Source organism: uncultured Thalassospira sp. (assembly GCF_963976115.1).
Classification (GTDB): Bacteria; Pseudomonadota; Alphaproteobacteria; order Rhodospirillales; family Thalassospiraceae; genus Thalassospira.
This window is the reverse complement of the sequence record NZ_CAXBJJ010000003.1, coordinates 346,029-403,699: the sequence shown is the minus strand read 5'-3', so window position 1 is coordinate 403,699 and position 57,671 is coordinate 346,029. Positions and strand designations below refer to the sequence as shown.

Below are 57,671 nucleotides of genomic sequence, written 5' to 3'. Positions count from 1 at the left end.
TTATCACCATTGCCGACCTGCTGATTTCGGTCGACAGTTCGCCAGTTCATCTCGCCGGTGGGCTGGGCCGCCCGGCATGGGTCATGTTGCCCAGGTTACCCGATTGGCGCTGGCTTCTCGATCGCAATGATACGCCGTGGTATCCCAGTGTACGGCTGTTTCGCCAGGCCACGCACGAAAACTGGAACAATGTCGTCCACGAAATGACCAACGAACTGGCAAAGCTCCGCCCATGAAAACAATCCGGGTCTTTTTCCTGCTCTTTTTTGGTATGCTGCTTGCAGCCTGTAGCACCAACCTCAATCGCAACGCCGTGCGAGATGACTTGACCAGCGCAGCGGGCTGGTCATCCGCCATTGTCCCAGCCGGGAATTTTGACATTGCCGCATCCTGGCGGCAATCACCACCTGCGCCCGCCTCCTCATCCGATCAGCCCGAAAAAACCCTGTTTGTCTATCTTGAAGGTGACGGGCTGGCCTATATCACGCCCAGCCGACCCTCGCCCAACCCGACACCAACCAACCCTGTTGCCCTTCGCATGGCGATTGCCGATCAGCACAATGACCCGATTTTGTATCTGGCCCGCCCCTGTCAATATGTCATGCCCGATCATGGTCGCAACTGCGCCCGCCCTTACTGGACGCTCAAGCGATACGCCCCGGAAATTGTCGCAAGCCTTGATACGGCGCTGGATCTGTTCAAAGATAAACTGGGGGCCAAAAAGCTGGTTCTGATTGGCTATTCTGGCGGCGGTGCATTGGCCGCATTGCTGGCCGGGCAGCGCGACGACATTGCCGGTATTGTTACGGTTGTCGCCAACCTTGATACCCGGTACTGGACCGACCGCGCCGGGGTTTCACCGCTTGCAGGTTCGCTTGACCCGGCCGATTTTACCGCCCGGCTGGGGCAACTGCCGCAGATTCATTTTTCTGGTGGCAAAGACACCACCGTCGGCCCGGAAGTGACCCGGGCCTTCATGGCAAAACTGCCCGCAAACACACCAGTATCCCACATTACCGTCGCTTCGTATGATCATTTTTGTTGCTGGGCACGGGACTGGCAACACTTAAGCACCCGGCAGGACTTAAAAACAATTCCCGGCTGGTAAGGTGAGGCCGCAATCGTCCCGGTTACACGCCCTACCTATTGCGTTATTCATCCATACCCAGTGCGCCAAGCAGCGGCATTAAATGTTTGGCATAAGGCCGCCAACGCCCGACCGAGCTTGTATATAAAGGTTCACGCACCTGGTTAACGCTGGCCGTGCGGACAGGGCGACTTGATTGATGAAACGCCAGGCACGCATCGTCCCACGGCACACCAATAAAATCGATCAAGCGCCGGGCCTCTGTTTCACAATTGGCAACCACAGCCTCGTAATCGACCTCGATAAAACGATTAGCGGGTAAAACATCGCGCCAGTGCGCCATCAGATCGCGATACCCCAAATAAAACTGGCCCAGTTCCGCCAGATCATAGGTAAAAGACTGTTCCGCGCCAAACAGCTTGCTGTAGCACGACAGGCAGGTATCAACCGGGTCACGCCGACAATGAATGATCCGGGCATTGGGGAACATCGCATGGATCCAGCCAAGATGAATAAAATTGGCGGGCATTTTATCGACGATATGCGATCTGCCTTCGGCCAGTGGTACAACCTTCGCCAGATATTGCGCCGCCATCGCTGCCAGATCTTGCGTTTCGGCATGGCCACCCTGCCGCGTCACCTGGTCTTTATTTTCCACAAGGCTACTAATATGGCGCAACTCACCCGCCGGATAAATATCAGGATGCGCGCCCAATATCTGCTCGATCAGGGTTGTGCCCGAACGCGGCATCCCGACGACAAAAACCGGCATATCAGACGGATCCCCCATCCCGGCACGATCATTGATCCATTCCCGGGAAAAGCGCCCGGAAAGCGATTGCAACCACTGCCGGGTTTGCGCCCCGTCATAGTCAAATGTTTCGCGTTTCAAGCGATTGCCTTCCCCTAGGTAACCAAAGGCATTGTCCCCATCGCCCACATCGAGAAACGCTTTCCCCAACGCAAAACAAAGTGCCATCCGAGCAAACAGACCAAGCTCCGCGCTTTTTTCTGCATAGAGTTTTTTCAACGCTTCAAGGTCGGGATCACCCGCACTGAATTTCTTGATATCGGCCAGTTGCCCCCAGGCCATAATATTTTGCGGATCACCTGAAACAACTTCCGTCAACATGGCTATTGCGGCAGGCTTGTCATTTCGGGCAGCATACATTTCAGCCAGATTAATCCGCGCACTATTGCGCTCAAGCCCCGGCAAGGCCTGGGCGCGCGCAAAAGATTTTTTGGCATCTTCAAACAGGTTAAGGGCCTGCTGCGTCTTACCTAATATATTGTGAGCCTGGGCACTTTCGGGCGCAAACTTCACCGCCGCCGTCGCGGCGATCAAAGCATCGTCAAACTCTCCTCGGCGATGCAACACCGTGGCGCGTGCTGCCAACGCCGATGGATGTTCAGGTGCGAACCGCATCACGGCATCAAGGTGCTGCATCGCCTGCCCAAACTGCTGGCGCTCAATGGCAATTTCGACAAGATTAAGATACGCCGTCACCAGTTGGGGATTAACATCAATCGCACGCCGGGCATATGTTTCTGCGGCATCAAACTTGCCCTGCTTCATCAAAAGATGTGCCAAATTGCTGTTGGCCTCGGCATATCGGGGATGAAGCTCCAGCGCCATTTCATAAAAACGCTGTGCCTCGTCAAAATGCGCTGTCAGCAACAATGTATTGGCCAGATTATTACAGGCTTCCGGGTTTTCCGGCTCCAATGCAACCACCTTGCGTAAACAGGTAATGCTTTCTTCAAGCTTCCCCGCTTCCTGCAAAATAATCCCCAGATTATTCCAAGCCCCCACCATTTCCGGTGATCGTTCAACGGCAGTGCGACCGGCCTTTTCAGCTTCGCCCAATAATCTGTTCTGGCGGCACATTTCGGCATAATTGCTAAAATATCCCCCCGGAGAATACGAAAAGCCGCAGGCCTGGCGCATATAATCCAGTGCCATGTCAATCTTGTCATAGGCATGGGCCATCAGGCCCAGCAAATGCAAACACTCAATCTGCGCGGGCGACACTGCCAACACCCGGCGGGCCAAAACCTCTGCCTGTTGGGCTTGCCCGGCATTCCAGTGGGCATAGGCCCGTTCAATCGCCTGTGGAACGGTCAAATCCCCCGACGCCCCGTTTGCGGTGGACGATTTTGCTTTTGCTTTTGTTCGTTTCGTCATCGGGCAACCCTGTATTTTGGCAATATTCATAAAACATGCGCGCGGACCGCAAACCGATCCCAACTTGGGAAACACTGTCGCGATAACCCGCCAATGTTCAAGTAAAAACGGCGACCATAAACAAGGGCCGCCGTTTTTAGGATCGCTATATATTCCTAGAAACCCCAGGCAACGCGCACAGTTGCCGTCTGGCTTTGATAGCCCGCGCGCAATTCACCGTCATAGGTCACACGCAGCTTACCGCTGGCAAAAGCATCAATCGCAACGGCAATACCAATCCGCGCCCCGTCTGACGGCAGACGTTCGCTTTGCACCGAAAATGCCGTGCCGCCAATGCGACCGGTGGTGTCAATCGCGCTGCTGGTATAATCATGGATCCACGCGGCAGAAACTTCCGGCGTCACAGCCCCCAAAGCCGTATCAAACTGCCATGTGGCCTTGGCCCCAATTTCGTGGGTCACGCTATCGGTATTAAGGTTATCAACCGAATTATTGGCCAATCCCGCCCCGGTTTCATCATAAGAGTCATTACGCGCGTGGATCCAGCGCAGACCGGCAAACGGGGTCAGGGTTGTACTGTCGCCAAGGGCAAAATCATAGCCGACCCGGCTGCTGGCGGAATATTGCTGGCCATCATAATCAGCACTGGCGGTACTGCCCAAAAAGTCGATCTGGCGTTTCTGGTCGAAATGGTTCCAACCGGCCCCAACCTGACCATCCACCGACAAACGATCCTGTCGCCAGCTGCCATACAGGGTTACCTGATAGCTATCGATCTTGTTCGATGATCCGCTTGATGCATTGCTGCCATCGGTCCAGCTGCGCAACCAGCTTACCGCCGCACCGGCCAACAGGTCCGGGGTGACCAAATGGTCAAACCCGGTGGTTAGGCCAAAACTTTTGCTGCTAAAGCCATCCTGATCCGAATTGCCTTCCATATGCGCCGAACCGCCCAGAACCTGGCCCCAAAACGTGCTGTATTTAACGTCCCCCCCGGCGGCAATACCGGTTGTGGCATCGCTGCCGCCCGACATTGCCTGGAGTTGACGGCCCTGAATGGCAGTATGCACAATGGCAGTGGCCTGATTAAGAACCTGCACATTATTGGCCGCACTGGTCGGGGCCAGCTTTTTAATCGCCGATCCCTGCTCGCTGGAAGGCAGGCTGTTAATCGCGGCTAACACCTTGTTCTGAAAGGAACGGGCCTTTGTCGAGGTGCCGAAATTGATTTCGTCCAGGGTGGCCCCAAACGATGACCCGACGGGGCCCTTGGGCGCACCAATAACCTGATACCCCCCACCGGACCTGTCTTCAGTTATCGTCACGACAAGATCCTTGCCCACGGTCGCCGTGGTCGCCCCGCGCCCCTGCGTGCCAACAACCGAGGCATTCGTAATCGCATACGTCGCCGTTCCGCCCGCCCCGACAATGGTATAAGTATCGCCGATCGCAAGATTATTGCCCGACATGACCAAAGTTGTATTACTGATGGCTGCATCACCCGACACCGTAAGCGACCCGAAACTGGACGCAGATGCCGCCTGCACCACCAGCCCACCATCGGTCTGGGTATAGTTACCGGTAATGCTGATGCCTTGCACCAGCTTGAGCGTCGCGCCCGAGTTCACAACGGTATGGAGTACTGACCCAGAAAGGGCTTTGACATTAATATGATCGTTCAGCAACAAATAACCGCTGGTGAAATTCAAATTGCTAAAGTTGTGGTTAATGGTGCCGATATTGCCACTTCCCGTCATGTCGCCATAGCCCGTCAGGATGCCATATTTACTGGCATCACTGCTGCCTGATATCGTAGCGTCACTGGAAGTCATGCTGTCTTCAATATTCCCGGAAATAACACCACTATTTTGCAAATTCAGCTTCTGGAAAGACTGATTGTATATGGCATAATCACTCCCGGTAATTGTACCGGCATTAGAAATCAATCCGATTGAACCGTCATTATGAATACCAGTTTGGCCGGAAATAATCGCATCAGGGCCAGTATTTTCAACCAGACTAATCTTCGCACTGGATGAGTTGAAGATACCACGGCTGGAAGATGACTTAATTATTCCACTATTTGATATCGTACCTATTGAACTGCTATTAGAAATGGCGGCGATGCCGCCTAAAGTTGAATTTATCAGGCCGCTATTTTGCATTGTCGTCACAGTCGAACCAATAACATAAAGACTGGCAACCTGAGACGAATCGTTAACGGACAAGGTCCCTGTGCTGGTGATTGACAGGCTCCCCCCCATCCATCGAACACATCCAAAGGAGGAGTCTATGTTTTTGTCACTCGTTATCATGGTACAAGCATCTGCTGCCTGACTTGACGTTACAGGAATGGCCCCGACCGCAATCAGCGACACCCCAAGCAACAATTGCACGCGCAGTCCCGTAACCGAAAAACGGTTCATCATCATAGTTCCCCCAAGAACAATAACAGGCAGCACCCACTTTGCGGATTTTAACTGCCATCTATACCATTAGATAAAACACTATACATTTAGAAGCACCCCTATACCTTTCCTTAAAGAGAAAAGATATAAACGATTGTATTTTTGAGAAAAAGTAATGGAAATTTCATCGCCAAACAAAAACGGCGGCCCAAGTTCTGAGCCGCCGTTTTGTTGATCAAACTATATTATTAGAAATCCCAGTCGGCCCGCACGGTTGCTGTCTGGCTTTGATAGCCCGCGCGCAATTCACCGTCATAGGTCACCCGCAGGCTGCCGCTGGCAAAGGCATCCAGCCCGACGGCAATACCAATTCGCGCACCGTCTGACGGCAGGCGTTCGCTTTGCACCGAAAATGCCGTGCCGCCAATGCGACCGGTGGTGTCAATTGCGCTGCTGGTATAATCATGCACCCACGCGGCAGAAACTTCCGGCGAAACCATGCCAAGGCCCGTATCAAACTGCCACGCGGCCTTCGCCCCGATTTCGTGGGTCACGCTATCGGTATTAAGGTTATCAATCGAATTATTGGCCGATCCCGCCCCGGTTTCGTCATAAGAGTCATTGCGCGCATGAATCCAGCGCAGACCGGCAAACGGGGTCAGGGTTGTACTGTCACCAAGGGCAAAATCATAGCCGACCCGGCTGCTGGCGGAATATTGCTGGCCATCATAATCGGCACTGGCGGTACTGCCCAAAAAGTCGATCTGGCGTTTCTGGTCAAAATGGTTCCAACCCGCCCCCAATTGACCATCCACCGACAAACGATCCTGCCGCCAGCTGCCATACAAGGTTACCTGATAGCTATCGATTTTATTTGATGATCCGCTTGATGCATTGCTGCCATCGGTCCAGCTGCGCAGCCAGCTTACAGCCGCCCCGGCCAACAGGTCCGGGGTTAGCAAATGGTCAAACCCGGTGGTTAAGCCAAAACTTTTGCTGCTAAAGCCATCCTGATCCGAATTGCCTTCCATATGCGCCGATCCGCCCAGAACCTGGCCCCAAAGCGTGCTGTATTTAACATCGCCCCCGGCGGCAATACCGGTTGCGGTATCGGTGCCGCCCGACATTGCCAAAAGCTGGCGGCCCTGAATGGCAGTTTGCACAATGGCACTGGCCTGATTAAGAACCTGCACATTATTGGCCGCACTGGCCGGGGCCAGCTTTTTAATCGCCGATCCCTGCTGACTTGAAGGCAGACTGTTAATCGCTGCCAGAACGTTGTTCTGGAAGGCAACCGCCTGTGTTGAGGAACTGTTATTGATTTTGTCCAGCGTCGCCCCAAACGATGACCCAACGGAACCTGACGGCGTACCAATAACCTTATAGCCGTTTACTTTATCCGTTATCGTCACAACAAGATCTTTGCCAACCGTTGCCGTGGTCGCCCCCAGGCCCGAAGTACCAACAACCGACGCCTTGGTGATCGCATAGGTTCCGGTGCCGCCTGCGCCAACAATGGTATAGGTCTCGCCCACCTTCATATCATTACCCGACATGACCAGAGTGGTATTGCTGATCGCCGCATTGCCCGAAACCGCAAGCGACCCGAAGTTCGACGCAGTTGCCGCCTGCACCACCAGCCCGCCGCCAGTCTGGGTATAGTTACCGGTGATGGAAACCGTATTCACCAGTTTAAGGGTGGCCGCAGAGTTGATGACCGAATGATCAGTGACATCAATCTTGTCGTTCAAAAGCAAATAACCGGACCCAAAATGAAGATCACCAGAATTATGCCTGATGAACCCCACACTGTCGCTGCCTTCCGTGGTGGCATCCTTGCCAGTCAAAACACCATAATGCGTATCATCCGCACCGCCTGAAATGGTAATTTGGCCGGTAGCAGAATCGTTTGCACCATAGCCAATATTGCCCGCAATCGTGCCGCTATTTTCAATTATCAGTCCCGTATCGGATTTACTAAAAATGGCAAAAGCAGTAGCTTTAATGGTGCCGCTGTTTTTGATCGTTCCAATGGATGCATAATTCTCTATCCCATGAGAACCAGAGATAAGCCCGGAATTGTCAATCAGAGTTATTTTCCCGGAATTTCCGCCGGAGCTGTGATTAAGTATCCCGTATGCGCCAGCCGAAATGGTTCCGCTGTTTGTGATCGTCCCGATTGTACCAAGGTTATCAATCGCATCCTTAAAGCCAGTATGTGCAATTGTTCCGGCATTTGAAAGATCACCCACACTGAAGCCACCGGCAATGCTTACGGCCGCAAAATCAGTATCGGCAGATATGATAGAACCGGTAGTTCCGACAGAAAAGCTACCGTCGGTCCATTCCTGACATGTTTCCGACCCACCGATGTTGGCACCCCCGCCGACCGATCCACAGGCGGGTACGGCCAATACGGGACCAGACATAGCGCTGATCGCAACCAGCGACGCCCCCATCAGAAGCTTCCAGCGCAAACCAGAAACAGCAAGAGACTTAATCATTTTGGTTCCCCCAAGAACAAGAATAGAGGACCACGCGTTCTATCGCGCGGCCCAAATCTATACCAATGTATGCATGATGCTTATACATACATTGGTATAGAACAACACAAGAATTTCAATTTTGATTGAAATTTTAACATTTCCAATCGATCAAACAAAAACGGCGGCCCGAAGACCGCCATTTGTGAACTGGGCAAGCGCGTTGGCACCGCGTGGCATGTGGAACGATTACCAAGGGTGACCCGCCCGCCGATGGAGGAGAATGTGATCGATTTTGATCAGCAGAAGTTGGTATCAGGCGTAAAAACGCATCAGGCCGGAGCGCAATTGCGCGGCACCCAATTATCGGGCAATGCGCCCTTGATAATCAGGCTGAGAATATCGTCTTTATTCACTTCGCCAACCTGATGTTCACCAACCTTGCGGCCATTTTTCATCACCACGATGCGGTCGCACAGATCGCAAACGTCATCCATATCGTGGCTGATCAGAAAAATGCCGATGCCTTTTTCACGCAATTTCTCGATCAGTTCTGCCACCATCGCGGTTTCCGACGGGCCAAGGGCGGCTGTTGGTTCGTCCATGATCACGATGCGGGCATTAAAATAAATGGCGCGGGCAATGGCAATAACCTGGCGTTGTCCGCCCGACATGTTCATGACGGCTTCGGCAATGTTTTTAAAATTGGGGTTCAGACTGCGCAGAGCCTTGCGGGTTTCTTCTTCCATTTTGCGGTCATCAAGCATCCCGAACCGGGTTTTAAGCTCGCGCCCCAAAAACAGGTTGGCGGGCGCATTCAAATGATCCGCCAGCGCCAATGTCTGATAAATGGTTTCAATGCCACAATGGCGCGCATCAATCGGGCTGGACATTTCAACAGCGTCGCCCTGAATTTTAATCTCGCCGGAATCATACCCCATTGCGCCGGACAGGATTTTCATCAAGCAGGACTTGCCTGCGCCATTATGGCCCAGCACCCCGACCACCTCGCCCGGATACAGGGTTAACGAAACATCTTCGACAGCATGGATCCCGCCAAATCGTTTGACGATGTTGTTCATTTCAACAACAGGGGTGACGGCATTCATCCGATCTTCTCCTCACATCACATCAAAAGAATGCTGCGGCGGCCCCCACCGCAGCATCTCTTAAGTGGCTGGTATTAGTATTAATACAGAACGTTCTGGGCTTCGTCGGCGTCGATATTATCTTTGGTCACCAGGACCACACCGGTATTGATGAAGGGTTCAACCTTGTCGCCCTTCAGCAGGGCTGCAATGGTTTCAATGCCTTTTTCACCCATCTGATAGGACCCCTGAACCGCGATGGCATCAAGAGTTCCATCACGCACAAAGCCTTGCAGGTCTTCGTTGCCGTCAAAGCCGATGGCAACAAGCTGGCCCTTTTTACCGGCCTGAACAATGGCGCGGCCCATGCCAATCGCGGTCGGCTCGTTGGCACCAAAGATGCCTTTCAGATCGGGGTTAGCGGCCAGAATGTCGGTGGTCTGGTTCAAAGCCTTGGCCATTTGCGATTCCGAATAAAACGGACCGACAATTTCCAGATCGGAATTGGCTTTGATATAGTCGGTAAAACCGCCAACACGGCCAATTTCCGACCCAACTCCCGCCACATAGGACATGATGGCGATTTTGCCGGTTTTACCGACCTTTTCGATCATTTTCTGCGCGCAAAGTTCACCCGCCTTGCGGTTGTCGGTTGACAGAAATGCCTGGTAATATTCCTTGCCTGCATCGGAAAGCGATGAGTCGACAATGACAACCGGAATACCGTTTTCATAAGCTTTTTTAACCGAAGGCACCAGGGCATCGGGGTCAGACGGCGCAAGAACAATGCCCGCCACTTTGCGGTTAATTGCGTTCTGCACCATGTTGACTTCGTCGGCTACAGCCGATTCCGTTGCCGGGCCCTGAAAGGACATTTCGTAACCATCAAGCTTGCCAATCGCACTTTGCGCACCCTTGTGCACATTCTGCCAGTAATTGGAGCTGGTGGTTTTAACAATAACAGCAATTTCATTGCTTTGCGCCATGGCGAGGCTGGTCATCCCGACCAATGCGACAACGGCACCTAACATTACTTTTTTCACGATTTGGTTCCTCCACTGATTTGATTTTTGATTAATTTAAAACGCTTATCGCCGATTACGCAGATTATCGACATAAACCGTTCCGATAATCACGCACCCGATGATGATTTGCTGAATAAACGACGAAACACCGTTCATATTCAGTCCGTTACGCAAAATTCCAATAACAAAGGCCCCGATCATGGTGCCCGAAATCGTTCCGATGCCGCCCATGAGCGACGTTCCACCAATCACCGCAGCAGCAATGGCATCAAGTTCGTACATGACGCCTTCATTGGGCTGGGCTGTAACCAGACGGGACATCAGAATAATCCCCGTGATCCCGGCCAGAAACCCCGATGTGGCATAGGCAAACATTTTGGTGCCATTGACATTTACACCCGCCAGACGAGAGGCTTCCTCGTTCGAACCAACAGCATAGATATGCCGCCCGATCGACAGACGGCGCAAAATAAACGCCACCACAATCGCCGTCAGGATCATGAGCACCACCGGATAGGGAATACCGGGGAAAATCATATGCGGCAGCCCATTGGCCCCTTTTTCGAGCATGCGAAAAAACGACCCGTTGCCAAGTTCGCCAAAGGCCTCGCCCAATTGCGACACCGGGGCAGCCCCCGTCAGTTGCAAGGCGACCCCGCGGGCGATCATCATCATCCCCAGCGTCGCAATGAACGGTGCAAGTTTAAGGCGGGTAACGACCAGACCATTGATAACACCGCACAATGTGCCAACCAGCACCCCGGCCCCCATACCGGCATAAACCGGCCAGCCCGCCTTGACCAAAAGCCCGGCGACCGTACCTGAAAGCGCCAGAACGGAACCGACACTCAGATCAATACCGCCGGTCAGGATCACCACCGTCACCCCGATGCCCAAAAAGGCAATGGATGTGGTTTGCAGCGACACCGTCATGGCATTGCCAAGCGATAAAAACGCGTCGCTGGTTAACGAGAACGCAATTATCAGAACCACCAGACTGAAAAGAGCAGCGAATTTCTGCACCAGGTCCTTGCGCTCATCACCCGACATGTTCATCCAGAACAGGAACGATGAATGCGCGCGCGCAGGTGGCGTCTGCTCCGTGGTCCTTTCAGATTTCACGACGTATTTCTCCCAATTATGACTATCGACCTGAATGTCTGGCTCTGGTCGATACAAACCGACCCCCAAAACCGGCAGGCATTAATTTCAAATCAATCAAACGGGAAACATGGCAACACGACCAAACAGGTTAATGATTTGCGCGCACCCAAAGGCGATGCATCAGTCAAACCTTAACCTTTCGATCTCGTGTAACAAGACGGGACGCCATTCCCTACATTGATTGTTTTTTATCGTTAAAAGACATTTTTAGTCAGGTCTTTCGCCTTGTCAAATGTTTTGTATGGAATAAAAACATTTTTAGCAAAATGAGCCATCCGACACGCAACCAGAGCACATATCGGCCCCGGATCGGGGCGGTTTAATCCCAGCTGACGGAAGCCAGAAGTGTACGCCGTGCGGTTTGCAGATGTTCCCGAAACCGGATCCGGCCCACATCAAAATCCCCCGCCCCCAACGCGTCAATCACCAGCAGATGTTCTTCAACGGCGTCGGCGTTGCGGTCTTTTTCGCCGGTTTTGTTCCAGCGATAGTGATAGTGAAAAATCAGGGCCACCAGATCATAAAAATCATCGGCAAAGCGATTATGAAAGGTCGAAATGATCAAACGGTGGAATCGGTCATCCAGCCTGGGAAACTGCATATAGCGACCATCAATGTCGCCTTGCAAATATCGGTGTTCGTCCCCCAATGTCGCCAGCTTCTTCCAGCTTGAATGATTGCGAGGCAATTGCACAAAGGCATCAAAAGCGCGCAATTCAAACATCTCGCGCACATCAAACAGTTCCATCGCAAAGTCTCGGGTGAAACCGTTTAGAACCCAGTAACGATTGGGTTTTTTCTCGATCAGGCCAAAGCGTGAAAACCGGATCAGATATTCCCGCACCGAGGATGCGCTAACCCCGAAACTTTTGGCAAGTTCGCTTTCGCGCAACACGGTTCCCGGTGCCAGATCCCCGCCCACAATATATTGCATGAAGGCAGGTTCGATCAGATCGGCCGTGGGCCGGGTTTCACTGGCCTGAAAATAGTCCGACTTGTCGGGCAAGCGCAGGACGGTTTTTTCGCGCCCTTTCCAATGGATGATGTTTTCTTCCGCCAGATGGTCCAGCACCGCACGTACCGTACTACGACTGATCGACCATTTGGTCGCCATTTCCTTTTCCGGTGGCAGGCAAGCCCCGTCGCCAAGCGAGACAATATAGTCGAGGCAGGCGTTATAGGTTTCCTTATATGTCCGGTTGGTTTTCGCCACGTCTTTTCCGTTTCCCCGCAGATTTGAACTGAAAATGCCCCCTGTTCTTATGAAAGGCAATCGCTTTGTCGGGCACCCTGCATATGCAGATAGTATTTTATTCATAAAAAACAGTTGACGGCAAATGCATCTTGTTTTTTATGTAGAAAATACAATTTGGGCAGTGTCGACCCGAAACATTGCTAAACAGGGAAACAGCCATGACCGTGATGAAAACAATCGTATGTGTCGAACCGGGCAAACTTGCCAGCGGCACAGCCCCCTTTCCGCAAGCAAAACCGGGACATATCCGGGTCGCCATTCGCAGCATCGGCATTTGCGGCACCGACTATCACATCATGGAAGGTCTGCATCCGTTCTTGCAATATCCACGGGTCATGGGCCACGAATTGTCGGGCACAGCACTTGATGCCTCGTCAACCGGCGACATCGCAGTGGGCGATCTGGTTGTGGTTAATCCCTATGTCACCTGTGGCACCTGCCATGCGTGCACAATTGGCAAGCCAAACTGTTGCAGTTCAATTTCGGTATTGGGTGTTCATGGCGATGGTGGCATGTGCGATCAGATTTGCGTGCCGGAATCCAACCTGTACCCGGCCACGGGCCTTACCGCGCGCGATGCGGCGATGGTTGAATTTTTGGCGATTGGCGCGCATGCCGTTGCACGGTCGCGCATTCAGGCTGGAACCAAGGCATTGGTGGTTGGCGCAGGCCCGATTGGCATTGGCGCGGCATTATTTGCCAGCTTTGCCGGGGCCGAAATAACCCTTCGCGATACCAGCCAGGCCCGACTGGACCGGGCATGTGCCATGGTCAAGGGGTCAAAAGGGGTGCTGGTGGGCGATGCATCCGCCGATTTACCTGCCGATGGCTTTGAAACTGTTTTTGATGCCACGGGCAATATCAAGGCCATGAATGTTGCCATCAATGACCTTGCCCATGGCGGCACCCTGGTCCTGGTCGGTGTGGTTAAAGGCGAATTGTGCATTGACGATCCCGAATTTCACAAACGCGAAACCACAATGATGGGCAGCCGCAACGCCCTGAAGGAAGACTTTGAAAAGGTCATGTTTCACATGCGTGCCGGCGATGTCCCGGTTGATATGCTCAACACACACGAAGCCGCCTTTGAAGATGGTGTTGAGAAATTGTCGGCATGGGTTCACAACCGCGAAGACATTGTGAAAGCGGTTCTTCATGTCGGCTAAATTTCCCACACCGATTGTTCAGTTTGGCACCAGCCGTTTTTTGCAGGCCCATTTTGACCTGTTCATCGACGAAGCCCTTGCCAACAATCAGGCTGTTGGCCCGGTAACCGTGGTGCAATCGAGCGGTGATGCCAGCCGGGCGAACCGGCTGGCCGCCCTGGCCGCCGATGAGGGGTACCCTGTGCATGTGCGCGGTCTGGAAAATGGCGTGATTGTTGACCGTCAACAACAGGTCAAATCTGTTACCCGCACCCTGTCGACCGCAACGGACTGGCCGAAAATTGCCGCCATTGTTGTCAACGAGGCTGAATATATCGTCTCAAACACGGGCGACGCCGGGTATGCACCACAACCCGCCGACACCGGTCGCGAATTTGACCAGGCGATGTCCTTTCCAGCCAAATTGCGCTTGTTGTTAAAAGAACGTTTTCTGGCCCATGGTCGGCCGATTACGATTTTGCCGATGGAACTTGTGCCGGGCAACGGGGCTGTTTTGCGGTCCTGCATCCTGGCCCTTGGCGCGAATGACGACAGCGATTTCCTTGACTGGCTGGAACACCGGGTGATCTGGGCAAACTCGCTGGTTGATCGTATTGTATCCGAACCCATCGAACCGGCAGGTGCGGTTTGCGAACCCTATGCCCTGTGGGCGGTTGAACAGCAAGCTGGGCTTGTTTTACCCTGCACCCACCCGGCGATTGAACTGGTGGAAACACTAGACGATATCGAAGCCCTGAAACTGTTTATTCTTAATCTGGGGCACACATGGCTTGCAGGCCGGTGGCAGCATCTGGGCAGCAATCCGGAAATGTCAGTCGTTAAGTTTCTTAAAGACCCGCAAATCATGGCGGCCTTGAACGACCTTTATGAAAACGAGGTTATTCCCGGTTTTGCCGCCGCCGGGATGGAAGACCGTGCCAGAAGCTATCTGGCAACAACACTGGACCGGTTCCGCAACCCGTTTCTCGATCATCGTCTGGCCGATATTGCCCAGAACCACCGCCAAAAAATAGAACGCCGCATTCAGGGCTTTATCCACTGGGCCCAAAGCCACGGCGATACAACAAAAAAACCAATCCTTGCCGCCATGACCCACAAGGTTCCCGCACCATGAAGATTAATGCCCTTCGACTTAACGAAACCGACAATGTCCTGATTGCATTGCTGCCGCTGCTGGCAGGCGATACATCATCGCCCGGTGTTACCACCGCCGAAGATATTGGCGCTGGCCACAAATTTGCCGCCCGCAACATCAAACAAGGCGAACAGATTGTAAAATACGGTCAGGTTATTGGTGTTGCCACCGCCGATATTGCCATCGGTTGCCTGGTTCATAGCCACAACCTGGCAATGGGCGATGCCCGCCTTGGCGCGGGTGAAACAACTTCCCCTACCCTGCCCCGTCCGACCCGCGATACCTTTATGGGCTATCGCCGCAAAAACGGCCGGGTTGGCACGCGCAACTATATTGGTATTGTTTCAACGGTGAACTGTTCGGCCACTGTTTGCCGCGCCATTGCCGAGGCCGCGACCCGCACCCTGTTGCCCAAATATCCCGGCATCGACGGCTTTGCCCCGATTGTGCATGATCAGGGTTGTGGCATGGTCAATCACGGCGAAGGATATGACATTCTGGTTCGCACCCTTGCGGGTTATCGCGACCATGCCAATTTTGGCGGCGTCTTGCTGGTTGGCCTGGGCTGCGAAGTTAACCAGCTGAGCGCCTATGGCGAAATCGAAGACCCCGAACACGCCGCGCGCTATGCCAGTTTCAACATTCAGTCTGCTGCCGGGTCCACATCAGCCGTGCGCAAGGCTGTCGAAATTCTGGATGGCATTGCCAAAATTGTCTCACAGGACCAGCGCGAAACCTGCCCGGCATCCGAACTGATTTTAGGCATGCAATGTGGCGGGTCCGACGGGTTTTCAGGCTTGTCGGCCAACCCGGCCCTTGGCGTTGCCAGTGACCTTTTGGTGGCGGCTGGCGGCACCAGCCTTTTGTCGGAAACACCCGAAATTTTTGGCGCGGAACATTTGTTAATCGCACGGTCCGACGCCCAAACCGGCGCACGCATTGCCGACATGATCGAATGGTGGAAAGACTACGCCGAAAAGAACAATGCCACCCTTGACAACAACCCCTCACCGGGCAACAAGCGGGGTGGCCTGACCACCATTTTGGAAAAATCGCTGGGCGCTGTTGCCAAATCTGGCCGGGCACCGGTTTCCGATGCCATTGGCTATGCCTGGCCGGTCCGCAAACACGGGCTGGTTTATATGGATAGCCCCGGTTACGACCCGGTTTCGGCCACAGGCCAGGTTGCCAGTGGTGCCAATATTATTGCCTTTACCACCGGTCGCGGGTCGTGCTTTGGCGCCAAACCGGCACCGTCGCTTAAGCTCGCCTCAAGCAGCACGCTGTTTGCCCGTATGCCCGAAGACATGGACATCGATTGCGGCACCGTGATTACAGGCGAACAAACCCACGAAGAACTGGGCCTGCAAATTTACAACACCATTTTGGATACGGCATCGGGTGCCAAAACCAAAAGCGAAGATTTCGGCTATGGCGATAATGAATTTGTGCCCTGGAAAATCGGTGCTGTTCTGTAAGCACACCTAAGGCTTAACTGTCTAAAAACGATCTGGCGGGTTTGCGCGAAACACACCGCAAACCCGCCCTTCCGCCACGCGGCGGCAAAAACAAAAATAACATGATTAAATTGTTTCACGGTATCCGGGAGGAAAACCTAAATGTTCAAGTCGATTAAAATGATCATGCCATCGGCGGCCGTGTTTGCGGCAACCCTTGCCTTTGGCCTTGCCAATTCGGCACAGGCGACAACGGTTCTGAAATTTGCCCATGTTTATGATGAATCAACGCCGTACCACAAGGTTCTGCTAGAAGCGGCCAAAGAAATCAAAGCCAGGACCGATGACCGCTATGAAATGCAGGTTTTTCCGTCATCCTCGCTGGGCAATGAAGAATCGATCAATGAAGGCCTGTCGCTTGGCACGGTCGATCTGATTTATACCGGCCCGGCCTTTATGGCGCAAAGCTACCCCGAAATCGGCCTGATCGATTATCCATTCGTTTTTCGCAATTACGACCATTGGGAAGCGTTCTGGAAAAGCGACCTGCGCGACGAAATGGCAAAAGGTTACCACGATGCCACGGGGAACGTGCTGATCACGCATACCTATTATGGCACCCGTCAGGTTACGGCCAACAAGCCGATCCTGAAACCTGCTGACATGAAGGGCCTTAAAATTCGCGTTCCCAATGCACCGGCCTATACCCTGTTTCCGCGTGCGGTTGGTGCCAACCCCACCCCGATGGCCTTTTCCGAGGTTTACCTTGGTCTACAACAGGGTGTTGTCGATGCGCAGGAAAACCCGCTGCCGACCATCAAGGCAGGCCAGTTTTACGAAGTACAAAGCGATATCAGCTTGACCAGCCACACCATTGCCACCCTGACCACCCTTATGTCAGGCACCACCTATGACAATATCGACGATGCTGACCGCAAGGTCATTGTCGGTATTTTGCGCGATGCCTCAGCGACCGCCACCAAAGAAGTCCGCGACCAGGAAACCTCGCTGGTTCAGTGGTTCAAGGATCAGGGCGTAAAGGTTCATGATGTGGACCGCCAGCCGTTCATGGACATTGTTCAACCGTTGCTTAAAGGCAAGGACATGCCGTGGTCGCCTGAAACATTCGAGCGTTTGCAGGCGATTGGCAAGTAAACTGCTTGTCTTTGCCTGACCAATGGGCGGATGGGGTTTCTCCCTGCTTCATCCGTCCTGTCTTACTGTTTGATGCTGAAGGTGGCCCATGAACAACCTTTCAAGCGACAGTGAAATTGCCAAGGAAATTACCAGCCAGATAGATGCCCAACAAACCGATATCAGCGATATTTCCTGGTGGGATGCGCCGATATTTGCCGTGTTCTGGGCTTTGATTCTGGTTGTTTTCCTGCAATTTTTTTCGCGTTATGTGCTCAATAATTCCATTTCCTGGACCGAGGAAATCGCCCGCTATTTGCTGATTGTGGTGACATTTTCAGGTGCCACGATTTGCGCCCGCAAGAAAAGCCATATCTATCTGGATTTTTTCCACCTTTACATTCCCGGGGCGGCTTCACGCGCCTTGTTTTTCCTGATGGATTTAATCACGGCGGCCTTTTTTGCCTATGCCGCATGGTCAGGTGTGATGCTGGCAAACCGTATGGGCCACCAACGCATGATCAGCATTGATGTGTCACGGTCCTGGATGTTCTGGGCCGTTGTTATCTGCCTGGCCATTACGGCCATTGTCACACTGATCCGGGCCTTTCATTCCCTGCGGAGACCTGCACTATGAGCCTGGCCATTATGTTTGTTCTGCTCGCTGTGCTGCTGATATGCGGTGCACCGGTTGCCGTGGCACTGGCGGGATCATCGCTGGCTTATCTGTTTATTGCCGGTATGCCACCGATCAGTATGCTCCATAACATGATCAACGGGGTAAACAGCTTTCCCTTGCTGGCCGTGCCGTTTTTCATCATGGCCGGTCATTTGATGAATACCGGTGGCATCACCGTGCGTATTTTCAATTTCGCCCGCGCCCTTGTTGGCTGGGCACCCGGTGGGCTGGGGCATGTTAATGTCGGCGCCAGTGTTATTTTTGCCGGCATGTCCGGGGCGGCTGTGGCCGACGCTGGCGGCCTGGGCAATGTCGAAATCAAGGCCATGCGCGACGCGGGCTATGACACCTCATTTGCTGTCGGTATTACGGCGGCATCCTCAACAATTGGCCCCATCATTCCGCCGTCATTGCCACTGGTCCTGTATGGTGTCATTGCCCAGGTGTCAATCGGGCAGTTGTTTCTTGCCGGTATTGTTCCTGGCCTGCTGATGGCCGTTTCCCTGATGATTATGGTGGCCTGGTATTCACGCCGTCGTAATTACCCGCGCGATCTGGCCTTTTCATGGGGCATTCTGGGCAAGGCCAGCAAAGACGCTTTTCTGCCGCTAATGACTCCGGTCATTATTATTGGCGGTATTTCCACCGGCCTGTTCACACCAACCGAGGCCGCCGTGGGGGCGGTTGCCTATTCGCTGGTTTTAGGCACGGTGATTTATCGCACCTTGACCATACGCCATTTGCTGCGCGTTACCATGGATACGGTTGAAACCACGGCCGCTATTATGCTGATTGTTGGTGCGGCTGCCGTTTTCGCCTGGATTTTAACCGCCAACCAGTCCGCCCAGCATCTGGCAAACTTTGTCCTGGGTTTCACCGACAATAAAAACCTGATCATTATCCTGATCATGCTGCTGGTTCTTGTCGTTGGTTGCTTTATGGAAACCATTGCCGCCATCACCATTCTGGTACCGGTGCTATTGCCCGTTGCCAACACTGTGGGAATTGACCCGGTTCACCTTGGCATCATCGTTATTTTAAATTTGATGCTGGGCCTGTTAACGCCGCCGGTTGGCATGGTGCTTTATGTGCTGTCGCGTGTATCCGGAGTCCGGTTTGAGGATTGTGTGAAGGCAACGGCACCTTTCCTCATCCCGCTTTTGATTGTGCTGTTTTTGCTGGCTTTCATCCCGCAACTTAGCATGGCATTACCGACCCTGCTTTACCGTTAAGCCAGACGAAACCTTAATTTTTAACGGCACGGGCCCGCCAAATATTGGTGGACCCGTGCCGTTTTTATATGCGCCCTTCACCTCAACCGACATTCCCTCGCATCGGGCCACCGCATCGCGCAACATTCCGTTCTTCCCGTTCGTTAATCATTTTATCCCGATTGACCATCTTTGAATCGCTTTACTCTTGACATATGACTTATGTCATAAGATGGTGGAGCACCGGGAACAACCCGGACAAAAACACGCAAAAATGCGATATCCTTTCGGGAGGAAACAAAATGAAACGGACTTTAGTCGCCCTTGGTGCGATTGCCCTCGCCTGTGCGAGTTTTTCCCAATCCGCTTTTGCCAAATGGCCCGAACGGGCTGTTACCATTATTGTGCCGTGGTCGGCTGGTGGTGGCACCGATGCCACGGCCCGCGCTGTTGCCCAGCAACTTGAACAACGCCTTGGACAGCCGTTTAACGTTGTCAACCGCACCGGTGGCGGTGGTGTGGTTGGCCATGTTGCCATCGCCAATGCCCCCGCCGATGGCTATACGCTGGGCGTTGTGACCATCGAAATGACCATGTATGACGCACAGGGTATTCCCGGTGCGACACCCGAAGATTTCACCCTGATCGGGCGTTTTAACGCGGACCCGATTGCGGTAAATGTGCGGGCTGATGCGCCCTATCACACGGTTGGCGAACTGGTGGATGCGGTCAAAGCCCACCCCGGCGACATCAAGGCATCCGGCGCAAACCGGGGGGGCCTGTCGCATCTGGCCTGGGCAGGTTTGTTAAACACGCTTGATATTAACCCCGACGCCAGCCCGTGGATCGCATCGGATGGTGCCGCCCCGGCCATGCAGCAACTTGCCGCCGGTGCGATTAATGTTGTTTCAACATCCCCGGCTGAAGCGCGTTCGCTGGTTGAAGCGGGCGAAGCCAAAACACTGGCCCTGGTTTCAAACGAACGCAGCGATGCCTGGCCTGATCTTACCACCACCACCGAGGCCTTTGGTATTAACTGGTCGCCTCTGCCCTTTCGCGGGTTAGCCGCCCCCAAGGGGCTGCCCGACGACATCACAAATACCCTGTCAAAAACCCTGAAAGACATTACTGAAGACCCGGAATTCCATAAATTCATGGCATCCCGCGGGTTTTCAGTGGCCTATCAGAACAGCGCAGATTTCACCAAAACCGTCATGCAGTCGCGTGAAGGGCTGGTGAAAACCATGAAGACCCTTGGACTGGCGAAATAACGATAGGCTGGAGCGTTACCATGCGTATCGATGACCGCCTTATCGGTTTGATATTCGCCGTTCTCGGGAGTGGGGTCATCATTCTGGCACAGCAACTTCCCGCTGTGCCAGGAACGACCTTTGGCCCCAACCTGATGCCAACCTTGATCGGCATGGCCCTGCTGGGCCTGTCGATCAGGATCATGATAACCGGAATGCGCGCCGCCCATCACGGGCCATGGTTCGATATATCGGCATGGCACGGTCGCACACGCGGCATTATCAGTGCAATCTGGACCATGGCGGGTGTTCTTGTCGCCATTTATGCCCTGCCCATCATCGGGTTTCCCCTTCTGGGACTGGTCTACACCATCGGGTTGATGCTGCTTTTGCAAATCCGCCTCTTCATTGCGCTGCCGGTTGCCCTGATCGTGATTTTGGGCCTGCAATATGTGTTTGCGCAAATTCTGTATGTCCCGCTGTCGGCGGGGCCACTTCCCTTGCCGTGGTGACAAGCATGACATTTGAAACTCTCGCTACCGCTGCATCTATCGTTTTTCAGGCCCCGGTCCTGCTCGCCATTCTGGGCGGGGCGGTTTACGGCCTGTTTATCGGGGCTATACCGGGACTAACCGCCACCATGGCAACCGCCCTTTTAGTGCCTTTAACCTTTTATCTTGACCCGGTGCCCGCCATTGCCCTGATCGTTTCAACAACCGCCATGGCGATCACGGCCGGGGATATTCCCGGTGCGCTGTTACGGATCCCCGGCACCCCGGCATCGGCCGCCTATGTCGATGAATCCTATGCCCTGACCATGAAAGGCAAGGCCGAAACCGCCCTTAGCATCGGTATTTTCTTTTCTGCCTGTGGCGGGCTTGTCGGGGCCATGGTGTTGCTGGTTACCGGGCCGCTTCTGGCCCATGTCGCGCTGATGTTTTCCAGCTTTGAATTTTTCTGGCTGGCCATGCTGGGTTTAATGACATCGGCCCTGGTCAGCAGCAGCGACCCGGCACGGGGTTTTATTTCCTTGCTGATCGGCTTGCTCATCGCAACTGTCGGGCTGGATGTTACCAGTGGTCAACCCCGGTTTACCTTTGGCTCGATCGACCTTATGGGCGGTGTCAGCTTTATTCCCGTCATGATCGGCATGTTTGCCTTCGCCGAAGTTTTGCGCGGTTTTTCGGCCAACGCATCCTTTCCCCCGGCCCCCGATACATCGCGCGCCCGTCCGTTTCATGGCATGGGCCGTTTATTGATGCGTTATCCGTTCAGCTTTTTGCGCGGGGCATCGCTGGGCACGGCGGTTGGGGCCTTGCCCGGTGTAGGGGGCGACGTTGCCGCCTGGATCGCCTATGGCATGAGCAAACGGATGTCAAAAACCCCGGAAAAATTCGGTACCGGCCACGAAGAAGGCCTGATCGAAGCCAGCACATCGAACAATGCCGGACTTTCAAGCGCCTGGATACCAGCCCTTGTTTTTGGCATTCCCGGCGATGCAGTTACCGCCATCGCGGTTGGTGTTCTGTTTATGAAGGGACTTAACCCCGGACCGCGCCTGTTTGTCGAAAATCCGTCCATGCCCACCGCAATCATCATGACGTTTTTTGTCGCCAATCTGTTGCTGTTCCCCATCGGGTATCTGGCAATCAAAGGGGCGCGTCGGGTTTTGTCGGTGCCACGCGGCATCATTGTGCCGGTGGTTTTGGCCTGCTGCATTCTTGGGTCCTTTGCGATCAACAATTCCACCTTCGATATCGGCGTCATGTTTGCCGCAGGCATCGTTGGTTACCTGCTTGAAGAAAACGGTTTTCCCATTGCTCCGATCATTCTGGGGCTGGTTTTGGGGCCGGTTCTTGAACGCAACTTCATTATGTCGATGCAAATCGCCAATGGCGATCTGCTTGGTTTTTTTGACCGGCCCATCGCGGCGGTTCTGGGCGTCATTGTTTGTTCGCTGCTGATCCTGCCGATTGCCCGTGCCATCTGGCGCGGTGTGGGCCGGGCGAAACACCCTTGAACATTTTCCACATATCCTTGCGACCACAAACAAGAGAGAAACGAACATGGTTGATATTTTCAGCGTCAAAAACAAAGTCATCGTCGTCACCGGTGGTCTGGGACAGTTGGGCACGCAATTTTCCCAGTCTTTGGCACAGGCCGGGGCCAAGGTTGCCATCTATAGCCGCCGCCCGTTTGATCGCGACCAGATTGCCGAAAAATTCCCCGATGTTGCCGACAATATCCGGGTTTACGTTGCCAGTGTGACCGACAAGGAAGCCCTGCAAAAAGCAACCGACCTTTTAATTGCCGATTGGGGGGTGCCTGATGTGTTGGTTAATAATGCCGGGATTGATTCCAAACCCGACGGGTCAGCCGAACAAAACGCCCCGTTCGAGGATTACCCCCAGCGTTACTGGGATGAAATTATCGCAACCAACCTGACCGGTGTCATGCTGACCAGCCAGGTCATTGGCAGCAAAATGGCAAAAGCCGGACGCGGATCGATCATTAATGTCGGGTCGATTTACGGCATGGTTTCGCCCAATCAGGCCCTGTATGCCTACCGCGAAGAGCGCGACGGGGTGCCGTTTGTGAAGGCCATTTCCTATGCCGCATCCAAATCAGGCTTGTTGAATTTAACCCGCTATCTGGCAACCTATTGGGGCACCAAAGGGGTGCGCACCAACCTGATTTCCTTTGGCGGGGTTAAAACAGCCAGCTTTGACAAAGAATTCATTGATGCCTTCCTGGATCGCGTGCCGATGCGCCGCCAGGCTGAAATCACCGAATATAACGGCGTGATCCGCTTTCTTGCATCTGACGCGTCATCCTATATGACGGGGTCAAACGTTGTGGTTGATGGAGGATTTACAGCATGGTGACAGAAAGTCCCGCCCGCCCGGCAGATCGTGAAAGGCTGCATTTAAGCGTGGCCGAGGACCTTGAAAACCGGATTTTAAGCGGCAACCTGCCCATTGGCGACCGCCTGCCATCGGAAAGTGCCATCGCGCGCGATTTCAATGTCAGCACGCGGTCTGTACGCGAAGCAATGCAAATTCTGGAAACCAAGGGGCTGGTTCGGCGCAAACATGGCGAACGCGCCATGATCGTCCGTGACGACGTTGCCGAATTTCTCGGTACCCTGGCAACGACCGTGCGGCAACTTTTTTCCTCCAACCCGGACTATCTGGTTCAGTTGATGGATGTGCGCCGCATGATCGAGGTTGAAGTCATCAGTGCTCTTGTCGCCCGGGACAACCCGATCACACCAGAAATAGATGCCGCCATGAGCAATCTGCGCAACACAGCAAATGCGGGCGAATTTGGCAAATTTACCGATTGTGATGCAGCCTTTCACCGCGCGCTGGTGCAATCGGCCGGCAACGATGTGATGGCCGTACTTTATAACAATCTGTACGGGCTGATTACCGATGTCATCCGGGTGACCAGCCGGGTGCCAATCAAATCGCTCGATATTGCCTGTGCGGAACATGAACACCTGTATGACCTGATTAAAAACCGCGATGAAGCGGCCGCCAAACAAGCCATTGCCGCGCATATCAACAACAGCAGCGCCTATTTGCAGGTCGCCATCGCCAAGGCCCAGAACAAGGATACACAAGAATGACCCCCAACAAATTTGACTATTCAGACACCGACTGGGACGCCATCGAACGCCTGAAAAAATGGTATTCCGGCGACATCCACGACAGCATGGAACATCTGGGCCTGTGGGGCTATCTGGGCGGAATTTCGCTATTTGGCACGCTGGCACCGGGCGAAGTCGTTTGCGGCCCGGCGGTAACGGTTTTGTTTGAACCCTCTGATCGCAAGGGTGAACCGCAGGATGTGTATCACAATGCCATCGATAACGCGCCCAAAGGCGGCATCATGGTGGTTGATGCCTCTTGCGCCGATGGGTCCTGCACGGGCGAATTAATGTCTACCGGGTCAAAAACCCGTGGCCTGGCGGCCACCATCGTCAATGGCACCGTTCGCGACCTGGCACAAGTGCGTGAGCTGGGCTATCCGTTATTTGGCACCCATCCCAGCCCGGTTGGCGTTACAGGCAAAAAAGAACCTCGCCATTCGCAGGTTCCCGTAACCATTGCCGGTGTCACCATTCGCCCCGGCGATGTGATTTTTGCTGATATTGACGGTGTTGTCGCCCTGCCCAAGGAACAGCTGGTTGCCATTGCCGATGCCGCCGATGATTTGGGCAAAAACGAACAATCCGCCCGTGATCGTTTGCTGAGCGGCGAAAAACTGCAATCGGTCTGGCCTGCGGCCTGATTACACAAACATCAAAACAAAAACGGGAAACAGCCAACACCGTTTCCCGTTTTTCTATTGTGTTGTCATGACGATGAAAAGTCAGGCCAGCCCAAAACGCTTTGCGCGAAGCAACAGCCTTTCGGCGCGTTTGCGCATTGGGGCATCAATCATGCGGCCTTTCAAAACTGCAGCGCCCTTGCCTTGTGCCGCTGCGGTCTCAAGGGTTGCCATCACCTCGCGGGCATGGGCAATTTGCTCGACACTGGGGGAAAAAGCCTGGTTTAAAACCGGCACTAGTGCCGGATGCACACAGGTGGACCCTTCAAAGCCGAACCGGGCGGCACGGCGGGCAATTTCCAGGGTCTTTTCAACGTTGGAATAATCTGCCGCACTTTCCAGCAAACCATAAGGCACCAGCCCGGCCTTGCGGGCGGCAAATACCAGTTGCTGGCGAGGCAATAACAAGGTTTCCGGGTCAGGTTCCATACCGGCTTCGGTCGCGAAATCTTCGCTGCCCAATAGCAACCCGATGGATCGTGACGACGCCGTGGCAATGTCACTGGCGGCGAAAAAGCCTGCCGGGGCCTCGATCATGGGAATAAACTTGATGCTTCCTGGCGCAATGCCACGCTCGGCTTCGAGTTCGTCAAGGGTTTCTGCCAGCAAGGCCACTTTGTCGGGCATGTCGGCCTTGGGCAACAAAATGGCCTTTAAGCCGGGCTGGACAATTTTTTCCAGATCGGGAATGGCCTGTCGCAGGCTGGCATTGATCCGCACCAGGACATCGCCGGGGCCATCGGCCATGTCGGCTATGGCTTCGGCGCAAAGATTGCGGGCATTTTCCTTGTCTGTGTCGGCAACGCTGTCTTCAAGGTCTAAAACAACGCCGTCGGCCCCGCGCTGCTGGGCCTTGCCAACAAATCGCGGGTTATTGGCCGGCACATACAGCAATGAGCGCCACGAACAAGGGGATTGATCCTGCAAAACCGTCATTTACCCGTACTCCGGCTCACCAGACCACTGTCAAACGCCGCCTCAACCCGGACGTCATCATATCCAATATCACGCAAGATCTGTTCGCTATGCTCGCCCAGCCTTGGGGCGGCAAAACGGATGCTGCCCGGGGTATCAGACAGGCGCGGAACCGGGCTGTGCATGGCAATTTCACCAAGGTCATCGTCAGGCACATCAACATAAACGCCACGTTCTATAAAATGCGGATCTTCGTGAATATCAGCAATGTTATAAAGCGGAGATGCCGTTATTTCGGCGGCTTCAAATTTTTCCATCACTTCATCGCGGGTATATTGGCCGATCCAGTCGCCAACAATTTTATCAACCTCTGGCCGATGAGCAACACGGGCCGCATTAGTGGCATAGCGGGGGTCGCTGTTCATATCGTCACGGCCCATAAGGCGAAACAGGCGTTCCGCCATCCGCTGCATCGACCCTGAAAGCGCCACATACATCCCATCTGCGGTCTCATAAACATTACGCGGGCTTGATGTGTTTGACCCGTTGCCAACCCGTGGCTTGGCCTTGCCCGTCAGGGCAAAATCCAGCGCTTCAGGGCCAAGGGTCGAGATAATCGGCTCTAGCAATGACAGATCAATCACCTGCCCCTGCCCGTTATCATCGCGCACCCGCAAGGCCGTCATCACCGAAAACGCGCCATATAAACCGGCAATCATGTCGGCCAGGGCCAATGGCGGCAATAACGGGCCGCCATCGGCTTCGCCATTGCGGTGCGCAAAGCCCGACATACCTTCGACAATGGTGCCAAAACCCGGACGCGGGCTGTAAGGTCCGGTTTGGCCAAAGCCGGATACCCGCAAAATTACCAGACCGGGATGATCCTTGCGCAATTGATCGGGGGCCAGGCCCATTTTTTCCATCGTGCCGGGGCGAAAATTTTCAATCAGCACATCGGCATGGGCGATCAGGCCGCGCAAAATATCAATCGCGCCGTCCTTGCGAAAATCCAGGGCGATGCTGCGTTTATTCCGCCCGTAAACCTTCCAGAACGACGACACACCTTCACTTTGCCAGGCCCGTAGCGGATCGCCCGATGAAACCGGTTCAACCTTGATAACATCGGCACCAAAATCAGCCAGTTGCAGCGATGTCATATTGCCCGCAACAAGACGCGACAGATCAACAACCACAAGCCCTTTCAAAGCACCGCTTTGTTCGGGCGTGAAGGCTGCTTTGCGCCAATGTGATGTGGGTGCGTCCATGCCAATTCAGTCCTTCAATTCTATATATATGTGTTCTGAAAATTCAGTCAGGTCAGATCAGGCCGCGACCAGACAAAATGCTGGTCGCGGATCTTTATTATGTGGTCCGGGCTATTCAGTCCCGACCTCGCGGCGGCGCAAAAACTGCTTGCTGATGATGCTGGCGCAAACCACCAGAACCATGAACACAACCAGCGCCAACGAAACCGGACGGTCGATAAAGATGCTCCACGACCCCTGGGCAAGCATGATTGACTGGCGGAAATAGTTTTCTGCCAACGGAGCCAACACGACCGCCAGAATGAACGGGCCGGTCGGATAGTCGTTTTTACGCATCAAATAACCGACCACACCGAAAATCAGCGCGATCCAGATATTGAACGTGCCGTAATTCAACGAAAACGCCCCGACAATGCACAAGCCGACCACAATGCTCGGCAGATGTTTTTGCACCAGACGCAGCAGGTTCACAAATAACGGGATCAACAACACGTTTGATGCCAGCAAAAAGAAGTTTGCCAAAATCAGACCGGCAATCATCGCCCAAACGACATCGCCCGACTGGATCATCAAAAGAGGACCAGGCTGCAAACCAAACATGATCAACGCACCGAGCATAATCGCCGTGCCGCCAGACCCTGGAATACCCAGCGTAATAAGCGGAATAAGCGATCCCGGAACGGCGGCATTGTTCGAGGCCTCGGGGCTGGCAAGGCCCGCAATGGCACCCTTGCCAAAATTTTCGGGCGTTTTCGACAATTTACGTTCCAGCGCATAGGCCAGAAAGGTTGCAATTGTCGCACCGGCACCAGGCAGGATACCAATGAAAGTCCCCAAAATCGACCCGCGAAGGGTGGGTGCCGAGGCTTCTTTCATCTCTTTCCGGCCGGGGATATAGTCGGAAAAACTGAAATTCGGCTTACCCAGGTTAAGAACGATTTTGCGCTCAAGGTTATAAAAAACCTCACCCAAACCATAAAGGCCAATGATGATGGCAACAAAATCAATGCCTTCGATCAGTTCGGGCACAAAAGCAAACCGGATATGGCCGGAAATGTAGTCACTGCCAAAAGTACTGACCAGAAACCCGAAACAGGTCACGATCAAGGCCTTGAAAACATCGGCCCCGGCGAGCAGCACAATCGTACTCAGGCCCACCAGCATCAGCATGAAATATTCCGGCGGCCCAAGGAAAATGGCGTATTCGGCAACGATTGGCGCAAAGAAAACCAGCACCGCCAAACCAAAAAAGCCACCGACAAACGAACTGATCGCCGAAATGCCAAGGGCGAGACCACCCTTGCCCTGACGCATCATCGGATAGCCTTCAAGGGCGGTAATAATCGCGGGCGCATCGCCGGGCGTATTGATCAGGATCGATGTAATACGACCCCCATACATGGTGCCCATATAAACGCCGGTCAAAAGACACAGGCCCGATGCATGGGGCATCCCAAAAGTCAAAGGCAACATCAGCGCGATACCGGCGGATGGCCCCAGTCCTGGCAATGCCCCGATAACGGTCCCGATAATCCCGGCAAGGAAAATCAGAACAATATTTTGAAAAGTCAGCACGGTTTCAAAGCCGCCGCTGAGACTGGCGAGAGTATCAAGCATGACTGTTTCCAGAACAGAAGTTCAAGGGACGGGCGATCAATGAAGAGGGATGCGGAGCCAGACCGAAAAGATCAGGTAAATTACCGCCAGCACAATCAGGCTGACCGCAACCGATTTAAGCAACCCGTGACCGGAAAACCGCCACGACAAAATCACAAGCAAAACACCAAGCGGGATCAAAACGCCAACGAACGACATGGCATAAATGCACAGTGCAATCGCAACAATTGCCCCAACAAGCATCAGCGCACTTAACGTTTCAACACCGCCATTTTCCCCACCATGCGCGCCGTGACCGCCCGTGGCTTCCGATGTGGCCAAACCGCGTCTTGAACGCAACACCGTGCGAATGACAAGTGCCGCAATCAAAACCAGCAAGGCAATGGAAATATTAAGAGGAATAAAACCAGGACCAAATGTGGTGTCGGTTGAATAGGGCATGTCAAGACTGCCCCAAAGGAGGCTGCCGGAAAATACCGACAGCCCGCCCAGAAGAATGATCTCCGAGATTTTCATGGAGAACTCCGTTTTCTTCGGAAATTTCTTACTTGATGATCCCAAGGCTGGTCAGCGACGTTTTGTAAACGCCATTCATGCCTTCAAGATAAATGGCGAATTCTTCCGGGCCGAGAAAATCAGGCACAATCGAATTGGCCTGAATATAATTCTGCTGCCATTCTTCGGTATTGCTCATGTCCTTAACCATTTTCAGAAGATAGGCTTTTTCTTCTTCGCCAATGTCACCCGCAGCAACAACACCGCGGAACAGGCTCAGATTGATGTTATAGCCCTGCTCGATAAAGGTCGGAACATCCGGGAACAGGCTGACACGTTTATCGGTGGTGATCGCCAGTGCGCTAAAACGGCCGGTTTTAATGAAATCGCCAACCGGACCGGTATTGGTAATCGCGAAATCAATCTGATTGCTCAGCAGAGCCGCCGTAACTTCACCATCCCCCTGAAACGGAATGTAATTCAGTTTCTTGCCGAGCGCTTCAGCCAGCTTGATGGTGACGATATTTTCAATCGAACCGGTGCCACTGCCACCGACATTGAGAACCTTGTCGGCTTTCGCAATATCTTCGAGTGTTTTGTAATCACCCGATGCGTTTACAACCAGCAATTCCGGATCGATACCAAGACGCGCGATCGGGGTGAAATTGGTGTAATCCAGCCCGATATTCGAGGTCAGCGGGGTGGTCAGAAAGGATGACGTTGCCGACATCAGAAAATGACCGTCGCCTTTATGTGAATTCAAATAGCCAAGGGCCACAGCCGAACTGCCGCCGGGTTTGTTGACAACATTGATCGGAACTTCCGACAGATTGTTGTCCTGAATGACCTTCGCCATGGCGCGCAACATGGTGTCATGTCCGCCGCCGGGGCCATAACCGGCCACAAATTCAATCCCGCGTGACGGAAAATCCGCGGCCTGAACCGCACTGGCAAATGACAGGGCAACAGCCCCGGCCAATGCACCTTTCAGCAATTTCGTGAAAGTCATCGTTCTTTCTCCCAAATTTCCAACGTGCAAATTTTGTCCTGTCTTCCCTTCGGATAAAATTTGCACCATCCTGATATCGCAAAGCCCGTTTTCAGGGGCCTTCACGACGCATTTCAGACAGCGCGGCCGAAGCCTGTTGCGCTGCTGTTATAACGACCGACAGGATCTCATCCTGCCGTGCCGCAATTCTTTCGCGCGGCCCTGCAATATTCAGGGCCGCCACCATATTTCCGTGTCGATCAAAAATGGGGGCAGCAACGCCCGCCGCCCCTTCAACACGTCCCTGCAAATTCACGGAATAACCGTTGGTGCGTATCGTTCTGACCAGCGTTATCAATTCAATTGTATCGACATCGTCGCGTGCCAACGCCAGATCGGCGCAATACGCATTCAATGCTGCATCCGACAGCCCGGACAACAGCACCTGCCCGGTAGCAACATGGGCGGCAATCCGGGCCACTGAAATATCACGATCATAGCGAATTTCGCGCTGTGGCAGTATTTTATTGAGATAGCGCACTTTTTGCGCGTCATCAAGCACGCCGACAAAGCCGGTTTCATGGGTCAGGCTGACCGCCTCGCGCAGACTGTCATCAACAAGCCGCAGGATCGTGCCCCAGGCGCGATTGTCAGCACTTGCTTCGCCTGGAAGACGGTGAATGTGGTACAGGCCCGCGTCATCGCGTCGCGCATAGCCGCGTTCCACCAATGTCCGCAGCAACATAAGCGCACTGCTTTTTGGGAGCGCCAGACCTGCGACAACCTCTGTCAAAGTCCGGCCCGCTGGCTGGCGAGCCAGCCATTCAATCACTTCAAGAATACGCTCCGAGCCACGACCACTCATTTTTCCTCCGGCTTTTATTAAAGTTCAGTATTGTGAACTTGTTCATTATTATGAACGAATGCTATCGTCGCGCATTATAAGCTGTCAAGAAAAACCTCTACGTTGCAGACATCTTGGCCCGTGCCCGCAGCACGAATAATTTTAATTTCATGTTTTTCAAATACTTATAAATCCTTTCGCACCTGCGGTAAAATTTACCCTGTTGCTGCCATAATTTCCTCTCGACTCTTTTCCCAGACTCGACTAGCGTTTGGTTAATCGATTAATCACACATATGCTTGTCATCACGTGATCATCGCCAAACGCTCCTGCACAGGTATTTGATGGCTGCTAAACGCACAGGACCAAATCTGACCAAAATTGCTGCGGCCCTTGGGGTTTCGTCGGCAACCGTGTCCAATGCCCTGTCAGGCAAGGGTCGGGTCTCGGCAGATCTGGCGGATAAAATCCGGCACAAGGCACATGAACTGGGATATGTGCCCAGCAATGCCGGTCGCGCTTTGCGCACGGGTCGTTCGGGTGTGTTGGGGCTGGTCCTGCCCGATATCGCCAATCCGCTGTTTCCACAAATTGCGCAGGCCATGGAAATGGCAGCATCAAACAATGGCTATGGCGTGCTGATTGCGGATTCTCGCGGTGAAGTCACCACCCAGACCGACGCCATCAGTCGTTTGATCGAGCGCGGCGTTGACGGGCTTATTGTTATTCCACGGCGTGGCACGCGCATCGGGGCCGTTGACTGCCCTGTTGCCATGGTCGACACCCCCTCGACACCGGGCAATACCGTTTCTGCCGACCACTGGGACGGCGGCGAACAAATCGCTCGCCACCTTCGCGCACTGGGTCACAAAAAAATATTGCTGCTGGGAAACGACCCCGCCTCCAATGTGCAAAATGACCGCATCGGTGGCATGAAATCCGCCCTTGGCCGGGATGTTGCCCATCAGACCATCTGGCTGGAACCAATATTGCGCCAGGGCGGGACGACCGCCTCGTTAAAGCTGCCTTACCTTGTTGAAAACGGGGTAACGGCGGTTGCAACGGTGTCTGACCTGTTGGCATTGCGGGTTTTAACCGACCTGCAAACAGCGGGTTTTCGCGTTCCCGCCCAGGTCAGCGTCACCGGGTTTGATGATCTGGTTTTTTCAGCCGTGATGACCCCGGCGCTGACCACCATTCATATGAATATGGCCCAAATTGCCGAAATTGCCGTTGCGGCACTGATTGCCGAAATTACCGGCACAAAAAATACCAAGCCGACCCTTATCCCCCAAAAACGAACGGTCCCGGATACCGTCACGGCTGATACGTCCAGTGTCGCGATGGAACTGATCATTCGGTCTTCCACCGGCCCTGTCCCCCCTTCTCAAATCTCAGTTCCAAATGGAGAGACGTTGTGAAAAAACTGCTGCTGGCTTCATGCGCCCTTTTGCTGTCCCTTAATGCGGCGCAGGCCGAAGAAAAAAAGCTGACAATTTCGGTTTATGGCTTTGCCCAGGATGCCTTCAAGGAAATCCTTTACAAGCCGTTTGAAGAAAAATGCGGCTGCGAACTGGTTGTTGAAACCGGCAACTCGGTTGAACGTCTTGCCAAAATGGAAGCCAACAAGGACCATCCGGTTATTGATCTGGCCGTCATGACCACCCAAGATGCCCTTGCCGCCCACCGCAAGGATCTGACCGATAAAATCGACACATCGAAACTGGCAAACTTTGACAAACTTTACGACATTGCCAAAGATCCCAATGGCGATGGTCACAGCCTTGGTTACACCTTTTACACAAGTTCGATTGCCTATCGGTCCGATAAAATCGATCTGACATCGTGGAAAGACCTTCTGTCTGACAAACTGGCCGGCCATGTTGCCCTGCCCAACATCACCACCAGCCAGGGCCCCTTGACCCTTTACATGCTGGGCAAGGCACTGGGCGATGACGATACCAGCCTGAAAACCCCGATTGAAGAAGTCGGCAAGCACAAAGACGATATCGTCACCTTCTATGTCCGCTCGTCCCAGTTGGTGCAGTTGATGCAGCAAGAAGAAATCTGGGCCGCACCTATTGGCCGTTTTGCCTGGAAAGGTTTTTCCAAAATGGACCTGCCGATCAAGTGGGCCACCCCGAAGGAAGGCCAGTCTGGCGGCATGAATGTGATGGTCGTGACCAAAGGCAGCGAACACCGTGACCTGGCCCTGCAATTCATGGATTTCTGGCTCTCGACCGATATCCAGACCAAACTGGCCGAGGGCCTGGTGGACAGCCCCGCCAACAAGGACGTCACAGTATCCGACGATATTGCCGACAATCTGACCTATGGTGCCGATACCGTTGCCAACCTGCATTTGATCCCGTCTGATGTCATGCTTGATAACCGCGATGCGTGGCTGAACCAGTGGAACGAAAAAGTCGGTCAGTAATCAATAGCCGGGGTGCCTGCCCATAACAGGTACGGTGCCCCGGCTTTCTGCCTTATCGTCCGCGAAATACCGAATGACACATGAATGCTCCCTCGCGCCATCGACGCCGGGCATTTCAGACAAGACCACCCAAGCGAGCAACCAAGATGTTTCAGAACCGGGCCGAGGCCTTTGCCCTGGTCATGCCTGCCGCCGTTTTTGCCGGAGCCGTCTTTCTGGTTCCCGTGATCATTCTTCTATCCGAGGGATTTCACACCGCAAACGGCTGGAGCATACAGGCCTATATCGATTTCTTTTCCCATTCGCTTAATCAGGCGGTGTTTTTTCGCACGCTGAAACTGGCCGCAATGGTTACGGCTGCGGCCGCCGTCATTGGCTATGCCGCAGCCTTTGCCATTGTGAACCTGCCCGCCAAAGGCAAAGGCCGGATCACCGGCCTGGTCGTGCTGCCGCTGATGATTTCGCCCGTGGCGCGCACTTATGCCTGGCTGGTTATTTTAGGGCGAACCGGCTTTGTCAATCAGGCGCTGGTGGCGATTGGCCTAAGCGACGAACCGATCCGGTTTTTGTTTACCGAAACGGCTGTTTTTATCGGCCTGTTGCAGTTGTTTTTGCCGCTTATGATCATTTCGCTGATCAGCGCGCTTGAAAACATGCCGCGCGATGCGGTTGCCGCTGCCCGGGTTTTAGGCGCAAACTGGTTACAGGTTTTTACCCGTGTCATTTTGCCGCTTACCCGCGAAGGGCTGGTCATTGGCGGCACACTGGTTTTTACCGGTTCGATGACCGCCTATATCACCCCGGCCATTCTCGGCGGGTCCAAGGTTTTGATGCTCGAAACCCTGATGTATCAACGCGTCACGGTTGCCAATGACTTTGTATCGGCCAGTGTCATCGCCCTGATCCTGATTGTGATGGCGTTTTCAGCCAATCTTTTGCTTAAACGACTGGCAACGGCGAGGAACAAACGATGACATCACGCCTGTTTTCCCCTCTTGTCCTCATCCTCGTGCTGGCCTTTTTGATTGGTCCTTTTGCCATTATCATTGCAGCCTCGCTTTCGGCCGGTGAAACTTTGGCTTTTCCGCCCCAGGGGTTATCGCTGCGCTGGGTTTTCAAGGTTTTCGAGATTGAAAGTTTCCGGCAAAGTTTCGGCATTTCGCTGTTTCTGGCCATTGGCGGCACCTTAATGGCGCTGATTTTGGGTGTTCCTGCCAGTTACGCCCTGTCGCGTTACAAGGTGCCCGGTGCCGAAACCATCCGCACCATTGTGTCCTCGCCCATCATTGTGCCCGGCATTATCGTGGGTTTGGCGTTGCTGCGTTATTTTGTCGTACCGTTTAACACCGGCATTCTGTTTGCGTTATTTATCGCCCACACCGCCCTGATCCTGCCCTATGCCGTGCGGGTGGTTTCCGCCAGCCTGACCAATTTGCGATCCGACATTGAAGAAGCAGCGGTTTTGCTAGGGTCATCGCGGGTTGGTGCGTTTTTTCGCGTGGTTCTGCCCAATATTCGCGGCGGTATTCTGGCCGCCTTCATTCTGGGTTTTGTCACCAGTTTCAATCAGGTGCCGGTATCGCTGTTTTTGTCTGGCCCCGGTATACGCACCCTGCCCATCGATATGCTGGCCTATATGGAAATCACCTATGACCCGTCGGTGGCGGCCTTGTCGGCACTTCTGGCTTTCATGTCACTGGGTATTGTGTTTCTGGCCGAACGTTTCCTAGGATTTTCCCGCTATGTCTGATTCCCGCTTTCTCAGCCTTGAAAAACTGACCCTGTCCTATGGCAAAAACGTTGCCGTGCCGGAAATGGACCTTGATATTGGCAAGGGCGAACTCGTCGCCCTGCTTGGCCCGTCGGGCTGTGGTAAAACCACAACCATGCGCGCCATTGCCGGGTTATTAAGCCCGTCATCGGGCACCATCCGCCTTGATGGCACCGATATTACCCGCACTCCGGCCAACAAACGCCCGGTTGGGCTGGTGTTTCAGTCCTATGCGCTGTTTCCGCACCTTAATGTCTATGAAAACGTTGCTTTTGGCCTGCGTTTGATGGGCGTCAAAGGCAAAGACCTTGAAGACCGGGTCAATCAGGGCCTTAAAACCGTTGGCCTTGGCAAATTCACCACCCGCAAACCCGCCGAACTTTCCGGTGGGCAGCAACAGCGCGTTTCGCTGGCACGATCGATGGTGATGGAACCCAAGGTATTATTGTTAGACGAACCGTTATCAAACCTTGATGCCCGCCTGCGCCTTGAAATGCGAACCGAATTGCAGCGCGTGCAAAAGGAAAGCGGTGTGACCATGATTTTTGTCACCCACGACCAAGTCGAAGCCCTGGCAATGGCGGACCGCATCATTGTGATGAAAGACGGGTTGATCGAACAGATCGGCACGCCTGAGGATATCTATAACCACCCGGTGTCAGATTTTGTTGCCGATTTTGTCGGTTTTGAAAATGTCTTTGCCCTTGAAAACGGCATGTTGAAAACCGGCAGCCAATACATTGACCTGCACGGTAACGTTCCACCCGGCACAAAGGGGCTGGCATGGCGGCCCGGCACCATCACACTGGGCACAGGCCCCCATCAGGGGCTGGTGCGGGGCACGTCCTTTGCCGGTGGCACGCGGGAATATCTGCTTGATACGCCGCTTGGCCAGATCAAGGCCGAATGCGATGCCACCTTGCCAATCCATTCTTTTGGCAGCACCGTGGCCTTTGACCTGCAAGTGGAAAAAGCCGCCCCGCTGGCCCGTTTCGGGGGCATGTGATGGCCATATGGATCGATACCGATATGGGATTTGACGACATAGCCGCCGTGCTGTGTGTGACCCATGCCGGTTTGAAAATCGATGGGATGTCGCTGGTGGCGGGCAATAGCCCGTTACCACAGGTTGCCAGCAATGCCGCCGCCGCCGCCATGCTGTTTAACTGGCAATTTCCCATTCATGCCGGGCGGGCGCGCGCGGTATTGGGCGGGCTTGAAACCGCCGAACGCATTATGGGGCCAACCGGCATGTTAACCGCCGGTCAGGCCCTGCCACGCGGCACCTTAAAACCATCGATCCCGGCCTTTGATGCCCTGTATAACTGGCTGCAAGCACCAACCGCGCCTGGCGACGAACGCCATATTCTGGCATTGGGGCCGCTTGGCAACATTGCTGCCCTGGTGCTGGCTCGCCCGGAACTGGCGGCTAAAATAGACAGACTAACCTGGATGGGTGGGGCCGTAAGCCTGGGCAACCATACGCCATCGGCGGAATATAATGCCTTTGCCGACCCCGAAGCACTTGCCATCGTGCTTGCCCACAATATGCCCCTGCGCATGGTGGACCTTGATTTGTGCCGTCAGGTGGTTGCCGCCCCGCAAGACGTTGTTGCAATCCGCAAGGCCGGGGGCAAAAATGCCACCCTTTTGGCCGACCTGATCGAAGGCTATATCAATATCGGCCTGTCACGCGGACGACAGGCCATGGCCATATTCGATCCCTGTGCGGCCATTGCGGTTACAAGTGACGATGTCATCACATTTGCCCCGGCCCGGATTGAAATAGACCTTAATACCGGCCCGTCGCGCGGTCGCACCATTGTCGACCCCCGCCCGGCGGCGGTTAAAAACGCCGAATATGCCGTTCGTGTCGATGCGATGACCGCCCGCGAAATGATTTTTGCCGCCTTGCAAGCAGAAGCAGAAAAAGAATGAATACCAGAACCAGCGAACCCGCCGATTTAAACGACGAAACCCTGCGCAGCCGCGCCATCGCAGCCGCACGCGGCGATGCCCCGTTTGACGTGCTGATGACCGGCGGCCAGATCGTCGATATGGTCACCGGTGAAATGCGCCCGGCCGATATTGGCCTAACCGGCCCCCTGATCGCCAGCGTCCATGCCCCCGCCAGCCGCAAGGATGCCAATTGCATTATTGATGCCAGCGGCAAATTCATCACACCGGGCCTGATCGACAGCCACATGCATGTCGAAAGTTCAATGGTTACACCCGCAATTTATGCGCAAACCGTGGTCCCGCGCGGTGTGACCACCATTGTCTGGGACCCGCATGAATTGGGCAATGTCCTTGGCAAGAAGGGTGTAAAATGGGCCACAGAGGCCACCCGCAATCTGCCGCTCCGTGCTTTGGTACTGGCCCCGTCCTGCGTGCCTGCGGCACCGGGACTGGAAGTTTCCGGCGCGGATTTTGACGGCGCAGCGATGGCCGACCTTCTGGCCTGGCCTGACATTGCCGGTGTTGCCGAAGTCATGAATATGCGCGGTGTCATCAACCGGACCGACCGCATGACCAATATCATGCAGGCGGGATTATTATCGGGTAAAATGATTTGCGGGCACGCACGCGGTTTAACCGGGGCGGATCTGCAAACCTTCATGACCGCTGGTGTCAGTTCCGATCACGAACTGACATCGAATGACGATTTGATGGAAAAACTGCGCGCCGGTATTCACATCGAAATGCGTGGGTCCCACGACCATTTATTGCCAGGTTTTGTTAAAACCATCAACGAACTGGGCTTTTTGCCGCAAACCGTTTCGTTGTGTACGGACGATGTTTTCCCCGATGATCTGGCCGATAAAGGCGGGTTGGACGATGTTGTGCGACGTTTGGTTTCCTATGGCATGCCCGCCATTTGGGCCTTGCGCGCCGCAACGCTAAATGCAGCCACCCGGCTGGGGCGCAACGATTTGGGCCTTCTGGCCGCCGGGCGCCGCGCCGACATCGCCATTTTTGATGACCTGACGAACTTTAACGCCAGCCACGTTTTCGCCAACGGCAAACTGGTGGCCCAAAACGGTGAAATCATCGTTGCGCCCCCGGCATTGGACCCGGCCCCGCTTTATCACACCTTGAAAATCAACCCGTTAACCCCCAACGATTTTCGCGTAAAGGCAACCGGCAGCAAGGTAAAACTGGCAACCATCGACCAGCCGCGTTTTACCCGCTGGGGCGACATCACCGCCGATGTCAAAGACGGTTATGTGGTGCCGCCCGCAGAAACAACCCTTATTGCTGTTGCCCATCGCCACGGCGTTGTCGATGACCGGCCCCGGGTCGGCTTTTTAACCGGGTGGGGAAAATGGCGGGGCGCAGTTTGCACCAGCGTCTCGCATGACAGCCACAACCTGACCGTTTTTGGCGGTAACGCGCAGGACATGGCCGTTGCCGCAAATGCCGTTATTGCGGCTGGTGGCGGCATGGCTGTGGCCTCGAACGGTCAAATCGATGCGCTGCTGCCCTTGCCATTGTGCGGGCTGCTATCCGAGGCATCGATGCGTGATGTCGCCGATCAATTCACCGCCATCCGCAGTGCCACCGACAATATTGTCGACTGGAACCCGCCCTATCTGGTGTTCAAGGCGTTATTCGGGGCCACACTAGCCTGCAACATTGGTCCACACCAAACCGACCGGGGCATTGCCGATGTTATCAGCGACACCGTGCTTGAAACACCGGTTTTAGAAGTCCTGGCATAAAACCCGAAAGATCAGGTCTCCATGAGGTTGCGTCATCCCATGGAGACCTTCTTTTACACAGTATCAATCTTGTATAAAACAGCATCCACACGATTTGTCAGCTGGTCATACAGGCGTTGGGCTTTATGATTGTCGCCTGCTGTTAACCAATATAAACGGGCCCAGTCCTGCTGATGTGCCTGTGTTTCCAACGCTGCCATCATCTGCCTGCCAATGCCCAAACCACGTTGGTCGGCGGACACCCAGAAATCTTCCAGATAAGCAACATTGCGCAGGGAAAATGTATGGGGATGAACAATGATATGCGCCAGCCCCACCACCTCCGGCTCATCCTTCTCCCCGGTTCGGTTAACCGCCAGCCACGCCTGCATGGCATGATCCGGGTCAAGGATACGCTGCCATAAAACGTCAATCACATCATTGGTCATGTCCGGCGCGCCAAAGCTGGCACTATTCTGGCACCATAATCGTTCCCACCCCGCCCGGTGCAAGGGTTCTGCCTTTATAATCCCGATCATATCGTTCCTTTGAATCCGTTCATTATAACTTGTCCCGGCACGGTGTCGGGCAGGGCACCATCGCGTAACCATGTCAGGGCAAGGGGCCACAAACTGGTTTCAAACCGGTCATGGAAAAAGGCGAAATGGCCGATATCTGCAACCCCGATATCGCCCGGCGCAACCCGCAAATGGGTGCGCGATGCCCCTTGGTAATATCCCAGCAACCGGTCAACCGCCGCAACCGTCCCAAACGGATCATCGGTTAAACCAATCGCCAGCAATTTGCCCGACATCGCGGCAAAATTCTGCTTTAATTGCCCGGCGGGAACAGCCGATAACAGGCTGTGTTCAAATGCCGGGCCCATCCGGCTCCAGTCGCGCACAACATGGTGTGGCACATCTTCCAGCCAGCCCAGGCGGGCACCGGGAAAATACCCGAACGAATGCGACAAAACCGGCATGACAACATGCCATTTCAAAAACATCCGCCACCGCAAAGTTTTTTCATAATCGCGCCAATAGGCAAATTGTGCGCCTACTGTTACCACATGTTTTAAAACATGGTTTAACGGGGCCAGCCCAATGGCAAACCCGCCAATTGAATGACCCACCGCATAAACCGGCTGGCCGGGAAAACCGGTTTGCGCATAGCGCAAAACCGCATCAACATCGTGTAACCCCCAGTCGCCCCAACCGGCGCGAAAGCCCCGCAAACGGTGCGGGCGGGATTCCCCAATACCACGATAATCAAATGTCAGCACATCAAAGCCATTGCGGCATAAAAACGCAGCAAACCGCGCATAATACCGACACCGCACCGCTGTTGCGGCACAAATGACCACAACGGGGCGAAGACACGCATCCTCCGGGCTGTCACATCGCCATTCAAAACCGGCAATATCCACCCCGTCTGCGCTCCGGGTGGTAAAGCAGGCCGGATATATTGTATGCGCCATATCCCCCCTTTCTTTCACATGACCAAGCCAAACGTCACATCATTTAACCCCGGTTCAATCATACTTCGCAATTGAAGTTTTCTCGCCCCGGACTGAGGTTTATTCACTTGTACAAAACCCCCATCTGCCTCCTAAATCGTAAACATAACCACAGGAGGCCCCGATGAGCCCTGCCAATATACCACCCGAAAACCCGGTCATTCACCTTGATGCATTGGAACTTTGCCCACAAACACACGGCGAACATTTTGCCGCCGCCTTTGCCGCCATTGCCGCCCCGCATGGCGCGACCCGGCTGGGCGCCCGTCTGGTTGAGGTTCCGGCGGGTAAAAAAGCATGGCCGTTTCATTGCCATCATGCCAATGACGAAATGTTTGTCATTTTATCAGGTCATGGCACAGTACGGTTTGGCGATAATATTTATGCCGTAAAAACCGGTGATGTGGTGATGTGCCCGGCAGGCGGCCCCGAAACCGCCCACCAATTACAGGCCAGCCCTGACACAGCACTGCGCTATATCGCGATCAGCAGCATGAACGAACCCGATATTCTGCAATACCCGGATTCAGGCAAGGTTGCCCTGTTCGCCGGGGCCGCACCGGGCGGAGAAAAGGCAAAGCGCCGCCTTTCCCTTAATTTTGCCACCCGGGATGCAGTTGATTACTGGGATGGCGAGGATTAATCCGGCCATCATGGCCAAGCGTTTATCGGCATAGGGATCAGAATCAAGGTCAGGTATTTGGTCCCTTTGCTGGCCGGGACAACGCAGGCGGCACCGCAACTTCTTGCAACCATTGCCGTAAATTACGCAAACGGCGATCGCGTTTTAACCGATCAGGATAAACCAGATAATATCCGGCCCCGGCAGCAACATTATGGTTAAACAAACGGGCCAGACGCCCGGCGGCAATGTCGCTGGCGGCAATTTCGCCGCTGGCAAGGGTAATGCCTGCCCCGTCAATCGCCGCGCGCAGGCCCAAACCGGCGGAATCAACAAATGTCACAGCCGCCGGTTTGATCGGTCCGCCTGGCAAGGATGCATTCCAGGTCGCAAAATTCTCCCGTCGATGCTGGGATAAAAACAGATTGGCCTCGGCAATACGGGCGCGAATATCGGCATGCGTGCCGCTGGCATCTTGTGGTGTGCCTAACAGGGTCACATTTTCGCCAAACAATAAATCACCCATCAAGCCCGGCCAATGACCCTGACCATGGCGAATGGCAACATCGGCCGCCCCGGCCACCAGGTCAATCGCCTGCTGGCTGGTCGAAATCAGCAACTCGAACCCGGCCTTTTCAAACGGATACCGCGCCAGACGCGGGGATAACCAATGCACCGCAAAAGTGGGCAGCATCGTCAACCGCAACGGGCCCGATGCATGGTCCTGTCGCAGATCCCCCACCGCCTGAATAATTTTGGCAAATCCATCGCTTAAATCAGGCGATAATCTTTCACCGCTTTCTGTCAGTTCCAACCCCGGCCCCGCCCGGCGTAATAGTTCCAGCCCCAGAATATCTTCTAAAATGCGCACCTGATGGCTCACCGCCGACGGCGTCACACCCAGTTCAGACGCCGCATCCTTGATCGACAAATGCCGGGCTGCGGCCTCAAACGCGCGCAGGGCATTTAACGGTACGTTCAGGCGCATCGGGTTTTGGGAAAAATCCGTCATGTTTACTCTGGCCCCTGACTGTCATCTGGCAATTGTTACAGCGGTTTGACGTAATGGCAATGTGATGAATCCTCAAACCGGGCTGAGAACAGCTCACTGGATTTGCGCTCTGTTTTGCCCACAAAGTTCAAGTCCGTTTTTCAACACTGGCAGAACAGTCATGACCAACACCGATTTTGGCACCCGCGACGGTTTCATCTGGATAGACGGCACACTGGTGCCCTGGGAAAAAGCCGAATGCCACATATTAAGCCACAGCCTGCACATGGCCGGGGCCGTGTTTGAAGGGATGCGCGCCTATGATAAACATATTTTTCTATGCCAGGCCCACATTGAACGGCTGGCACGGTCGGCCGATCTTGTCGGCTATCGCCTTCCCTGGACGACCACAGAACTGACCCGCGCGACAGAGGCTGTCATCTGGGCAAATGGACTTAACGATTGTTATATTCGCCCCGTTGCATGGCGAGGATCGCAAAGTGTTTCGGTGGCCGCCACCACCGCCCACATTCATGTTGCGATAGCCGCATGGGACTGGCCTACCCCCGCAACACAGGGCATGGCACACAATGGCATCCGTCTTGTTTTGGCTGACTGGCGACGCCCGGCCCCCGACACGGCCCCGACCGCATCGAAATGTTCGGGCATGTATATGATCGGCACGTTAGCGCGACATACCGCACAACAGGGCGGTTATGACGATGCCCTGATGTTAGATAGCCATGACAACATTGCCGAAACCACCGCAACCAATATTGTATTGATCAAGGATAACCGACTTGTTTCGCCCTTACCTACCTGTTTTCTGGACAGTATTACCAAACATCATGTTTTTGCCCTGGCCCAGGATATGAAACTGACAAGCAACCAGCAAACCGTTACCCTTGATATGCTGGCCGACGCCGACGAGGTTTTTGTCGTCGGCACCGCCGTTGAAATTCTGCCGGTTACCGAACTTGCCACACGCAACCATGTTTTTCGCTGGCCGGTTGGTGCCCTGACAAAAAGGTTGATGGCAACATTCGCTCGATCAATCCGGGCGGATGCCACCACCTCGAAATCTGCAACCTGAGATCAGAAATCTCTCATTTCTGTATAGCACTTTTACCCAAGTCCGGTGCAAAACGCAGTCAACAAAGCCTGGCCTTGTGGCCAGTCGTCAATATTACTGGCTTCGTTGATATGGCCCAATGCCCCGGCCATCACCATACCCGCCCCCCAGTTTCGGGCACAACGCATCATATATTCCGGTCGGGCATAAGGGTCATTTTCGCTACCAACCAGCAAGGTGGGAAACGGCAATTCACGCTGCGGTACCGATGCAAAACCAAGCGCCTCAGCGGGGAATTGTGAACTTGCCGGGTTGGGCACCGCAACCATAAACGCCCCCTTAATCGCCCGCAGGGCAGGGTTTTGCTGCCGGGCGGCCCAATGGGCCACCAAAAGACATGAAAGACTGTGCGCCACCAGAACCGGCGGTGCCGGAATTTGGGCCAAAGCCGCATCCAGCGCCATGATCCAGTCTTCCAGATCTGGCTGGTCCCAATCTGTGGGCATCATGCGCAAAAAGGGGCGCGCGGATGCCTGCCATTGATCTTCCCACTGGCTTTGCCAGTGTTGCGGGCCCGATCCGCCAATACCGGGTAGAATAATCACAGGTGACTGCATGGCCATTTTCCTGAAAATTAAGGGTCAGGCTATCGATTATAATCTTATGGCTCAAAACCAACATGGCAACTCATCGGCCAAGTTATGTTATTTCCGATGATTCATCGTTTTTTACGTCAGGATTGCTTGAATGGCACATACAGGCTTTGACCGGCTGGATATCGCAATTATCGAAGCCTTGCAGGCTAATGCCCGCACCCCGCTTTCGGAGCTGGGACGGCAGATCGGGCTATCGCAACCCGCCATGTCCGAACGGGTAAAACGGCTAGAGGAACGCGGCATTATCGAGGGCTATAGCGCACGCATCAACCCAGCCGCCCTTGGGGTCGGTTTGATGGCAATTATCCGGTTAAAAACGACCCATAATCATATCAAAACCTGTCTGCAGCATTTTTCCGAAATGCCCCACATCATCGAGGTTCACCGCCTTACCGGTGAAGACTGCTTTATGTTAAAGGTGCTGGTTCCCACACCAGGCGATCTTGAAACCATCGTTGATCGCATCGCCCGTTATGGCGCTATCACCACATCACTTGTTTTACGGTCAGAACCGTCAAAACCAATTGGCCGGGCCTTGTTACAACATCCCCGTTCCGGCTGACTTTACTGGTGTAAAGCATGTCGATGACACCTGTTCTGGCATTTAACACCGCCTCCCGAAACCGGAATGACCAGCGTAAATAACGAGGCCATATAGCAGAAAATAAAACCGGCACACGGCAAAGCGGTTTGACCTTGACTCTGACACCCTCCTGCCCGCATACATAAGAACAAAATAGGAACAAATAGCAGGCGTCATTTTTTGACCAGCAAATTGCAACAGGCACGTGCCGCCCTTTTGCGGGCGGAAAAACAATGGCAAGGCCGTGCCGCCTGTGTTGATGGCGGGCGGGAGCACCTTATCACCCGGGCGTTTGGCGATATTGACCTAAAACCGCATTTTTCCGTGGGCGGCTTAATGCCAACCGGCCTGCACGAGATCATGGCCGAACATGCTGACAGCGCAACATCGGCGCTGGCCTGGTATCTGGCCGGGCTTGATGCCGAGCCTTCGCCTCACGCAAAGACCTCAACCGTTTTATGGGTACGGCAACGCAAAGCCCTGGATCAGGGGCAGCTTTACCCGCCCGCCCTGTTTACCAGCCCTGCCCGCCACACCCTGGTGATGATGACAATTGACCAGCAACAAACAGCACTTTGGGCCTGCGAGGAGGCCGCCAAATCTGGCCAGATCGCGACAATCATACTTGAAACCACCGACTATGATTTAACCACCGCACGCCGCCTGCAACTGGCCTGCGAGGCAGGCGACACGCGCCTGATTGTGTTGCGCCATCACCGGGCCGGGCAAAATATTGCCCCGTCGCCAGCATGGTCGCGCTGGCACATCACGCCACATGGCATTTATCGCAAACTCAGCCTGATCGGGGGACGCGGGGTTCGACCGGCAAGCTGGAAAGTCTATATCGATGAAGCAACGCTTCTTGTATCTGTGGCTGACACACTGGAAAACAGACTGCCACCGGGCTGCTGCCACGCAACAGCCGCCCACAAACAGCCCGTCCATGCCTGACAACGTTCCAAACCGGGTGCCGACGCGGACACCACAAAAGACGCCATCTGGCACGGATCAAATGTCGCAACCTGCCAAGACACCCTTTATCGTCACGCGTAGCGACCATAAAGGTGTTCTTGCCTGTGGTTTGTCGCAAGGGGCGTGCAGGGCCGGGCTTGTACCGGGCATGCGCCTGGCCGAAGCGCGCAGCATTGTGCCCGATCTGGTTAATATCAACGAAGATCCAGGCCTTTATGCCCACCATCAAACCCGGTTGCTCAAGCATCTGGACCGCTATAGCCCGTGGATTGCCCCGGATCGGGTTTTGATGCGGGATAATCTGGGCGGTGAAGGCGGTTTCTGGCTGGAAATGACGGGCGGCAGCCATTTGTTTGGTGGCGAAGAAACCCTGATCAAACAGGCCCAACGCGACATCAACAAACTGGGATTTTCCTGCAAGGCGGGCATGGCCGATAGTGCCGGTGCCGCATGGGCCAGTGCGCGCTTTCACGCAGGCGATGGCATTTTATCCTTGCCCGCCCACCATGATGCCGCACGCGGTTTTCCCATTGAAGGACTGCGCCTGTCGCCCGATATTCTGGCAACCCTGCACCGGCTGGGCATTCGCCAGTTACAAGATGTCGCCGACTTGCCGCGTGCTACCCTGACAACCCGTCTTGGCCCCGATGTTTTACAAAGGCTGGACCAGTTTTATGGTCGCCTGCCCGAACATTTGAATTTTCATGTGCCCGATCAGCCTTGGCTGATCCGCCAGCAATACGGCGAACCGCTGGGCGATGCCGCCAATCTGGAAGCCGCGGTTGCACAGATGATTGTGCAATTATGCACTCAACTGCAAAGCGAAAACAAAGGGCTGCGCCGTATCATCCTGCGGTGTGTGCGGGTGGATGGCCGTGCCCATACGGTCCAAATCACCACCAGCACCGCTTGCCAGTCAGCACGGCATATTGACCGCCTTCTGGCCGAAAAAATGCCCGGTGTCGATACCGGTTTCGGGATTGAAGAGGTCATTCTCTATGCGCCCTGGGTCGAACATGTTGCCTTTCGCCAAATCAGCCTGGACGCCAGTGCCAGCCAAAATGGCAATACCATTGCCCTGGCCGAACTATTTGACCGGATCGGCCATCATCTTGGCCCGCGTGACCAATTATTTCGCCCTGGCCACCATGCCAGCCACCTGCCCGAAAAGGCCACCATCCGCCAACCGGTGGGTGCCGCCCCATCGCCCGCAAGCCTGCCCGGCATTCATCTGCCCAAACGCCCCATCCGCCTGATGAACCCGCCCGAACCGGTTCAAGTTTTACACCGCACCGCCAATGGTGCCCCCGCCACCCTGCGCTGGCGGCGTATGGATCTGGAAATTACCACAATCAGCGGGCCAGAACGCCTGTGCCCCGAATGGTGGGATTACCTCGACCAGGCCGGGTTTGCCCTCCATGAACTAACCCGTGATTATTTTCGCGTCCACGACCATACTGGCCGGTGGCTATGGCTCTGCCGAACCCTGGGGCGCAGCCAGACAGAACCAGCATCCGAGATGTCATTTGCCCCGGCTTTTAAAACCAGCGATCTCGCCCCCACCACGACGATACAGGGCGAACTGCCCCTTGCGGCCCCGGCCCTGCACATGGCGGAGCCTTGCGAACATAACCGCACATTTCAGGACCTGTGGTCCGTTCACGGCCTGTTTGCATAGGCACAATCATGGTGGATATTACCCCTATTACAAACATCGCCCCCTCGCAATCGGGTTTTGCGCCCGGTGGTCCTCCGGCTAAATGTCCGCGATATGCCGAACTTCAGGTCAGCAGCAATTTTTCATTTCTGCGCGGGGCATCCCATGCCGAAGAACTGGTTCTAACCGCCGCCAGCAAGGGGCTTCACGGCCTTGCCATAACCGATCGCAACAGTCTGGCGGGCATTGTGCGCGGGTTTAGTGCCCATCAACCCCATCAAAACCAGTTGCAATATATTGTTGGTTGCCGGTTGGATCTGGCCGATGCGCCGTCGCTTTTATGCTATCCGACCGACCGGCAGGCTTACGCACGGTTATGCCGGTTGTTAACATTGGGAAAACGGCGTGCCCCCAAGGGCGAATGCGAACTTTACCTTAATGATGTGGTCGAACATAGCGACGGGCTTTTGTTTATTGTCGTCCCGCCGCAGGTGCCTGATTCGGCATTTTACGCCCATCTTGTTGCGCTTCAGGCCCATTTTGCGGGCTGCTTGTGGCTGTCAGTCAGCCGTTTTATGGACGGGTTCGATACCGAAAGGCTCACCTTTTGCCACCAGGTCGAAGCCGATCTGGGCATTCCGGTGGTGGTAACCAATGATGTGCATATGCATGTGCGATCCCGCAAACCGTTGCAGGATGTTCTCACCTGCATTCGCCATCATTGCCGGATCGAGGATGCCGGTTACCGCCTGTTTCCCAATGGGGAACGCCACATCAAATCGCCCCAACAAATGGCGGCCCTGTTTCCCGATCATCCCCACTGGCTGGAACGCAGCGTGGAAATTGCCCGCCAATGCCGCTTTCATTTGCGCGAATTACGTTATGAATATCCTGATGAAAATGACGGATCGATCGAAACCACCCAGCAACGCTTAACCCGTCTGGCATGGGAAGGCGCACAGCACCGTTACCCCGAAGGCATCCCCGACAAGGTTCGGGGCCTGATTGAAACCGAATTGCGCCTGATCGACGAGCTGGGCTATGCTCCCTATTTCCTGACCGTGCATGACATTGTTTCCTTTGCCCGTTCACGCGGTATTTTATGCCAGGGGCGCGGATCGGCGGCCAATTCATCGGTTTGTTTTTGTTTGCATATTACGGCGGTCGACCCGGCAAAGGTTGAATTGCTGTTTTCCCGGTTCATCAGCAATGCCCGCGATGAACCGCCCGACATTGATGTCGATTTTGAACATGAACGCCGCGAAGAGGTAATCCAGTATATTTACCAGCGTTACGGGCGGGAGCGGGCGGGCTTAACCGCCACGGTTATTTCCTATCGCTCGCGCAGTGCGCTGCGCGATGTCGGCAAGGTTTTTGGCCTGTCCGAAGACAGCATTGTCAAACTGACCAAAACCGTTTGGGGGTCGGGCAGCAAAGGCCCGCATGATGCCATGATGCGCCAGTCGGGCATCAACCCCGATGAAACCCGGCTTCAGGCCATTATGATGCTGGCCGCCGAGTTAACCGGTTTTCCGCGCCATTTGTCGCAACATGTTGGCGGTTTTGTCATTACCCGTGGCCCGCTCTGCGAACTTTCCCCCATTGCCAATGCCGCGATGGAAGACCGCACCACCATTGAATGGGACAAAGACGACATTGATGCACTGGGCATTTTAAAAGTCGATGTGCTGGCACTTGGCATGCTGAGCTGCATTCGTAAGGCATTTGACGAATTACGCGACCATAAAAACATCGATTACGACCTGGCCTCCCTGCCCAAGGAAGACCCAAAAGTCTACGCCATGCTAACCAAGGCCGACAGCATTGGTGTTTTTCAGGTCGAATCCCGCGCGCAAATGAGCATGCTGCCGCGCCTGCAACCCAAATGCCTGTATGACCTGACCATTCAAATCGCCATTGTCCGCCCTGGCCCCATTCAGGGCGGCATGGTGCATCCTTTTTTGCAACGCCGGATGAAACGTGAACAGGTGGATTATCCCTCCGAAGAACTCAAAGCCGTTTTAAAACGCACCGAAGGCGTTCCTCTGTTTCAGGAACAGGCAATGCAAATTGCCATTGTCGGGGCGGGTTATACTGGCGGCGAAGCCGACAATTTACGCCGGGCGATGGCCACTTTCAAACGCACCGGCACCATTGGCGAACATCGTGAAAAATTCCTCAATGGCATGTTGCGCAATGGCTACGATGCCGATTTTGCCGAACGCTGCTTTAAACAGATCGAAGGCTTTGCCGATTATGGCTTTCCCGAAAGCCACGCGGCCAGCTTTGCCATACTGGCTTATGCCTCCTCGTGGCTGAAATATCATCATCCCGATGTGTTTTTATGCGCCCTGCTTAATGCCCAGCCCATGGGGTTTTACGCCCCGGCCCAACTGGTAAATGATGCGCGCAATCATGGGGTACGTGTGCTTGATGTCGATGTGAATTACAGTTTCTGGAACAATACAATGGAACGCGATATCGGTCGTGCATCCGGCCCCATGGCCGTGCGGCTGGGGTTTCGCCAGGTGCGGGGCCTGAGCGAACTGGAGGTCGCGAAACTAACCGCCAACCGGCCGATGGGCGGCTTTCAGGATATTTATCTGATGGCCCGCCAAACCGGCCTGTCGCCTGGCGCCCTTGAAAAACTGGCCGAAGCCGATGCCTTTCAATCCCTGGCCCTGCGCCGCCGCGAGGCCCTGTGGGCGGCCAAACGCTTTGGCAAGGGCCGCAAGGCACCTAGCGCCCTGCCCTTGTTCGAAGCCGCCCAGAACTTTAATCACAATATGGGCGTTTCCGCCGAATTTGGCCCGGAACCCGCCGTAAATCTGCCCGTCATGGGGCCGGGTGAAGAAATTATCGAAGATTACGCCAGCCTGCGCCTGTCGCTTAAAGGCCACCCGGTTTCCATGCTGCGCGATGCCCTTCACGGGGCGGGCATCAAACGCGCCTGCGACCTTAACGCCACGCGTAATGGCGATAAAATTACCCATGCCGGGCTGGTCATTGTTCGCCAGCGCCCCGGCACCGCATCGGGCATTGTTTTTATAACGTTAGAAGACGAAACCGGGGTTACCAATCTGGTGGTGTGGTCCAAGGTAATGGATGAATTTCGCCGCGAAATCATGACTGCAACCTTGTTAGGTGTTTCAGGCAAACTGCAACGCGAAGACGGCGTCACCCATATCGTGGCGGAAAAGCTGGTCGATCTTTCGGGCATGTTGCAAAGTCTGACCGACAACACCAAAATCAACCGACAATCTGGCGGGCATCCCCGCAATTTACGCTGGGCCACCGGCACACCGGGCATTGCCACCCCCATCAGCCCCCCGGCACAAATCGCACCGCCCTCCCATACCACCCCTCTTGAAAAGCTTGGGCAACAACACCAACAGGACCGCGCCAAAACCAGCCGCCTGAAAATAGACAGCCATGATTTTCACTAAAGCACATTTCCTTTAATATGACCCATTTTGCCAGCTCAGTCTGCCGCCTGGCAAGGAGAAGTCCGCCGGGCGTAATGGGTTTACGGACAAGGATTTCGACGCGGCCAGGCGGCAGACTGAGCTGGCCCACAGGGTTTGATTTTGGCGGTGTTTGGCGGCGTTACACCGCTCGCCCGATGCGCCGCATCGCGCAGCGCGCTGTGCCTTGCCAAACGACACGCCAAAAATAAACAAAATGGGTCATATTAAAGGAAAAGTGCTTTAAGGGCTATCACCCCACCCAGCCCAACCCGCGCGAAATGCCTTTTGCCGCCTCGGTCAAAAGGCTGACAAAACGGTCGAGGTCGGATTTTTGGGTGCGAAATGCCGGGGCTGCCACATTCAAAGCCGCCAATACCGAGCCATCCACGGCAAAAATCGGCACCGATACCGACACCAGCTGATCACTGACTTCACCGTGACTGATGCAAAACCCCTGCTTGCGGATATTCATCAATTCCCGCATCAGGGCGGCATGACTGGTAATGGTGTTACCGGTAATCCGGTCCAGTGTTTGCGGCAAAATACGCGCAATCAGGTTATCGGATAAAAACGCCAATAAAATCTTGCTCGACCCGGCATGTAAGGGGCGTCGTCGCCCGACCACCGCATGAACCCGCAAATCACGCGAGGGTTCAAATTTGGCAATGCACAGGGCCTCTGTATTGTCGCGTATCCGGATCTGTACCGTTTCATTCATTTTCTGACCCAGCGTTTCCAAAACAGGACTCGCCAGTTTTACGAGATCAATCTGGGTCGACGCGGAAGTTCCCAACACCAAAATTGCATTCCCAAGATTATATCCGCCATCTTCAGCCCGCTGGATGAATTTTCGTCGTTCCATTGTACGTAACATACGCAAAGTTTTTTGCTTTGTTTCTCCCAGATTACGCGCCAGCGCCGACAGGGTCTGGCCCGGCTCGCGCGACACCTCTAACAGAACCGATAAAGCAACATCAACCGACTGAATTATATGTTTTTTATCTGAGATCGATTCTAAAAACATTCCCAACAAAACCCTGACATCTACCCGTGATTATAGCGCCGGAATATTGTTACATACAGCGTAACAGCACAAGAAAAAAAATTGACATAAATCCACCGAGCTGCCGATCATACATCATCAGCAACCCGCAGAGTTGCGTAAAACCGAATATTCAATCCGGGACTGGCTCCGCTAGAGACCTCAAACGAAATGGAGACGATAATGTCGCTCACCCCGACACTGGGAATAGCCCGTAAGGCAGGCTTGGGATTGCTGCTTGCCATGGCAATTCCTGCAATGGCCATGGCAGCTGATTCCAGCCTGACAATTGGCATGTCCACCACCTTCACCACCATTGATCCGCACGAAACATCCAGTTCGCCCAACAATGCGGCCAGCCGTCATATTTTTGACAGCCTGATCAATCGGGGTGGCGCGGCAGAAAACAATCCGCAACTGGCAACCGAGTGGAAAATTATTGATCCGACCCATTGGGAATTTCATTTGCGCAAAGATGTCAAATTCCATGATGGCTCCACCTTTGATGCCGAAGATGTGATTGCCTCTCTTTTGCGTGCACGTGACAAACCCAGCCAGGCATTTGCATCCTATACGCGCAACATCAAGGATGTCTCCGAGGTCGATCCTTATACCGTTATGGTCGAAACAACCGTCCCCGATCCGATGATTTTGAACTCGCTGAGCCGCATTCGCATCATCAGCGCCGACCACGCCCAAGACAGTGTTGCCGACTTTGATTCAGGCAAAGCCGCCATTGGTACCGGCCCGTTCAAATTTGTCTCTTATTCACCCGGCGACCGTCTGGTTCTGGAACGCAATGACGATTATTTTGGCGGTCCGTCCGAATGGAAAAACGTCACCTTGCGTATGATTCCCGACAATGGTGCGCGTTTGGCAGCCCTGCTTTCAGGCGATCTCGACCTGATCGAAACCATGCCTGCCGAAGGCGTTGACCGGGTCGAAAGTTCTGATAATTTGCAGTTGATTCGTGGTCAATCCACCCGCCTTGTCTATCTGGGTGTGAATGTCAACGACGCCCCGACCGCTTTTATCACCGCAAAGGACGGATCGAAACTGGACAAGAATCCGCTACAGGATGAACGCGTTCGCCGCGCTCTTCTGATGTCGATCAACCGTCCGGCCATTGTCGACCGCGTGATGCAGAAAAACGGCACTGTTGCCGACCAGTTTGTTGCCAAGGGGTATTTTGGCCATTCCGATGTGGTCGAACCGGTCAAATATGATCCGACAGGTGCGAAAAAGCTGCTCGAAGAAGCAGGCTGGGGAGATGGCTTTAAAATAACCATTCAAGGCCCGGCAGGTCGTTATGTGAATGACAGTGCTGTTCTTCAGGCTGTTGGACAGATGTTTTCGCGCGTTGGCATTGAAACCTCGGTCGAAGTCATGCCGTGGTCTATGTATTCTAAAAAATACGCCACCGGTGATTACAGCCTGTATCTGGGATCATGGGGCATCAATACTGGCGAAGTTTCCAACCCGGCATTGGCTGTTGTTGCCGGACGCAACGACGAAAAAGGCACGGGCCGTTACAATGGCGGCAATGTCAATGACCCGGAAATCAACAAATTGCTGGACGAAGCCACCTCGACACTGGACGAAGCATCGCGCAAACCGCTGCTTGAAAAAGTGTCCGAGCTGACCTTCAACAAGCTCTGGATTTTACCGCTGCATTACGAAAACGTTGTTCTGGCTGCCAAAAAATCCATCAGCTACGCCCCGCGTGGCGACAAATACACCCTGGCATACGACATTAAAAGCACTGCCAACTAAATCATCCACATCCACCCTGGTGCGCATCGGGTATTCTTTCCCTAACCGGATGCGCGCCCCCTCCCCCAGGAGAAATCGAATGCAGGAACTAGGTTCGAGCGGTTCTGCCGCGCGTGCAAAGGCGATCTATGACTATGGCCATACGGCAATTTTCGCCTGCACCGCCGACCCGCGTTTTCACATGTTGCTATATGTGCCGCCCGCAGCCGCCGAAGGCCGCAAGGTTGACCTCCTGGTCGCGGTCCATGGCACCGGCCGCACGTCCGCCATCGAATTTCGCGACGGTTTTGCCGAATTTGGCCTGTATAATGATTGCGCAATCCTGTGCCCGATCTTCCCGATGAATGCCCGGGGCGACGGGGCCCGTTCCGGGTATAAATATATCCTCGAAGGCGACATCCGTTACGACGAAATCCTGATTTCGATGGTCGATGAAATGGCCGGGAAATATGACCAGAACTGGTCAAAATTTGCCATGTTCGGTTTTTCCGGTGGCGGCCATTTCACCCACCGCTTTACCCTGCTGCATCCGCAAAAACTGTGGGCCGCATCCATAGGCGCACCGGGTTCGGTAACCTTGCTAGATACCGAACGCAACTGGTGGGTCGGGGTAAAAGACATCAAGGAACAGTTTGGCATCAGCCTTGATATCCCCGCCCTGCAAAAGGTTGCTGTGCAAATGGTTGTTGGCTCTGCCGACCTTGAAAACTGGGAAATCATGCACGCACCAGGGTCCAAATATTACATGGATGGGGCCAATGATGCCGGAAACTCGCGCCCTGAACGTCTGAAATCACTGGCAAAATCGTTTGAAAATGCGGGCGTTACTGTCAGTCTTACCGAAATTCCCGGTGTTTCGCATGACCGCATGAAAGTACTTGATACCGTCAAGGCGTTTCTAACCCGCACCTTAAAAGAGATCCGCCAAAAATGACAAATGCAACCATCGTAGCCCCGCAGCCTGAAGCCGTCGAAGCCGGTGCCGAAATTTTGGAACGAGGCGGAAACGCCATTGATGCCGCCCTCGCTTGCGCCTTTGTTCAGGGTGTTGCCGACCCGCAAATGTCGGGCATTGGCGGTTTTGGCTCCATGCAGGTTTATATGCCGGGCAAGGGCGTGCATGAAATTCTGGAATTTTATGCACGTGCGCCGCTGGCGGCGACCGAAACCATGTGGGAAGACAAACTGGTTGGCCAAAGCCGCGACGGGTTTGGCTTTATTCTGGAAAACAATATTTCCGATATCGGATACCTGGCAGTCTGCACACCTGGCTCGCTCAAAGGATACGAAACAGCCCTTCGCGACTACGGTACCTTTGACTGGGCCGATATCATCGCCCCGGCCATTGGTTACGCACGCAATGGCGTGATGATCCGTCCACACATGCATTGGTACTGGGCAAAGGACCAGTCAAGCGACCAATATGCCAATACAATCGACAAGCTGAAATTTTCCAAAACCGGGCGCGAAGTCTATTTCCATAAAGACGGCCAGCTCCGCAATGTTGGCGAAATTTTGCGCAACCCCGATATGGGCAACACCCTGGAACGCATCGCCAAAAGCGGCAGTGCCGATATTTTCTATCAGGGCGAAATCGCCCGGCAAATTGCCAATGACTTTGCCAAATCCGGCGGCCTGATCGGGCTTGATGACCTGGCGGCTTATAACATCACCAGGACCGACCCGATCTGGGGTACATATCGTGGCCACCGCATTGCCACCAGCCCGCCACCCGGCTCGGGTTTTCCGATGCTCGAACTGCTGCATATTCTGGAACATTTCGACATTTCAGGCATGAAACACGGCAGCCACAAGCATGTGCAGACCCTGTTTGAAGCCATGAAACGCATGACGATAGACAAAGATACCTATATGGGAGATCCGGCCTATATCGATGTGCCTTTTGAACCATTGCTAACCCCTGAATATACTGCCGGGCTCGCAGCTTCCATTCGGGCGGGCGAACGCGCATCGGTTGATCGTCTTGAAATGTCGCAACGTGACACAACCCATATTTCCGTGATCGACAAACAAGGCAATGCCGTTTCAATGACCCACACCCTTGGCAGCCCGTCGGGCGCCATCACCGACGGGCTGGGCTTTATGTATAACGGCACAATGGCACGGTTTGATCCGCGTCCGGGACGGGCCGCGTCGATTGCACCGGGCAAACGCCGGGCAAGTTCAGCCGCGCCGACCATTGTCTTTCAGGGTGACACCCCGCGCATGGTGATCGGCGCACCGGGCGGCAGCTATATTGCGCCGACCGTCGCCCAGGGCATTATGAACGTGATTGATTTTGACATGTCGATCATGGAAGCCGTCGCCGCCCCGCGCGTTATAGGTGTTTCCAATAAAATCGACATCTGCAATCGTATTCGCCGTTCTGTCGAAAAATCCCTGCGTGCCGAGGGTTATGACGTTGCGCGCTCCCCCCAAAGTTATGCCTTTGCTGCCCTGCATGCGATCAGCATCGATAACGGCATCTCAAAAGGGGCGGCAGACCCGCAGCGCGACGGCGTTGCAATTTCAATCGATTAAGCCAAGGGCAGGAGAAGCACGATGCTTGCATCCCTATTGCGACGATTGATACAGGCCATCATGGTCGTTCTGGCCATGACGATCATTGTTTTCGTCGGTGTCAATGTCATCGGCAACCCGGTCGATATCCTGATCAATCCTGATGCCAGTCAGGCTGAATATGCGCGCGTTGTGGCCCATCTTGGGCTGGATCGCCCGCTTTGGCAGCAATATCTGATGTTTATTCAGGGCATTTTTCACGGCGATTTCGGCACCAGCTTTGTTTATAACAAACCCGCCCTGTCCCTGATTGTCGAACGCCTGCCAGCAACCCTTGAACTGGCGATGACGGCGTTATTAATCGCCATCGTTGTTGGTTTGCCGCTGGGTCTATATGCAGGGCTTCATCCTGAACGCCTGTCATCCCGCCTGATCATGAGCGGATCGATCCTTGGCTTTTCGCTGCCTACATTTTGGGTCGGCTTGATGTTTATCTTGCTGTTTTCAGTACAGTTGGGGTGGCTGCCATCCGGCGGGCGCGGTGAAACCGCCAGTTTCCTGGATACCAATTGGTCGTTTCTCACCGCTGACGGGTTGCATCACCTGATATTGCCTGCCCTTAATCTGGCGTTATTTAAAACATCCCTGGTCCTGCGCCTGACCCGTGCCGGTGTACAGGAAGTTCTGCCCCAGGATTACGTTAAATTCGCCCGCGCCAAGGGGCTGAGCGAAAACCGGGTGATCTACACCCATGTTCTCAAAAATCTGATGATCCCGGTTGTGACCATTACCGGGCTGGAGTTTGGCTCCCTGATTGCGTTTTCGGTTGTGACCGAAAGCATCTTTGCCTGGCCCGGTATGGGCAAGCTGATCATTGACAGCATTAACAATCTGGACCGGCCGGTAATCGTCGCCTATCTGATGATGATGGTCGTGCTGTTTGTCGCGCTGAATTTCATCATCGACATTTGTTATACATTGCTGGACCCCCGCGTCCGGCTGGACACGAAGGGCAAATAACATGTCCCAAGCCGCAAATGGGCCGCAGAAAACAGCATTGGTGCCCGCAAGCCTGCCCTCCGCATCCCTTCTGGCGCGATCTAGCAAACTGGCGCAAAAATTCGTTATGTCGCCAGGTGCGGCACTCGGGCTGGGCGTTCTGGTGCTGATCATTTTTCTAGCCGTGCTATCGCCGCTTATTTCGCCGCAAAACCCCTATGACCTTAGCCAGCTTGATATCCTTGACGGTCGTCTGGCCCCGGGGTCGTCGTCATTCGATGGTGTTCCCTATTATCTGGGAACCGACGATCAGGGACGCGATATTCTGTCAGGTATTCTTTATGGCCTGCGCACATCGCTGATTGTCGGGGTTTTGTCGGCATTTGCGGCGGCCACCATTGGCACCAGTATTGGCCTGATCGCCGCCTATATTGGCGGACGGGTCGAAACACTGCTGATGCGGCTGGTGGATTTGCAACTGTCCTTTCCCACCATCCTGATGGCATTGATGATGCTGGCCTTTCTAGGCAAGGGACTGACCAATGTTGTGATTGCCCTGATCATTGCCGAATGGGCGACCTATGCCCGCACGGTGCGAAGCTCCGCCCTGGTGGAGCGTGAAAAGGAATATATCGAAGCCGCTCATTGTTTGCGCCTGCCGGGCTATCGCATTTTGTTTCGCCATCTTTTACCCAACTGCCTGGCA

General features: G+C 54.3%; 50 protein-coding genes (2 of these 50 cut by a window edge). 32 read left to right on the top strand and 18 right to left on the bottom strand.

Going from position 1 to position 57,671, the window contains the following annotated elements:
• A protein-coding gene (locus tag AAC086_RS05345) for a tetratricopeptide repeat protein (protein WP_339776206.1) crosses the window boundary here: on the top strand, positions 1–236 show its 3' end. 916 nt of this gene lie to the left of the window's left edge; only the last 236 of its 1,152 coding nucleotides appear in the window; its start codon lies beyond the left edge, outside the window; its stop codon occupies positions 234–236.
• On the top strand, positions 233–1,108 hold the full coding sequence (locus AAC086_RS05340; protein WP_339776204.1) for an alpha/beta fold hydrolase: 876 nt from the start codon (positions 233–235) through the stop codon (positions 1,106–1,108). The genes AAC086_RS05345 and AAC086_RS05340 overlap by 4 nt, the downstream gene beginning before the upstream one ends.
• A gap of 43 nt (positions 1,109–1,151) precedes the next feature.
• On the opposite strand, the gene AAC086_RS05335 is transcribed toward AAC086_RS05340, so the two are convergent.
• From AAC086_RS05335 to AAC086_RS05305, 7 genes are all read right to left on the bottom strand, one after another.
• On the bottom strand, positions 1,152–3,272 hold the full coding sequence (locus AAC086_RS05335) for a sulfotransferase (RefSeq protein ID WP_339776201.1): 2,121 nt from the start codon (positions 3,270–3,272) through the stop codon (positions 1,152–1,154).
• Positions 3,273–3,427: 155 nt separating this feature from the next.
• Entirely contained in the window at positions 3,428–5,218 is a 1,791-nt protein-coding gene (locus AAC086_RS05330) for an autotransporter domain-containing protein (protein ID WP_339776198.1), read from the bottom strand.
• Between the two features lie 710 nt (positions 5,219–5,928).
• Positions 5,929–8,184, bottom strand: a complete 2,256-nt coding sequence (locus AAC086_RS05325) for an autotransporter outer membrane beta-barrel domain-containing protein (RefSeq protein WP_339776196.1) — start codon at positions 8,182–8,184, stop codon at positions 5,929–5,931.
• Positions 8,185–8,495: 311 nt separating this feature from the next.
• Positions 8,496–9,272, bottom strand: a complete 777-nt coding sequence (locus AAC086_RS05320) for an ATP-binding cassette domain-containing protein (RefSeq protein WP_339776192.1) — start codon at positions 9,270–9,272, stop codon at positions 8,496–8,498.
• An 80-nt stretch (positions 9,273–9,352) separates the two neighbouring features.
• Complete coding sequence (locus AAC086_RS05315; RefSeq protein WP_339776188.1) at positions 9,353–10,294, bottom strand: ABC transporter substrate-binding protein; 942 nt, start codon at positions 10,292–10,294, stop codon at positions 9,353–9,355.
• Between the two features lie 45 nt (positions 10,295–10,339).
• Complete coding sequence (locus tag AAC086_RS05310; RefSeq protein WP_339776185.1) at positions 10,340–11,398, bottom strand: ABC transporter permease; 1,059 nt, start codon at positions 11,396–11,398, stop codon at positions 10,340–10,342.
• Positions 11,399–11,759: 361 nt separating this feature from the next.
• Positions 11,760–12,653: a GntR family transcriptional regulator gene (locus AAC086_RS05305; protein WP_339776182.1), complete on the bottom strand. Its 894-nt coding sequence runs from the start codon at positions 12,651–12,653 to the stop codon at positions 11,760–11,762.
• Positions 12,654–12,853: 200 nt separating this feature from the next.
• Between AAC086_RS05305 and AAC086_RS05300 the strand changes: the two genes are divergently transcribed.
• The 12 genes from AAC086_RS05300 (at position 12,854) to AAC086_RS05245 (ending at position 25,023) form a co-directional block, all read left to right on the top strand.
• Positions 12,854–13,861 carry a zinc-binding alcohol dehydrogenase family protein gene (locus AAC086_RS05300; protein ID WP_339776180.1) on the top strand — a complete coding sequence of 336 codons (1,008 nt, stop codon included), beginning with the start codon at positions 12,854–12,856 and terminating at the stop codon, positions 13,859–13,861.
• Entirely contained in the window at positions 13,851–14,975 is a 1,125-nt protein-coding gene (locus tag AAC086_RS05295) for a mannitol dehydrogenase family protein (protein ID WP_339776178.1), read from the top strand. The genes AAC086_RS05300 and AAC086_RS05295 overlap by 11 nt, the downstream gene beginning before the upstream one ends.
• Positions 14,972–16,474 carry an altronate dehydratase family protein gene (locus tag AAC086_RS05290; protein WP_339776175.1) on the top strand — a complete coding sequence of 501 codons (1,503 nt, stop codon included), beginning with the start codon at positions 14,972–14,974 and terminating at the stop codon, positions 16,472–16,474. The genes AAC086_RS05295 and AAC086_RS05290 overlap by 4 nt, the downstream gene beginning before the upstream one ends.
• 141 nt (positions 16,475–16,615) lie before the next feature.
• Complete coding sequence (locus tag AAC086_RS05285; RefSeq protein WP_339776173.1) at positions 16,616–17,608, top strand: sialic acid TRAP transporter substrate-binding protein SiaP; 993 nt, start codon at positions 16,616–16,618, stop codon at positions 17,606–17,608.
• An 88-nt stretch (positions 17,609–17,696) separates the two neighbouring features.
• On the top strand, positions 17,697–18,224 hold the full coding sequence (locus AAC086_RS05280; protein ID WP_339776170.1) for a TRAP transporter small permease: 528 nt from the start codon (positions 17,697–17,699) through the stop codon (positions 18,222–18,224).
• Entirely contained in the window at positions 18,221–19,498 is a 1,278-nt protein-coding gene (locus tag AAC086_RS05275; RefSeq protein ID WP_339776167.1) for a TRAP transporter large permease, read from the top strand. The genes AAC086_RS05280 and AAC086_RS05275 overlap by 4 nt, the downstream gene beginning before the upstream one ends.
• Before the next feature lie 281 nt (positions 19,499–19,779).
• Positions 19,780–20,748 (top strand): tripartite tricarboxylate transporter substrate binding protein, encoded by a 969-nt coding sequence (locus tag AAC086_RS05270; protein WP_339776164.1) that lies wholly within the window; start codon positions 19,780–19,782, stop codon positions 20,746–20,748.
• A 20-nt stretch (positions 20,749–20,768) separates the two neighbouring features.
• Positions 20,769–21,239: a tripartite tricarboxylate transporter TctB family protein gene (locus AAC086_RS05265; RefSeq protein ID WP_339776162.1), complete on the top strand. Its 471-nt coding sequence runs from the start codon at positions 20,769–20,771 to the stop codon at positions 21,237–21,239.
• Positions 21,240–21,244: 5 nt separating this feature from the next.
• Positions 21,245–22,747, top strand: coding sequence for a tripartite tricarboxylate transporter permease (locus AAC086_RS05260; RefSeq protein ID WP_339776160.1), 1,503 nt, complete (start codon positions 21,245–21,247; stop codon positions 22,745–22,747).
• A gap of 46 nt (positions 22,748–22,793) precedes the next feature.
• Positions 22,794–23,612 carry an SDR family oxidoreductase gene (locus AAC086_RS05255; protein ID WP_339776157.1) on the top strand — a complete coding sequence of 273 codons (819 nt, stop codon included), beginning with the start codon at positions 22,794–22,796 and terminating at the stop codon, positions 23,610–23,612.
• A complete protein-coding gene (locus tag AAC086_RS05250; protein WP_339776154.1) occupies positions 23,606–24,358 on the top strand; it encodes a FadR/GntR family transcriptional regulator in 753 nt (250 codons plus the stop codon). Before AAC086_RS05255 ends, AAC086_RS05250 begins: the two co-directional genes overlap by 7 nt.
• Entirely contained in the window at positions 24,355–25,023 is a 669-nt protein-coding gene (locus AAC086_RS05245; RefSeq protein ID WP_339776151.1) for an RraA family protein, read from the top strand. The genes AAC086_RS05250 and AAC086_RS05245 overlap by 4 nt, the downstream gene beginning before the upstream one ends.
• Before the next feature lie 81 nt (positions 25,024–25,104).
• On the opposite strand, the gene AAC086_RS05240 is transcribed toward AAC086_RS05245, so the two are convergent.
• The 6 genes from AAC086_RS05240 to AAC086_RS05215 form a co-directional block, all read right to left on the bottom strand.
• Positions 25,105–25,998 carry a CoA ester lyase gene (locus AAC086_RS05240; protein ID WP_339776149.1) on the bottom strand — a complete coding sequence of 298 codons (894 nt, stop codon included), beginning with the start codon at positions 25,996–25,998 and terminating at the stop codon, positions 25,105–25,107.
• Positions 25,995–27,242: a CoA transferase gene (locus AAC086_RS05235; protein WP_339776147.1), complete on the bottom strand. Its 1,248-nt coding sequence runs from the start codon at positions 27,240–27,242 to the stop codon at positions 25,995–25,997. The genes AAC086_RS05240 and AAC086_RS05235 overlap by 4 nt, the downstream gene beginning before the upstream one ends.
• A gap of 111 nt (positions 27,243–27,353) precedes the next feature.
• Positions 27,354–28,859 carry a tripartite tricarboxylate transporter permease gene (locus tag AAC086_RS05230; RefSeq protein ID WP_339776145.1) on the bottom strand — a complete coding sequence of 502 codons (1,506 nt, stop codon included), beginning with the start codon at positions 28,857–28,859 and terminating at the stop codon, positions 27,354–27,356.
• Between the two features lie 36 nt (positions 28,860–28,895).
• On the bottom strand, positions 28,896–29,375 hold the full coding sequence (locus AAC086_RS05225) for a tripartite tricarboxylate transporter TctB family protein (RefSeq protein ID WP_339776144.1): 480 nt from the start codon (positions 29,373–29,375) through the stop codon (positions 28,896–28,898).
• A 28-nt stretch (positions 29,376–29,403) separates the two neighbouring features.
• Positions 29,404–30,363 carry a tripartite tricarboxylate transporter substrate binding protein gene (locus AAC086_RS05220; protein WP_339776143.1) on the bottom strand — a complete coding sequence of 320 codons (960 nt, stop codon included), beginning with the start codon at positions 30,361–30,363 and terminating at the stop codon, positions 29,404–29,406.
• Positions 30,364–30,454: 91 nt separating this feature from the next.
• Positions 30,455–31,207 (bottom strand): IclR family transcriptional regulator C-terminal domain-containing protein, encoded by a 753-nt coding sequence (locus AAC086_RS05215; protein WP_339776141.1) that lies wholly within the window; start codon positions 31,205–31,207, stop codon positions 30,455–30,457.
• Positions 31,208–31,530: 323 nt separating this feature from the next.
• On the opposite strand from AAC086_RS05215, the gene AAC086_RS05210 reads away from it, so the two are divergent.
• The 7 genes from AAC086_RS05210 (at position 31,531) to AAC086_RS05180 (ending at position 39,116) form a co-directional block, all read left to right on the top strand.
• A complete protein-coding gene (locus tag AAC086_RS05210) occupies positions 31,531–32,607 on the top strand; it encodes a LacI family DNA-binding transcriptional regulator (protein ID WP_339776138.1) in 1,077 nt (358 codons plus the stop codon).
• Positions 32,604–33,623 carry an ABC transporter substrate-binding protein gene (locus AAC086_RS05205; RefSeq protein WP_339776137.1) on the top strand — a complete coding sequence of 340 codons (1,020 nt, stop codon included), beginning with the start codon at positions 32,604–32,606 and terminating at the stop codon, positions 33,621–33,623. The genes AAC086_RS05210 and AAC086_RS05205 overlap by 4 nt, the downstream gene beginning before the upstream one ends.
• A 146-nt stretch (positions 33,624–33,769) precedes the next feature.
• Positions 33,770–34,597, top strand: coding sequence for an ABC transporter permease (locus AAC086_RS05200; RefSeq protein ID WP_339776134.1), 828 nt, complete (start codon positions 33,770–33,772; stop codon positions 34,595–34,597).
• Entirely contained in the window at positions 34,594–35,373 is a 780-nt protein-coding gene (locus AAC086_RS05195; RefSeq protein ID WP_339776131.1) for an ABC transporter permease, read from the top strand. The genes AAC086_RS05200 and AAC086_RS05195 overlap by 4 nt, the downstream gene beginning before the upstream one ends.
• Entirely contained in the window at positions 35,366–36,400 is a 1,035-nt protein-coding gene (locus AAC086_RS05190) for an ABC transporter ATP-binding protein (protein ID WP_339776129.1), read from the top strand. The genes AAC086_RS05195 and AAC086_RS05190 overlap by 8 nt, the downstream gene beginning before the upstream one ends.
• A complete protein-coding gene (locus tag AAC086_RS05185) occupies positions 36,400–37,332 on the top strand; it encodes a nucleoside hydrolase (RefSeq protein WP_339776126.1) in 933 nt (310 codons plus the stop codon). The genes AAC086_RS05190 and AAC086_RS05185 overlap by 1 nt, the downstream gene beginning before the upstream one ends.
• Positions 37,329–39,116, top strand: coding sequence for an adenine deaminase C-terminal domain-containing protein (locus AAC086_RS05180; RefSeq protein WP_339776124.1), 1,788 nt, complete (start codon positions 37,329–37,331; stop codon positions 39,114–39,116). The genes AAC086_RS05185 and AAC086_RS05180 overlap by 4 nt, the downstream gene beginning before the upstream one ends.
• A gap of 53 nt (positions 39,117–39,169) precedes the next feature.
• Here the strand turns inward: AAC086_RS05180 and AAC086_RS05175 are convergent, their stop codons facing one another.
• Both AAC086_RS05175 and AAC086_RS05170 read right to left on the bottom strand, forming a co-directional pair.
• Positions 39,170–39,634 carry a GNAT family N-acetyltransferase gene (locus AAC086_RS05175; protein WP_339776121.1) on the bottom strand — a complete coding sequence of 155 codons (465 nt, stop codon included), beginning with the start codon at positions 39,632–39,634 and terminating at the stop codon, positions 39,170–39,172.
• Positions 39,631–40,572: an alpha/beta fold hydrolase gene (locus tag AAC086_RS05170; RefSeq protein WP_339776119.1), complete on the bottom strand. Its 942-nt coding sequence runs from the start codon at positions 40,570–40,572 to the stop codon at positions 39,631–39,633. Before AAC086_RS05170 ends, AAC086_RS05175 begins: the two co-directional genes overlap by 4 nt.
• Positions 40,573–40,735: 163 nt before the next feature.
• Between AAC086_RS05170 and AAC086_RS05165 the strand changes: the two genes are divergently transcribed.
• The gene (locus AAC086_RS05165; protein WP_339776117.1) at positions 40,736–41,254 is read left to right on the top strand and encodes a cupin domain-containing protein; all 519 of its coding nucleotides are present in this window, start codon (positions 40,736–40,738) and stop codon (positions 41,252–41,254) included.
• A 49-nt stretch (positions 41,255–41,303) separates the two neighbouring features.
• On the opposite strand, the gene AAC086_RS05160 is transcribed toward AAC086_RS05165, so the two are convergent.
• Complete coding sequence (locus AAC086_RS05160; RefSeq protein WP_339776114.1) at positions 41,304–42,245, bottom strand: LysR substrate-binding domain-containing protein; 942 nt, start codon at positions 42,243–42,245, stop codon at positions 41,304–41,306.
• A 160-nt stretch (positions 42,246–42,405) separates the two neighbouring features.
• Between AAC086_RS05160 and AAC086_RS05155 the strand changes: the two genes are divergently transcribed.
• The gene (locus AAC086_RS05155; protein ID WP_339776111.1) at positions 42,406–43,317 is read left to right on the top strand and encodes an aminotransferase class IV; all 912 of its coding nucleotides are present in this window, start codon (positions 42,406–42,408) and stop codon (positions 43,315–43,317) included.
• A gap of 32 nt (positions 43,318–43,349) precedes the next feature.
• On the opposite strand, the gene AAC086_RS05150 is transcribed toward AAC086_RS05155, so the two are convergent.
• The gene (locus AAC086_RS05150; RefSeq protein ID WP_339776109.1) at positions 43,350–43,913 is read right to left on the bottom strand and encodes an alpha/beta hydrolase; all 564 of its coding nucleotides are present in this window, start codon (positions 43,911–43,913) and stop codon (positions 43,350–43,352) included.
• A 130-nt stretch (positions 43,914–44,043) separates the two neighbouring features.
• On the opposite strand from AAC086_RS05150, the gene AAC086_RS05145 reads away from it, so the two are divergent.
• The 4 genes from AAC086_RS05145 (at position 44,044) to AAC086_RS05130 (ending at position 50,610) form a co-directional block, all read left to right on the top strand.
• Complete coding sequence (locus tag AAC086_RS05145; RefSeq protein WP_339776107.1) at positions 44,044–44,514, top strand: Lrp/AsnC family transcriptional regulator; 471 nt, start codon at positions 44,044–44,046, stop codon at positions 44,512–44,514.
• A gap of 201 nt (positions 44,515–44,715) precedes the next feature.
• Entirely contained in the window at positions 44,716–45,486 is a 771-nt protein-coding gene (locus tag AAC086_RS05140; RefSeq protein ID WP_339776105.1) for a protein ImuA, read from the top strand.
• A 61-nt stretch (positions 45,487–45,547) separates the two neighbouring features.
• Entirely contained in the window at positions 45,548–47,185 is a 1,638-nt protein-coding gene (locus AAC086_RS05135) for a DNA polymerase Y family protein (RefSeq protein WP_339776102.1), read from the top strand.
• 8 nt (positions 47,186–47,193) lie between these two features.
• Complete coding sequence (locus tag AAC086_RS05130; protein WP_339776100.1) at positions 47,194–50,610, top strand: error-prone DNA polymerase; 3,417 nt, start codon at positions 47,194–47,196, stop codon at positions 50,608–50,610.
• 271 nt (positions 50,611–50,881) lie between these two features.
• Here AAC086_RS05130 and AAC086_RS05125 read toward each other — a convergent pair whose 3' ends face one another.
• Entirely contained in the window at positions 50,882–51,655 is a 774-nt protein-coding gene (locus AAC086_RS05125; protein WP_339776097.1) for an IclR family transcriptional regulator, read from the bottom strand.
• 201 nt (positions 51,656–51,856) lie between these two features.
• Between AAC086_RS05125 and AAC086_RS05120 the strand changes: the two genes are divergently transcribed.
• The 5 genes from AAC086_RS05120 to AAC086_RS05100 all read left to right on the top strand — a co-directional run.
• Positions 51,857–53,446: an ABC transporter substrate-binding protein gene (locus AAC086_RS05120; protein WP_339776095.1), complete on the top strand. Its 1,590-nt coding sequence runs from the start codon at positions 51,857–51,859 to the stop codon at positions 53,444–53,446.
• Positions 53,447–53,525: 79 nt separating this feature from the next.
• Positions 53,526–54,380, top strand: a complete 855-nt coding sequence (locus AAC086_RS05115) for an alpha/beta hydrolase (RefSeq protein WP_339776093.1) — start codon at positions 53,526–53,528, stop codon at positions 54,378–54,380.
• Positions 54,377–55,987, top strand: coding sequence for a gamma-glutamyltransferase (ggt, locus tag AAC086_RS05110; protein ID WP_339776091.1), 1,611 nt, complete (start codon positions 54,377–54,379; stop codon positions 55,985–55,987). The genes AAC086_RS05115 and ggt overlap by 4 nt, the downstream gene beginning before the upstream one ends.
• A 21-nt stretch (positions 55,988–56,008) precedes the next feature.
• Positions 56,009–56,986 (top strand): ABC transporter permease, encoded by a 978-nt coding sequence (locus AAC086_RS05105; RefSeq protein WP_339776089.1) that lies wholly within the window; start codon positions 56,009–56,011, stop codon positions 56,984–56,986.
• A 1-nt stretch (position 56,987) separates the two neighbouring features.
• Positions 56,988–57,671, top strand: the 5' portion of a protein-coding gene (locus AAC086_RS05100) for an ABC transporter permease (protein ID WP_339776086.1). 252 nt of this gene lie beyond the right edge of the window; the window shows 684 of its 936 coding nt (coding positions 1–684); it begins with the start codon at positions 56,988–56,990; its stop codon lies beyond the right edge, outside the window.

What these genes read in the sequence shown, in the direction of transcription:
- AAC086_RS05340 (WP_339776204.1), top strand. Translation starts at nt 233, where the DNA reads ATGAAAACAATCCGGGTCTTTTTCCTGCTCTTTTTTGGTATGCTGCTT.
- AAC086_RS05335 (WP_339776201.1), bottom strand. Translation starts at nt 3,272, where the DNA reads ATGACGAAACGAACAAAAGCAAAAGCAAAATCGTCCACCGCAAACGGG.
- AAC086_RS05325 (WP_339776196.1), bottom strand. Translation starts at nt 8,184, where the DNA reads ATGATTAAGTCTCTTGCTGTTTCTGGTTTGCGCTGGAAGCTTCTGATG.
- AAC086_RS05320 (WP_339776192.1), bottom strand. Translation starts at nt 9,272, where the DNA reads ATGAATGCCGTCACCCCTGTTGTTGAAATGAACAACATCGTCAAACGA.
- AAC086_RS05300 (WP_339776180.1), top strand. Translation starts at nt 12,854, where the DNA reads ATGACCGTGATGAAAACAATCGTATGTGTCGAACCGGGCAAACTTGCC.
- AAC086_RS05295 (WP_339776178.1), top strand. Translation starts at nt 13,851, where the DNA reads ATGTCGGCTAAATTTCCCACACCGATTGTTCAGTTTGGCACCAGCCGT.
- AAC086_RS05290 (WP_339776175.1), top strand. Translation starts at nt 14,972, where the DNA reads ATGAAGATTAATGCCCTTCGACTTAACGAAACCGACAATGTCCTGATT.
- AAC086_RS05285 (WP_339776173.1), top strand. Translation starts at nt 16,616, where the DNA reads ATGTTCAAGTCGATTAAAATGATCATGCCATCGGCGGCCGTGTTTGCG.
- AAC086_RS05280 (WP_339776170.1), top strand. Translation starts at nt 17,697, where the DNA reads ATGAACAACCTTTCAAGCGACAGTGAAATTGCCAAGGAAATTACCAGC.
- AAC086_RS05275 (WP_339776167.1), top strand. Translation starts at nt 18,221, where the DNA reads ATGAGCCTGGCCATTATGTTTGTTCTGCTCGCTGTGCTGCTGATATGC.
- AAC086_RS05270 (WP_339776164.1), top strand. Translation starts at nt 19,780, where the DNA reads ATGAAACGGACTTTAGTCGCCCTTGGTGCGATTGCCCTCGCCTGTGCG.
- AAC086_RS05265 (WP_339776162.1), top strand. Translation starts at nt 20,769, where the DNA reads ATGCGTATCGATGACCGCCTTATCGGTTTGATATTCGCCGTTCTCGGG.
- AAC086_RS05260 (WP_339776160.1), top strand. Translation starts at nt 21,245, where the DNA reads ATGACATTTGAAACTCTCGCTACCGCTGCATCTATCGTTTTTCAGGCC.
- AAC086_RS05255 (WP_339776157.1), top strand. Translation starts at nt 22,794, where the DNA reads ATGGTTGATATTTTCAGCGTCAAAAACAAAGTCATCGTCGTCACCGGT.
- AAC086_RS05250 (WP_339776154.1), top strand. Translation starts at nt 23,606, where the DNA reads ATGGTGACAGAAAGTCCCGCCCGCCCGGCAGATCGTGAAAGGCTGCAT.
- AAC086_RS05245 (WP_339776151.1), top strand. Translation starts at nt 24,355, where the DNA reads ATGACCCCCAACAAATTTGACTATTCAGACACCGACTGGGACGCCATC.
- AAC086_RS05240 (WP_339776149.1), bottom strand. Translation starts at nt 25,998, where the DNA reads ATGACGGTTTTGCAGGATCAATCCCCTTGTTCGTGGCGCTCATTGCTG.
- AAC086_RS05235 (WP_339776147.1), bottom strand. Translation starts at nt 27,242, where the DNA reads ATGGACGCACCCACATCACATTGGCGCAAAGCAGCCTTCACGCCCGAA.
- AAC086_RS05230 (WP_339776145.1), bottom strand. Translation starts at nt 28,859, where the DNA reads ATGCTTGATACTCTCGCCAGTCTCAGCGGCGGCTTTGAAACCGTGCTG.
- AAC086_RS05225 (WP_339776144.1), bottom strand. Translation starts at nt 29,375, where the DNA reads ATGAAAATCTCGGAGATCATTCTTCTGGGCGGGCTGTCGGTATTTTCC.
- AAC086_RS05220 (WP_339776143.1), bottom strand. Translation starts at nt 30,363, where the DNA reads ATGACTTTCACGAAATTGCTGAAAGGTGCATTGGCCGGGGCTGTTGCC.
- AAC086_RS05215 (WP_339776141.1), bottom strand. Translation starts at nt 31,207, where the DNA reads ATGAGTGGTCGTGGCTCGGAGCGTATTCTTGAAGTGATTGAATGGCTG.
- AAC086_RS05210 (WP_339776138.1), top strand. Translation starts at nt 31,531, where the DNA reads ATGGCTGCTAAACGCACAGGACCAAATCTGACCAAAATTGCTGCGGCC.
- AAC086_RS05200 (WP_339776134.1), top strand. Translation starts at nt 33,770, where the DNA reads ATGTTTCAGAACCGGGCCGAGGCCTTTGCCCTGGTCATGCCTGCCGCC.
- AAC086_RS05195 (WP_339776131.1), top strand. Translation starts at nt 34,594, where the DNA reads ATGACATCACGCCTGTTTTCCCCTCTTGTCCTCATCCTCGTGCTGGCC.
- AAC086_RS05190 (WP_339776129.1), top strand. Translation starts at nt 35,366, where the DNA reads ATGTCTGATTCCCGCTTTCTCAGCCTTGAAAAACTGACCCTGTCCTAT.
- AAC086_RS05185 (WP_339776126.1), top strand. Translation starts at nt 36,400, where the DNA reads ATGGCCATATGGATCGATACCGATATGGGATTTGACGACATAGCCGCC.
- AAC086_RS05180 (WP_339776124.1), top strand. Translation starts at nt 37,329, where the DNA reads ATGAATACCAGAACCAGCGAACCCGCCGATTTAAACGACGAAACCCTG.
- AAC086_RS05175 (WP_339776121.1), bottom strand. Translation starts at nt 39,634, where the DNA reads ATGATCGGGATTATAAAGGCAGAACCCTTGCACCGGGCGGGGTGGGAA.
- AAC086_RS05170 (WP_339776119.1), bottom strand. Translation starts at nt 40,572, where the DNA reads ATGGCGCATACAATATATCCGGCCTGCTTTACCACCCGGAGCGCAGAC.
- AAC086_RS05165 (WP_339776117.1), top strand. Translation starts at nt 40,736, where the DNA reads ATGAGCCCTGCCAATATACCACCCGAAAACCCGGTCATTCACCTTGAT.
- AAC086_RS05160 (WP_339776114.1), bottom strand. Translation starts at nt 42,245, where the DNA reads ATGACGGATTTTTCCCAAAACCCGATGCGCCTGAACGTACCGTTAAAT.
- AAC086_RS05155 (WP_339776111.1), top strand. Translation starts at nt 42,406, where the DNA reads ATGACCAACACCGATTTTGGCACCCGCGACGGTTTCATCTGGATAGAC.
- AAC086_RS05150 (WP_339776109.1), bottom strand. Translation starts at nt 43,913, where the DNA reads ATGCAGTCACCTGTGATTATTCTACCCGGTATTGGCGGATCGGGCCCG.
- AAC086_RS05145 (WP_339776107.1), top strand. Translation starts at nt 44,044, where the DNA reads ATGGCACATACAGGCTTTGACCGGCTGGATATCGCAATTATCGAAGCC.
- AAC086_RS05135 (WP_339776102.1), top strand. Translation starts at nt 45,548, where the DNA reads ATGTCGCAACCTGCCAAGACACCCTTTATCGTCACGCGTAGCGACCAT.
- AAC086_RS05130 (WP_339776100.1), top strand. Translation starts at nt 47,194, where the DNA reads ATGGTGGATATTACCCCTATTACAAACATCGCCCCCTCGCAATCGGGT.
- AAC086_RS05125 (WP_339776097.1), bottom strand. Translation starts at nt 51,655, where the DNA reads ATGTTTTTAGAATCGATCTCAGATAAAAAACATATAATTCAGTCGGTT.
- AAC086_RS05120 (WP_339776095.1), top strand. Translation starts at nt 51,857, where the DNA reads ATGTCGCTCACCCCGACACTGGGAATAGCCCGTAAGGCAGGCTTGGGA.
- AAC086_RS05115 (WP_339776093.1), top strand. Translation starts at nt 53,526, where the DNA reads ATGCAGGAACTAGGTTCGAGCGGTTCTGCCGCGCGTGCAAAGGCGATC.
- ggt (WP_339776091.1), top strand. Translation starts at nt 54,377, where the DNA reads ATGACAAATGCAACCATCGTAGCCCCGCAGCCTGAAGCCGTCGAAGCC.
- AAC086_RS05105 (WP_339776089.1), top strand. Translation starts at nt 56,009, where the DNA reads ATGCTTGCATCCCTATTGCGACGATTGATACAGGCCATCATGGTCGTT.